Source organism: Kineosporia sp. R_H_3, from assembly GCF_002198675.1.
In the GTDB taxonomy this organism is placed as follows: Bacteria; Actinomycetota; Actinomycetes; order Actinomycetales; family Kineosporiaceae; genus R-H-3.
In genome coordinates, this window is record NZ_MWLL01000186.1 from 1 (window position 1) to 42,521 (window position 42,521).

46 protein-coding genes are annotated in these 42,521 nt (G+C 73.2%); 31 read left to right on the forward strand and 15 right to left on the reverse strand.

Annotated features, from left to right (window positions below; all coding sequences use genetic code 11):
- Positions 1-214 precede the first annotated feature (214 nt).
- The 5 genes from ECOMGDLI_RS20935 to ECOMGDLI_RS20955 are packed head-to-tail and all read left to right on the forward strand — an operon-like array spanning position 215 to position 4,367.
- Positions 215-1,297 carry an IS110 family transposase gene (locus ECOMGDLI_RS20935; RefSeq protein ID WP_198955055.1) on the forward strand — a complete coding sequence of 361 codons (1,083 nt, stop codon included), beginning with the start codon at positions 215-217 and terminating at the stop codon, positions 1,295-1,297.
- 14 nt (positions 1,298-1,311) lie between these two features.
- Entirely contained in the window at positions 1,312-2,007 is a 696-nt protein-coding gene (locus tag ECOMGDLI_RS20940; protein WP_088318804.1) for a hypothetical protein, read from the forward strand.
- Positions 2,008-2,022: 15 nt separating this feature from the next.
- Positions 2,023-2,556 (forward strand): hypothetical protein, encoded by a 534-nt coding sequence (locus tag ECOMGDLI_RS20945; RefSeq protein WP_088318805.1) that lies wholly within the window; start codon positions 2,023-2,025, stop codon positions 2,554-2,556.
- Positions 2,538-3,113, forward strand: a complete 576-nt coding sequence (locus ECOMGDLI_RS20950) for a hypothetical protein (RefSeq protein ID WP_088318806.1) — start codon at positions 2,538-2,540, stop codon at positions 3,111-3,113. The genes ECOMGDLI_RS20945 and ECOMGDLI_RS20950 overlap by 19 nt, the downstream gene beginning before the upstream one ends.
- 18 nt (positions 3,114-3,131) lie before the next feature.
- The gene (locus tag ECOMGDLI_RS20955; RefSeq protein WP_088318807.1) at positions 3,132-4,367 is read left to right on the forward strand and encodes a DUF480 domain-containing protein; all 1,236 of its coding nucleotides are present in this window, start codon (positions 3,132-3,134) and stop codon (positions 4,365-4,367) included.
- On the opposite strand, the gene ECOMGDLI_RS35420 is transcribed toward ECOMGDLI_RS20955, so the two are convergent.
- From ECOMGDLI_RS35420 to ECOMGDLI_RS20970, 3 genes are read right to left on the reverse strand one after another with little or no spacing between them, the layout of a single operon-like run.
- Positions 4,345-4,659 carry a hypothetical protein gene (locus ECOMGDLI_RS35420; protein ID WP_198955056.1) on the reverse strand — a complete coding sequence of 105 codons (315 nt, stop codon included), beginning with the start codon at positions 4,657-4,659 and terminating at the stop codon, positions 4,345-4,347. The two genes, ECOMGDLI_RS20955 and ECOMGDLI_RS35420, sit on opposite strands and share 23 nt — an antisense overlap.
- The gene (locus ECOMGDLI_RS20965; protein ID WP_088318808.1) at positions 4,656-5,264 is read right to left on the reverse strand and encodes an RNA polymerase sigma factor; all 609 of its coding nucleotides are present in this window, start codon (positions 5,262-5,264) and stop codon (positions 4,656-4,658) included. Before ECOMGDLI_RS20965 ends, ECOMGDLI_RS35420 begins: the two co-directional genes overlap by 4 nt.
- On the reverse strand, positions 5,261-6,868 hold the full coding sequence (locus ECOMGDLI_RS20970) for a sodium:solute symporter (protein ID WP_198955057.1): 1,608 nt from the start codon (positions 6,866-6,868) through the stop codon (positions 5,261-5,263). The genes ECOMGDLI_RS20965 and ECOMGDLI_RS20970 overlap by 4 nt, the downstream gene beginning before the upstream one ends.
- A gap of 113 nt (positions 6,869-6,981) precedes the next feature.
- Between ECOMGDLI_RS20970 and ECOMGDLI_RS20975 the strand changes: the two genes are divergently transcribed.
- Both ECOMGDLI_RS20975 and mctP read left to right on the forward strand, forming a co-directional pair.
- A complete protein-coding gene (locus ECOMGDLI_RS20975; RefSeq protein WP_088318809.1) occupies positions 6,982-7,233 on the forward strand; it encodes a DUF3311 domain-containing protein in 252 nt (83 codons plus the stop codon).
- Positions 7,230-8,921, forward strand: a complete 1,692-nt coding sequence (gene mctP / locus ECOMGDLI_RS20980; RefSeq protein ID WP_088318810.1) for a monocarboxylate uptake permease MctP — start codon at positions 7,230-7,232, stop codon at positions 8,919-8,921. The genes ECOMGDLI_RS20975 and mctP overlap by 4 nt, the downstream gene beginning before the upstream one ends.
- A gap of 77 nt (positions 8,922-8,998) precedes the next feature.
- Here mctP and ECOMGDLI_RS20985 read toward each other — a convergent pair whose 3' ends face one another.
- A complete protein-coding gene (locus ECOMGDLI_RS20985; protein ID WP_143447823.1) occupies positions 8,999-9,823 on the reverse strand; it encodes a hypothetical protein in 825 nt (274 codons plus the stop codon).
- An 82-nt stretch (positions 9,824-9,905) separates the two neighbouring features.
- Here ECOMGDLI_RS20985 and ECOMGDLI_RS35425 point away from each other — a divergent pair, with 82 nt between their 5' ends.
- The 4 genes from ECOMGDLI_RS35425 (at position 9,906) to ECOMGDLI_RS21010 (ending at position 14,569) form a co-directional block, all read left to right on the forward strand.
- Positions 9,906-10,760 carry a hypothetical protein gene (locus ECOMGDLI_RS35425; RefSeq protein WP_198955058.1) on the forward strand — a complete coding sequence of 285 codons (855 nt, stop codon included), beginning with the start codon at positions 9,906-9,908 and terminating at the stop codon, positions 10,758-10,760.
- A 108-nt stretch (positions 10,761-10,868) separates the two neighbouring features.
- A complete protein-coding gene (gene hemG, locus ECOMGDLI_RS21000; RefSeq protein ID WP_088318812.1) occupies positions 10,869-12,338 on the forward strand; it encodes a protoporphyrinogen oxidase in 1,470 nt (489 codons plus the stop codon).
- Positions 12,335-13,453: a TIGR04053 family radical SAM/SPASM domain-containing protein gene (locus ECOMGDLI_RS21005; protein ID WP_198955059.1), complete on the forward strand. Its 1,119-nt coding sequence runs from the start codon at positions 12,335-12,337 to the stop codon at positions 13,451-13,453. Before hemG ends, ECOMGDLI_RS21005 begins: the two co-directional genes overlap by 4 nt.
- A gap of 60 nt (positions 13,454-13,513) precedes the next feature.
- Positions 13,514-14,569, forward strand: a complete 1,056-nt coding sequence (locus ECOMGDLI_RS21010; RefSeq protein WP_198955060.1) for a DNA polymerase IV — start codon at positions 13,514-13,516, stop codon at positions 14,567-14,569.
- Here ECOMGDLI_RS21010 and ECOMGDLI_RS21015 read toward each other — a convergent pair.
- Genes ECOMGDLI_RS21015 through ECOMGDLI_RS21025 form a run of 3 tightly spaced genes read right to left on the reverse strand, consistent with a single transcriptional unit; the run spans position 14,566 to position 17,645 of the window.
- Positions 14,566-15,360, reverse strand: a complete 795-nt coding sequence (locus ECOMGDLI_RS21015) for a deoxyribonuclease IV (protein WP_088318813.1) — start codon at positions 15,358-15,360, stop codon at positions 14,566-14,568. The genes ECOMGDLI_RS21010 and ECOMGDLI_RS21015 overlap by 4 nt on opposite strands.
- 9 nt (positions 15,361-15,369) lie before the next feature.
- A complete protein-coding gene (locus ECOMGDLI_RS21020; protein WP_143447824.1) occupies positions 15,370-17,181 on the reverse strand; it encodes a DUF5671 domain-containing protein in 1,812 nt (603 codons plus the stop codon).
- A complete protein-coding gene (locus ECOMGDLI_RS21025) occupies positions 17,178-17,645 on the reverse strand; it encodes a hypothetical protein (RefSeq protein WP_088318815.1) in 468 nt (155 codons plus the stop codon). The genes ECOMGDLI_RS21020 and ECOMGDLI_RS21025 overlap by 4 nt, the downstream gene beginning before the upstream one ends.
- Before the next feature lie 239 nt (positions 17,646-17,884).
- Here ECOMGDLI_RS21025 and ECOMGDLI_RS21030 point away from each other — a divergent pair, with 239 nt between their 5' ends.
- Both ECOMGDLI_RS21030 and ECOMGDLI_RS21035 read left to right on the forward strand, forming a co-directional pair.
- A complete protein-coding gene (locus ECOMGDLI_RS21030; protein ID WP_158221092.1) occupies positions 17,885-18,610 on the forward strand; it encodes a 1-acyl-sn-glycerol-3-phosphate acyltransferase in 726 nt (241 codons plus the stop codon).
- Between the two features lie 103 nt (positions 18,611-18,713).
- On the forward strand, positions 18,714-19,172 hold the full coding sequence (locus tag ECOMGDLI_RS21035; RefSeq protein ID WP_088318817.1) for a hypothetical protein: 459 nt from the start codon (positions 18,714-18,716) through the stop codon (positions 19,170-19,172).
- A gap of 13 nt (positions 19,173-19,185) precedes the next feature.
- On the opposite strand, the gene ECOMGDLI_RS21040 is transcribed toward ECOMGDLI_RS21035, so the two are convergent.
- The 4 genes from ECOMGDLI_RS21040 to ECOMGDLI_RS21055 are packed head-to-tail and all read right to left on the reverse strand — an operon-like array spanning position 19,186 to position 22,643.
- A complete protein-coding gene (locus ECOMGDLI_RS21040; protein WP_088318818.1) occupies positions 19,186-19,914 on the reverse strand; it encodes an ABC transporter permease subunit in 729 nt (242 codons plus the stop codon).
- Complete coding sequence (locus ECOMGDLI_RS21045) at positions 19,911-20,822, reverse strand: ABC transporter ATP-binding protein (protein ID WP_088318819.1); 912 nt, start codon at positions 20,820-20,822, stop codon at positions 19,911-19,913. Before ECOMGDLI_RS21045 ends, ECOMGDLI_RS21040 begins: the two co-directional genes overlap by 4 nt.
- On the reverse strand, positions 20,819-21,733 hold the full coding sequence (locus tag ECOMGDLI_RS21050) for a hypothetical protein (RefSeq protein ID WP_088318820.1): 915 nt from the start codon (positions 21,731-21,733) through the stop codon (positions 20,819-20,821). Before ECOMGDLI_RS21050 ends, ECOMGDLI_RS21045 begins: the two co-directional genes overlap by 4 nt.
- Complete coding sequence (locus ECOMGDLI_RS21055) at positions 21,717-22,643, reverse strand: ABC transporter ATP-binding protein (RefSeq protein WP_088318841.1); 927 nt, start codon at positions 22,641-22,643, stop codon at positions 21,717-21,719. The genes ECOMGDLI_RS21050 and ECOMGDLI_RS21055 overlap by 17 nt, the downstream gene beginning before the upstream one ends.
- Positions 22,644-22,796: 153 nt before the next feature.
- On the opposite strand from ECOMGDLI_RS21055, the gene ECOMGDLI_RS21060 reads away from it, so the two are divergent.
- Positions 22,797-24,737 carry a substrate-binding and VWA domain-containing protein gene (locus ECOMGDLI_RS21060; RefSeq protein WP_088318821.1) on the forward strand — a complete coding sequence of 647 codons (1,941 nt, stop codon included), beginning with the start codon at positions 22,797-22,799 and terminating at the stop codon, positions 24,735-24,737.
- Between the two features lie 92 nt (positions 24,738-24,829).
- Positions 24,830-25,783: a hypothetical protein gene (locus tag ECOMGDLI_RS21065; RefSeq protein WP_088318822.1), complete on the forward strand. Its 954-nt coding sequence runs from the start codon at positions 24,830-24,832 to the stop codon at positions 25,781-25,783.
- A 6-nt stretch (positions 25,784-25,789) separates the two neighbouring features.
- On the opposite strand, the gene ECOMGDLI_RS21070 is transcribed toward ECOMGDLI_RS21065, so the two are convergent.
- Positions 25,790-26,464, reverse strand: coding sequence for a TetR/AcrR family transcriptional regulator (locus ECOMGDLI_RS21070; RefSeq protein WP_088318823.1), 675 nt, complete (start codon positions 26,462-26,464; stop codon positions 25,790-25,792).
- 191 nt (positions 26,465-26,655) lie between these two features.
- Between ECOMGDLI_RS21070 and ECOMGDLI_RS21075 the strand changes: the two genes are divergently transcribed.
- From ECOMGDLI_RS21075 to ECOMGDLI_RS21135, 13 genes are all read left to right on the forward strand, one after another.
- Positions 26,656-27,624: an NAD(P)-dependent alcohol dehydrogenase gene (locus ECOMGDLI_RS21075; RefSeq protein WP_088318842.1), complete on the forward strand. Its 969-nt coding sequence runs from the start codon at positions 26,656-26,658 to the stop codon at positions 27,622-27,624.
- A 72-nt stretch (positions 27,625-27,696) separates the two neighbouring features.
- Positions 27,697-28,404: a hypothetical protein gene (locus tag ECOMGDLI_RS21080; RefSeq protein ID WP_198955062.1), complete on the forward strand. Its 708-nt coding sequence runs from the start codon at positions 27,697-27,699 to the stop codon at positions 28,402-28,404.
- A 209-nt stretch (positions 28,405-28,613) separates the two neighbouring features.
- On the forward strand, positions 28,614-29,810 hold the full coding sequence (locus ECOMGDLI_RS21085) for a DUF2235 domain-containing protein (protein WP_088318824.1): 1,197 nt from the start codon (positions 28,614-28,616) through the stop codon (positions 29,808-29,810).
- Positions 29,811-30,324: 514 nt separating this feature from the next.
- Complete coding sequence (locus ECOMGDLI_RS21090; protein ID WP_198955063.1) at positions 30,325-30,789, forward strand: hypothetical protein; 465 nt, start codon at positions 30,325-30,327, stop codon at positions 30,787-30,789.
- A gap of 32 nt (positions 30,790-30,821) precedes the next feature.
- The gene (locus ECOMGDLI_RS21095; RefSeq protein WP_143447825.1) at positions 30,822-32,687 is read left to right on the forward strand and encodes a hypothetical protein; all 1,866 of its coding nucleotides are present in this window, start codon (positions 30,822-30,824) and stop codon (positions 32,685-32,687) included.
- A 326-nt stretch (positions 32,688-33,013) separates the two neighbouring features.
- Positions 33,014-33,403 (forward strand): VOC family protein, encoded by a 390-nt coding sequence (locus ECOMGDLI_RS21100; RefSeq protein WP_088318826.1) that lies wholly within the window; start codon positions 33,014-33,016, stop codon positions 33,401-33,403.
- A gap of 554 nt (positions 33,404-33,957) precedes the next feature.
- Positions 33,958-34,623: a hypothetical protein gene (locus ECOMGDLI_RS21105; protein WP_143447826.1), complete on the forward strand. Its 666-nt coding sequence runs from the start codon at positions 33,958-33,960 to the stop codon at positions 34,621-34,623.
- 104 nt (positions 34,624-34,727) lie between these two features.
- Entirely contained in the window at positions 34,728-34,949 is a 222-nt protein-coding gene (locus ECOMGDLI_RS21110) for a hypothetical protein (RefSeq protein ID WP_088318828.1), read from the forward strand.
- Positions 34,946-35,503, forward strand: a complete 558-nt coding sequence (locus ECOMGDLI_RS21115; protein WP_088318829.1) for a hypothetical protein — start codon at positions 34,946-34,948, stop codon at positions 35,501-35,503. The genes ECOMGDLI_RS21110 and ECOMGDLI_RS21115 overlap by 4 nt, the downstream gene beginning before the upstream one ends.
- On the forward strand, positions 35,500-35,706 hold the full coding sequence (locus tag ECOMGDLI_RS21120) for a hypothetical protein (RefSeq protein ID WP_088318830.1): 207 nt from the start codon (positions 35,500-35,502) through the stop codon (positions 35,704-35,706). Before ECOMGDLI_RS21115 ends, ECOMGDLI_RS21120 begins: the two co-directional genes overlap by 4 nt.
- 607 nt (positions 35,707-36,313) lie before the next feature.
- Positions 36,314-36,637, forward strand: coding sequence for a DUF3467 domain-containing protein (locus ECOMGDLI_RS21125; RefSeq protein ID WP_088318831.1), 324 nt, complete (start codon positions 36,314-36,316; stop codon positions 36,635-36,637).
- Positions 36,637-37,044, forward strand: coding sequence for a hypothetical protein (locus ECOMGDLI_RS21130; RefSeq protein WP_088318832.1), 408 nt, complete (start codon positions 36,637-36,639; stop codon positions 37,042-37,044). The genes ECOMGDLI_RS21125 and ECOMGDLI_RS21130 overlap by 1 nt, the downstream gene beginning before the upstream one ends.
- Entirely contained in the window at positions 37,041-37,343 is a 303-nt protein-coding gene (locus tag ECOMGDLI_RS21135; protein ID WP_088318833.1) for a hypothetical protein, read from the forward strand. The genes ECOMGDLI_RS21130 and ECOMGDLI_RS21135 overlap by 4 nt, the downstream gene beginning before the upstream one ends.
- 68 nt (positions 37,344-37,411) lie before the next feature.
- Here the strand turns inward: ECOMGDLI_RS21135 and ECOMGDLI_RS21140 are convergent, their stop codons facing one another.
- Positions 37,412-37,945: a hypothetical protein gene (locus tag ECOMGDLI_RS21140; protein WP_088318834.1), complete on the reverse strand. Its 534-nt coding sequence runs from the start codon at positions 37,943-37,945 to the stop codon at positions 37,412-37,414.
- 219 nt (positions 37,946-38,164) lie between these two features.
- Positions 38,165-38,287: a hypothetical protein gene (locus tag ECOMGDLI_RS36320; protein WP_255396014.1), complete on the reverse strand. Its 123-nt coding sequence runs from the start codon at positions 38,285-38,287 to the stop codon at positions 38,165-38,167.
- A gap of 255 nt (positions 38,288-38,542) precedes the next feature.
- Here ECOMGDLI_RS36320 and ECOMGDLI_RS21145 point away from each other — a divergent pair, with 255 nt between their 5' ends.
- Complete coding sequence (locus ECOMGDLI_RS21145; RefSeq protein WP_088318835.1) at positions 38,543-38,722, forward strand: hypothetical protein; 180 nt, start codon at positions 38,543-38,545, stop codon at positions 38,720-38,722.
- Between the two features lie 85 nt (positions 38,723-38,807).
- Positions 38,808-39,044, forward strand: a complete 237-nt coding sequence (locus tag ECOMGDLI_RS21150) for a hypothetical protein (protein WP_088318836.1) — start codon at positions 38,808-38,810, stop codon at positions 39,042-39,044.
- An 803-nt stretch (positions 39,045-39,847) separates the two neighbouring features.
- Here ECOMGDLI_RS21150 and ECOMGDLI_RS21155 read toward each other — a convergent pair.
- Entirely contained in the window at positions 39,848-41,803 is a 1,956-nt protein-coding gene (locus ECOMGDLI_RS21155; RefSeq protein WP_233153568.1) for an ATPase, T2SS/T4P/T4SS family, read from the reverse strand.
- A 501-nt stretch (positions 41,804-42,304) separates the two neighbouring features.
- On the opposite strand from ECOMGDLI_RS21155, the gene ECOMGDLI_RS34790 reads away from it, so the two are divergent.
- Complete coding sequence (locus ECOMGDLI_RS34790; protein WP_158221093.1) at positions 42,305-42,466, forward strand: hypothetical protein; 162 nt, start codon at positions 42,305-42,307, stop codon at positions 42,464-42,466.
- The last annotated feature ends 55 nt before the right edge of the window (positions 42,467-42,521 follow it).

The window sequence follows — 42,521 nt, forward strand, 5'->3', positions numbered from 1 at the left end:
GTCAGTGTCAGGGTGAGTGTCGCCGCGGTTGCGGTGGTTGGATCCCTCGCACCTGATGTCTGGCTCATAGCATCGGTGTCGCTCTTCGGAGCTGACGGTCATGCGTTTTGCCGGCATCGGGTGTGAGGACCGGCCGGCGTGACTTGATAGGAGCGTGGCACCGCCCCGACTGAGATGTGTCCGCCGGCCGGTCCGACCGTCCCGTCACTGACCAGTGAAGGAGGCAGCCACCATGGTTGTCGTCGGTTCGGACGTGCACAAGCGCTCGCACACGTTCGTCGCGGTCGACGAGGCCGGCCGCAAGCTCGCCGAGATCACCGTCAAGGCCGATCACAAGGGCCATGACCGGGCCATGAAGTGGGCTCGGGAGAAGTTCGGGGTCGTGGACCGGTGGGCGGTCGAGGACTGCCGGCACCTGTCGGCTCGGCTTGAGATCGACCTGCTCGAGGCCGGTGAGGCCGTGGTCCGGGTCCCGCCGAAGCTGATGGCCGAGCAGCGCAGGCTGGCCCGCACCCGGGGCAAGTCCGACCCGATCGACGCCCTGGCGGTCGCCCGGGCCGCGCTGCGCGAGCCGGACCTGCCGGTCGCGACCCATGACGAGGTCTCCCGCGAGCTGCGGCTGCTGGTCGACCGCCGCGAGGACCTGGTCTGCGAGCGCACCCGAATGATCAACCGGCTGCGCTGGCACCTGCACCGCCTCGCACCGGGCGAGCCGGCCGCGGATCCTGCCCCGGCGTCGCTGGACGTGGCCAAGACCCGCCGTGCGCTGCACGCCTGGCTGGCTGACAAGGACGGTCTGGACGCCCGGTTCGCCCGTGACGTGCTGGCCGACATCGACCGGGTCTGCGCCCAGGTCAGCGCGCTGGACAAGGAGATCAACGCCGCGGTGAAGGCCCACCGGGCCGCCTCCCGGCTGACACAGCTGTCCGGATGCGCGGCGCTGACCGCGGCGAAGATCGTCGGGGAGACCGCCGGGATCGACCGGTTCGGCGACGAGGCGAAGTATGCGATGCACGCCGGTGTCGCACCGATCCCGGTCTGGTCCGGGCGCACCGCCGGCAGAGTCCGTGTCGCGCGGGTCGGCAACCGGCAGCTGAACGCCGCCCTGCACCGGATCGCGATCACCCAGCTGCGCTGCCACGAGCCGGCCAAGGCGTACTACGCCAAACGCCTCGCCGCCGGTGACACCCGCACCGAAGCCATCCGCCGCCTCAAACGACGCCTTGCCCGCACCATCTTCAACACCCTCAAGAACAACCCGTCGAGCGCTGCCGGCACCCTGCCGGCTGCGGCTTGACATAGGAGAAACGCATGATCTCCACCGGTTCCCGGGCCACCCGGGTGCGCACGGTCTGCGGACTCGGCCTCGCCCTCGCACTCACCGCCTGCTCGGGCGGGTCGACCACCGCCGGCCCCGCGCCCGCGGTCACCGTCACGGTCACCGCGGCCGCCGCGGCGGGCAGCCCGACGACGAACGCGACCGGCAGCGCCTCCGCCGCCCCGTCGTCCGGCGGCGCGGCCCGCCCGGGCGGGTCGACCACGCGGCGCCCCGCGGCCCGGCCGAGCACGTCGAAGCGGCCTGCGTCGTCGACGACGTCGAGCGACCCCGGGCCGGTCCGTGGCCAGGTCCGGATCGACGTCGACGCCCTCGGCTGCGACTACGTGCCCTCGGCCTCGGGCCGCGAGGACGTCGTCGTCGTGAGCAGCCGCGTCATCGGGGACGCGCTGAGCCGGCCGTTCCAGGTCTCCCTGCGCGCCGTCGCGGCGGGCCGGGACGACCAGTCGGCGACCGTCGTCCGGCTCCCCGGGGGCACCTCCGGGGCGTCGGCGTCGGTGCGCGCCGCCGTCTTCGCCCCGACGGCGCCCTACACGGCGAAGCTCACGCTCTCGCTGGCCCCGCAGAACCTCCCCGACGACGCGGACGCCGACAACCGGCTCGGCGTCTCGGTCGACCTGCCGTTCCCCCGGCCCGCCGGTCGCGTGCCGGTCACCTGCTACGTCAACTGATCCGAGGAGTCCGACATGAGCACCCACCCGAGCATCGCCGGTCCGGTCCTGCGCTCCGTCCGGGGCCTTGCGGTCGCGGGCCTGTGCACCCTCGTCCTCACCGCGTGCGGTCCCGGCGGCTCGTCCGGCGCCCCGGCGTCCGGTGCGAGCACGGCGCCCGGTACCGCCGCCGCGCAACCGGCCCCGACGTCGCTCGCCGCCGCCTGCGACGCCGTCGCGAAGGCCGTCGACGAGGCGACCGGGAAGTTCGCCGAGGCCCTGACGTCCAACGCGACCGGGGCGGCCGCGCAGGACGCCGCGGCCCAGCAGCGCAGCGCGGACGCCATCCACGGGATCTTCGTCGCCTGGGCCGGCGCGATGCGGGGCCAGGTCGGGCGCACCGGTGACGCCGGCCTCGACGCGATCCTCACCGACTACGCCGCGGAGATGGACAAGGTCGCCGCGAGCATCACGACCCACGCGGACATCTCCGACGGCGGGCGCTTCGACTCCCCCGAGCTGCAGGCCGTCAACGCCCGCCTGGAGAAGAAGTGCGGGACGACGGGCTGACGGCGGCCACCGGCGACGGGTTCGTCCTCGACGTCGCGGCCCGGCGCGGTGCCGTCCTGCACGCCCGGACCGCACCGCAGGACGACGATGCACCGGGCGGCGTCCGGCACCTGCTCGTCGGCCGGACGGGCGGCGTCCCGTGGTCCGTGGCCCTCGCGCCGGGCTCGCCGGCGACCGCGCTCCGGCACGCTGTCCCGCCCCGGATCGCCTGGTGCTGCACGGATCCCGCCGTCACGGCCGGCGCACCCGACGGCCCCGGCCGCCGGTTCGCCGTCCGACGCGGCGGTCCCGGGCCGGGCGGCTGCCTGGGCCCGGGCTGGACCGTCGACGACCCCCGCGGCGTCCTCGACGACGACCTCGTCCCGCTCGTCCTGCACTGGCCGAGCGCCCGATGGGGGCCGGACGACGAACGCCCGGCCAGGCTGGACGCCGTCCTCCTCGGGCCGCAGGGCCTGGAGGTCACCGCGCACGGCTGGTGGGCCGGCGCCGCGGCGCTCGACCAGCTCGTGACCCTGGGCGTCGAGGTGGCCGACCGGCTCCGGCGCACCGCGCCGTAGCGCCCTACGCTGACGGTCATGACCGACCTCCCCGTTCTGGACGCCGTCGAGCAACGGGTACTGGGCTGCCTCCTCGAGAAGCAGGTGACCGTCCCGGCGACGTACCCGCTGACGCTCAACGCACTGCGCACCGCGTGCAACCAGACCTCGAGCCGTGAGCCGGTCATGGACCTCGACGAGCACACCGTCGAGACGACCGCCCGGGCGCTGCGCGACCGCGGGCTGCTGCGGATCGTCTGGGCCGACACCGGGCGGCGCGTGCTCAAGTACCACCAGACCCTCACCGAGGTGCTGGGCCTGGCGGACGACGAGCGCGCCCTGGTCACCGTGCTGCTGCTGCGCGGCCCGCAGGCGCCGGGCGAGCTCAAGGTGCGCACCGAGCGGCTCCACGGCTTCGGCGACCGAGACGCCGTCGAGGCCTGCCTGCAGCGGCTCGCGGGCCGGGCCGAGCCGCTGGTCCGGCAGCTCGACCGCCGTCCGCGCGAGCAGGACCACCGCTGGGTGCACCTGCTCGGGCCGGTCGCCGACAGCGGCCCCGAGGCGGCGCCCGGCGGCAGCGCGGCGGCGGCCGCCCCCGCCGTGGACCGGGACCGCCCGATCGCCGACGGGCCCGACGCCCGGGACGCCCGGGTGCGCTCCTCCTACGCGGCGGTCGCGGCCACCTACGCCGCCCGGCTGACGACCGAGCTGGACGACCTGCCGTTCGAGCGCTGGCTGCTCGACCGCACCGCCGCCGCGGCGGGCCACCGACCGGTCGTCGACGCCGGCTGCGGGCCGGGGCACGTCACGGCCCACCTCGCCGCGGCGGGTGCCGACGCCCGCGGGCTCGACCTGACCCCGGCCATGGTCGACCAGGCCCGGGAGCGCTTCCCCGGCCTGCGGTTCGACGTCGAGGACCTGACCCGGCTCATCCGCCCCGAGACCGCCGACGGCTGGGGCGCCGTCCTCGGCTGGTACTCGCTCATCCACCTCGCCGGTTCGGAGCTGCCCGGCGCGGTCGGCGCGCTGGCCCGGCCGCTCGCCCCCGGCGGCGTCCTGCTCCTCGGGCTGCACGCCGGCCACGAGGTGCGGCACCTCACGTCGTGGTTCGACGAGGACGTCGAGCTCGACCTCGTGCTCCACGAGCCGGCGGACGTCGTCGCGGCGGTCACGGCGGCGGGGCTCACCGACGTCGAGTGGTACCTGCGCGGCCCGCTCGAGGGTCGCGGCGAGACGACGCAGCGGCTCTACGTCATGGCGCGCCGGGCGGGCTGACCGGGGTCGGCGCGGCACCGGACGGCGCGGCACCGGACGGCGCGACCGCGGGCGCCGGGGCGTCGAAGACGACCGGGGCCGCCGGAGCGCTGCGGTTGAGCGCCCACAGCCCGACGCCGTCCGCGGCAGCGAGCAGCACGGCCGCGACGGCGAGCCCGGTGAGCCGGCGGCGGCGCTCGCGGCGCCGCCAGTCGAGCAGCGCGCGCTCGTAGGCGTCCGGGCTCGTCCGGACGGTGCCCGCCATCGCGCCGAGCGCCTCGCGGAGCCGCTCGACGCTCTCGGTCTCGTTCATCGGCGCTCCTTGAGGGCCTTGGTGAGGGCCGCCATACCGCGGGCGGTGTGCGACTTCACCGCACCGCACGAGATCCCCATCGTCGCCGCGACCTCGGCCTCGCTGAGGTCGAGCCAGTACCGCAGGACGAGCGCCTCCCGCTGCCGGTCCGGCAGGCCGCGCAACGCGTCGACGACCTCGCGGTGGTCCTCGCGGAGCACGACCTCCTGCTCGGCGGACCCGGCGTCGGGCAGGCCCGGTTCCGGGTGCCGCCGCACGACCTGCAGGTGCCGCAACCGCATCCGGACGAGGTTGCACACGACCGAGCGCAGGTACGCGGGCGCCGCGGCCGGGTCGCGCAGCCGGGGCCAGCGCAGGTAGAGCTCGCAGAACGCCTCGGAGGCGATGTCCTCGGCGTCGCCCTGGGCACCGACGAGGACGGCGAGCCGGACGAGCTCGGTGTGGTGCCGGTCGAACAGCGCCGTCACGGCGGCCTCGCGCTCGAGGTCGCGCAGGCCGATCCAGCCGGGCAGACCGGGCCGCCGCGCGGACGGCGTCCCGGCGTCCGGGGCGGGCGTCCCGACGTCCGGCGGTGCCGCCGGCACCGGTGCGGGGTGCTGGGTCATGCGCCGACCTCCCACTCGCTGGGGATCTTCCCATCGATCCCGGTCCCTGTGGAGTCCAGGCCGCGGGCGACCCCGGCCCGGTCGAGCACCGGTGTGAGGACCGCGACGAGCCCGAGGTTCACCGCGAGCGCGACGAGCCCCGCGTAGACGCCGACCGTCGTCCCGCCGACGTCGAACCGGGTCACCGCGACGAAGCCCTGGGCCGCGACGAGCCACGTCCCGGCGGCGACGCCCGCGACGAGCCCCGCGAGCAGCGCGTACCGGTGCGGCCGCCGCAGCAGCAGGCCGAGGACGACGGCCGGCAGCGTCTGCAGGATCCACACCCCGCCGAGGAGCTGGAGGGTGATCGCGTCCTGGGCGCGCAGCCCGACGACGAACGCGAGCGCCCCGACCTTGACGAGCACCGAGACCCAGCGGGCCACCCGGGCGACCTGCTCGGGCAGCGCCGTCGGGTTGAGGTACTCGAGGTAGACGTTGTTCGCGAAGGTCGTCGCGGCGGCCACGGACATCACGGCGGCGGGCACGAGCGCACCGATCCCGAAGGCCCCGAGCACGGCGCCGGCCGCCCCGGAGGGCAGCAGGTCCCGCACGAGCGCCGGGAGCGCCAGTTCGGCGTGCCCGGGCGGCACCCGGATCCCGTCGGCCCGCGCGGCGAGCCCGCCGAGGGCGAGGACGGCGAGCAGCGCCGTCCACCCGAGCAGCCCGATGCTCACCCGCCGCACGACCTCCTCCGAGCGGGCCGCGAAGGTGGGCGTGAGCACGTGCGGGTAGAGCACGAGCGCGAGCGCGGAGCCCACCGCGAGACTCACGTAGGCCGACCCGAGCCCGTCGGGCAGGAGCAGGGAGCCCTGTCCCGACGGTGTGCCCGCGAGCGCGGACCCGCTCTCCCGGAACAGGTCCGCGGCCCCGCCGGTGGCCCGCAGCCCGAGGACGACGAGCAGCGCAGTCGCGGCGAACGCGAGCACGCCCTTGACCGGCGCGACGGCGGCGGGCGCACCGAGCCCGTGCCGGAACGTGCCGACGGCGAGCACCGTGAACGTCGCGGCCATCGCGAGGTCGGCGGCGACGCTGTCCGCCGGGACGCCCATGACGGTGAGCGCGGCCGACAGGCCGAGCAGCTGGAGCGCGACGTACGGCATGGTCGCGAGCAACCCGGTCACGGCGACCGCGAGCGCGAGGGTCGGGCTGTCGAACCGGGAGCGGACGGCGTCCGCCGGCGTGAGCCAGCCGTGCCGGCGGGCGAGCCGCCACAGCCACGGCAGCACGAGGAACGCGAGCTGGAAGACGACGACGACGTACGGCACCGCGAAGAAGCCGAGCCCGCCGACGCCGTAGACGAGGGCCGGGACGGCGACGAAGGTGTACGCCGTGAAGATCGCGCCGCCGAGCAGGAACCAGGTGCGGACGGTGCCGAGGCTGCGGCCGAGCAGCGCCCACTCGACGAGCTCCTGGCCCGGTGCGACGCTGCGCCGCCAGACCGGCCGCCGGTGCGCGACGAGGGTGACGAGGGACGCGGCGCCGAGCACGAGCGCGAACGCGAGCAGCGCGGCGCGGTCGGGCACGGGCGGCACCGCCTCGACGACGCTCCGCGGCACTGCGGTCATGTCCATGCAGTTGCCGGGCGGGGCGCGAAGGTTTACCCGCGGCAGTGGCAACTTCTGCCCGGGACGGGGCAACTCTCTCCACGACCCGTGTCCCCGCCTCCGAGGGAGTTCCGATGACCGACGTCCCCGACGACGTGACCGCCGGTCGGCGCGACCGATCCAGCACCGGTCTGCGGACCGGCTGGCTGCTGCTCCTGCCGCTGCTGCTCGTCGTCTACCCGCCGCTGTACAACCGCACGGACCCGGACCTGTTCGGGATCCCGTTCTTCTACTGGTACCAGCTGGCCGTGATCCCGGTGAGCGTCGTGTGCACGACGGTCGTCTACCTCACCGGCCGCCGCACCCGCCGCGGGAGCACGCGATGAGCGAGCACGGCGTGGAGATCGCCGTCTTCGTCGCCCTGTTCGTGCTCGTGAGCGGGCTCGGCTTCTTCGCGGCGCGGTGGCGCCGACCGAGCACCATGGAGCACCTCGACGAGTGGGGCCTGGGCGGGCGCAGCTTCGGCTCGTGGATCACCTGGTTCCTCATCGGCGGCGACCTCTACACCGCCTACACGTTCGTCGCGGTGCCGGCGCTGCTCTTCGGGGCGGGCGCGGCCGGCTTCTTCGCCGTCCCGTACACGATCGTCGTCTACCCGATCGTCTTCTACGTGCTGCTGCGGCTGTGGTCGGTGAGCCACGTCCACGGCTTCGTCACCCCGGCCGACTTCGTCCGGGCCCGGTTCGGCAGCCCGACCCTCGCCCTCGTCGTCGCGGTCACCGGGATCGTCGCGACGATGCCGTACATCGCGCTCCAGCTCGTCGGGATCGAGGCCGTCCTCAAGACCGTCGGCGTGCGCGGGCACGTCCCGATCGTCGTCGCCTTCGCGATCCTCGCGGCGTACACGTACAACTCGGGGCTGCGGGCGCCGGCGCTCATCGCCTTCGTCAAGGACGCGCTCATCTACGTCGTCATCATCGCCGCGGTCATCTGGATCCCGGCGAAGCTCGGCGGCTGGGGCACGATCTTCGACGCGGCGGACGCGAAGTTCGCGAAGTCCCCGAGCCCCGGGGACGGCACGCTGCTCCCGGGCGCCGGTCAGGTCCAGTACGCGACGCTCGCCTTCGGGTCGGCGCTGGCGCTGTTCCTCTACCCGCACTCGGTGACCGGCGTCCTCGCGTCGAAGGACCGGGGCACGATCAAGCGGAACATGGCGGCGCTGCCCGCGTACTCGCTGCTCCTCGGGCTGCTCGCGCTGCTCGGCTACATGGCGATCGCCGCGGGCACCAAGCCGTTGCCGACGGGCGACACCCTCGTCGCGACCGACGGCACGGTGATCGGCCCGAAGACCGACGGCAACACCGTGATCCCGTTGCTCTTCGACCAGATGTTCCCGCACTGGTTCGCCGGGGTCGCCTTCGCGGCGGTCGCGATCGGCGCCCTCGTGCCGGCCGCGATCATGAGCATCGCGGCCGCGAACCTGTGGACCCGCAACGTGTACCGCGAGTACCTCAACAAGGACGCGACACCGGCGCAGGAGGCGCGCAGCAGCAAGATCGCCTCGCTCGTCGTCAAGCTCGGCGCCCTCGTCGCGATCCTCGCCCTCGACCCGCAGTTCTCCATCGACCTGCAGCTCATCGGCGGCGTGATCATCCTGCAGACCCTGCCCGCCGTGGGCCTGGGCCTGTACACCCGCTGGTTCCACCGCGGCGGGCTCGTCGCCGGCTGGGCGGCCGGGATGGCGGCCGGCTGGTGGCTGCTGTGGAACGTCCCGCAGACGGCCGTCACCGCGGCCGGTCCGAAGATCCTGCGCGAGCACTTCGGCGGCTCGGCGTTCAGGCTCAGCGAGCTGGGGTTCGACACGACCGTCACGGTGTACGCGGGCTTCCTCGCCGTTCTCGTGAACCTCGTCGTAGCCGTCCTCGTGACGCTCGCGCTGCGGGCGGCCGGTGTCGCCGATGGCCGGGACGCGACGTCCGCGCCCGACTACGACGCCGACGCCGGCGACCCGCGGGTGCACGACCTCGACCTGCACGCGCCGAGGACCGTGCGGGAGGAGCCGGTGCAGTACTAGGCACCGGCGACGCACCACCGTCGACGGACGGACGGCCCGGCCCTGCGGCCGGGCCGTCCGTACGTCAGGTCTGCGGGTCAGGCGTCCGGTGCGGCGACCGTCAGCAGGACGCGGTCACCCACCGGCTCGAAGCCGAGACCGCGGTAGCGGACCTCACCGGCCACGTCGTCCGCCCCGCCGAGGACGACGACGTGGTCGGCGACGCTCCTCGACGTCCCGCACAGCGCAGCGAACGCGGCCCGGCCGAACGCCTCGTCGCGCGGCGCGTACGCCGCACCGACACGGACCATGCCCGCGACGCAGCGGCTCCGCGTCGCGACGCCCTCGGGAACCCCGTCGACCTCCCACAGGACCGCGCCGCCGTACGAGAGCGGCTCGTCGACGAGGTACTCGAGGTCCGTCGGGTCGTCCGGGATCCCCGCGAGGAGGTCGGAGTACCAGGAGACGAGCAGGTCACGGTCGGCGCGGGTCGCCGTCCGTTCCCGGCCCGGGGTGACGACGAGCCCCGGGCGGCCGGGGCCGAGCCGGTGCACCCGGGTGCGGCCCGCGACGACGAGCCCGCTCCCGTGCCGCGCCTCCCACACCTGCGCCGCGGTCCGCTCGTCGCGTCCGTCGACCGTGAACGGCGCGAGGTCGGGCACCAGCTCGACGAGCTGCTCCAGCGCGGGCCGCGGCATCGGCGACAGCGCCGGGCGGTGCCCGGGGGCCACGACGAACGCTCCCGCGACCTCGCCCTCGTCGTCCCGCCACCAGCCGAGCAGCAGGTCAGGGGCCTGCGAGGGTCGGGCCTCGAGGTAGGCGGCCTCGGTGAGGAGCACGGTGCAGCGCACGGGATCATGGGCCAGGAAGGGCTCCGCGGCCGCCCGGAAGGCACCGGCGTCCCGGCTCGTGGACCAGACCATGCCCCAGTGTGGCCCGCCGCCTGCCCGCCCCGGCCCCCTCCGGCGCACCGAGGGGCTCCGAAGCGGCGCTAGGGTCACAGGTATGGCTGACTGGAAGAGAGTGACGCGCGACGCCGTCGTCGCCGCGGTGCACGAGTACGACCAGGTCGGCCAGGCGGAGTTCCTCGCCCGGCACGGCTTCGGGCCGGCGACCGGATACCTGCTCGAGCACGAGGGGAACCTCTACGACTCCAAGGCGATCGCCGGGGCGGCGTACGAGCTGTCGACGGGCGAGAGCCTGTCCTCCGACGACTTCCGCGGCGGCAAGGCGGGCGCCGCCGCCGTGCTGCGTCGCCTGGAGTTCGTCGTCCAGGGCCCGGAGCCGACCGGCCCCGCCGCCGCACGCCGCCCGGGCACGCACTGGGCGGGCGACGAGAGCCCCGTGGCCTTCGCCGACGCCCAGGCGCTGTGGGCGGACGCCGCCCGCGACCGGCTCATCGCCGTCGCCGGCGTCTACCACGCGATCACGACGTACAAGGAGCTGTCGAAGCAGGTCCAGGACGACTCCGGGGTCCGGACGACGCAGCTCATGCACTACTGGATCGGCGACGTCCTCGGGCTCGTCGCGCTCGACTGCGCCCGCCGCGAGGAGCCCCTGCTCTCGTCGCTGTGCGTGAACGCCGAGGGCTCGGTCGGCCCCGGGTACGCGCCGTCCGTCGCGTCGCTGCGCGGTGCGGAGCCCAAGGACGCCGAGGACCACGCGGCCCTCGAGCGCCTCGCCTGCTACAAGCACTTCGGCGCGACGATCCCGGCCGGCGGCGGGCGCCCGGCACTGACCCCCGCCGTGCAGCGCCGCAAGGACCGGGCGGCCGCCCAGCGCCCCGAGCGCCGCGGCGCGGTCTGCCCGACGTGCTTCGTGGAGCTCCCCGTCACCGGGCGCTGCATGCTCTGCGGCTGACCGCCGACCGCCTCCGCGTCGGCGTCCGCAGGGACGTTCGACCCGGAGGCACCCCCTGGACGTCGACCACGGTGGAGACACCCGACATCCACCTCCAGGGGGTCCGCCGTGCCACTGCCGCTCCGTGTCGTCGTCGTGGGCGGTGGGGTCAGCGGGCTCACCGTCGCCTACCACCTCGCGCGCCGGCTCCCGGCCGAGACCGGCGTCGCACCGTCGATCACGCTGCTCGAGGCGGGTGAGCGGCTCGGCGGCAAGGTGACGACACGGCAGCTCGGCGGCATCGCCGTCGACACCGGCCCGGACGCGCTCCTCGTCCGTGACGCCTGCGTCCGGGACCTGCTCGTCGACCTCGGGCTCGCCGAGCCCCTGAGCCGGCCCGCGTCGAGACGGGCCTACGTGTGGGCCCGGGGCGCCCTGCGCCCGCTGCCCGCGATGTCGCTCTTCGGCGTTCCGGACAACCCGTTCGCGCTCGTCCGCACCGGGATCCTCACCGTGCGCGGCGCGGTCCGCGCCGCGGCCGACCTGGTGCTCCCGCGGCGCCGGCTGCCCGCGGACCCGAGCATCGCCGAGCTGCTGCGCCCCCGCCTCGGCGCGGAGGTCTTCGACCTGCTCGTCGAGCCGATGCTCGGCGGGGTGCATGCCGGCCGGGCCGCGGAGCTCAGCGCGCGCAGCGCCGTCCCCGACGTGCACCGGGCCGTCACCGCCGGCCGCAGCGCGTACCTGTCGCTGCGCGAGCGGCGGCGGGCGTCGGTCCCCGCGGACCCGGCCCGGACGCCGCCCGACGGCCCGCCCCGGATCGCCCCGGGGATGGTCACCCTGCGCGGCGGGCTCCAGGGCCTCACCGACGCGATCGCCGCGGCCACCCCCGGCGCCGACCTGCGCACCGGGGCTCTCGTCGCGGCCCTGGACCGGGTCGACGACGGCACCTGGACGGTCCGGCTCGCGGACGGCGAGGAGCTGACCGCCGACGTCGTCGTCCTCGCCGCCCCGGCGCACGCGACCGCACGGCTCCTCCTGCCGCACTCGGCGGCCGCCGCCGACGCCCTGGACGCCATCCCGTACGCGGGCGTCGCGACCGTCTACCTCGCCTACCGCACGCAGGACGTGGGCCGCCCGCTCGACGGCACGGGATTCCTCGTCCCGCCGAGCGAGGACCGCTTCCTCGTCGGCTGCACCTGGACCACCGCCAAGTGGGAGCACCACGCCGGCGCCGCCGCGCGCGGCCTCACCGTCGTCCGCTGCGCCGTCGGCCGGCACGGCGACCGGCGGTGGCAGGGCATGGACGACGACGCGGTCGTCGACGCCGTCCACCTCGAGCTGGCCGAGGCGCTGGACGTCCGCGCCCGCCCCGTCGAGACCTCCGTGCAGCGCTGGCCCGGTGCGATGCCGCAGTACACGGTCGGGCACGAGGCGCGCCTCGCCGTCCTCGACACCGAGCTCGCCGCCCTGCCCGGGGTCCACCTCACGGGCGCCGGCTACCGCGGCGTGGGCCTGTCGGGCTGCATCGCGCAGGCCGACGCACTCGCCACCCGGATCGCGCTCGCCGCGGCCCGCACGGCCGAGCCGGTGCGGTCGTGAGCCGGCTCAACTACGACGAGCGTCCGATGCTCGTCTTCTGGGAGACCACCCGGGCCTGCGCACTCGCCTGCCGGCACTGCCGCGCGGACGCGACGACGAGCGCACTGCCCGGGGAGCTGACGACCGCCGAGGGGCTGCGGCTCGTCGAGGACGTCGCCGCGTTCGGCCGGCCGCACCCGATCCTCGTCCTCACCGGCGGCGACTGCCTCGCCCGCGAGGACCTCTTCGAGATCGTCGGGCACGCGCACCGGCTCGGTGTCCCGACCGCGCTCTCGCCGTCCGTGACCCCGATGCTCACCCCGGCGATGATCGAGCGGATCGCGACGAGCGGCGTCAAGGCGGTGTCGATCAGCCTGGACGGCGCGACCGCGGCGACGCACGACGGCGTCCGCGGGATCCCGGGCCACTTCGACCGGACCCTGGAGGCGATGTCCGCGCTCGTCGCCGCGGGGCTCACCGTGCAGGTCAACACGACGGTCATGCGGACCAACGTCGACGAGATGCCGGACGTCGCCGCGATCCTCGCCGATCGCGGGGCGCACATCTGGGAGGTGTTCTTCCTCGTCCACGTCGGGCGCGGCACGGACACGGCGTCCCTGACCCCCGAGCAGCACGAGGACGTCTGCCACTTCCTCTGGGACGCCTCGCACCACGGGTTCACCGTCCGCACCGTCGAGGCGCCGTTCTTCCGCCGGGTCGCGGCGTCCCGGCGGGCCGGCGGCCCGGTGCCCGGGACCACGCTCTACGCGGGGCTGGCCCGGCGTCTGGCCGAGCGGCTCGGGGCGCCGACCGGGACGCCCCGCGCCCACACGGTCTCCACGCGCGACGGCAAGGGCATCGTCTTCGTCGCCTACGACGGCACCGTGCACCCGGCGGGGTTCCTGCCGCTGACGCTCGGGGACGTGCGGACGGAGAGCCTCGCGACCGTGTACCGCGACCACCCGGTGCTCCGGGCGATCCGGTCGGCGGGGTTCTCCGGCCGCTGCGGCCGGTGCGAGTTCGCCGATCTGTGCGGCGGGTCGCGGGCCCGGGCGTTCGCCACGACCGGCGACCCGCTCGGCGAGGACCCGGCGTGCGCCTACCGACCCGTCGGGGAGGAACCGGCCCTCGTGTGAGGCGGCCGCGGTCCGGCCCGGGACCACCCCGACGCCACCCGCGTCGGGTTCACTGGTCCGATGGACGGCGCGACCCGCCCCTGGGTGCTGCACGTGGACCTCGACCAGTTCATCGCGGCGGTCGAGGTGCTGCGGCGCCCGGAGCTCGCCGGTCTGCCGGTCATCGTCGGCGGCCGCGGCGACCCGACGGAGCGGGCCGTCGTCTCGACCGCCTCGTACGAGGCGCGCGCCTTCGGCGTCGGCTCCGGCATGCCGCTGCGGGTCGCGGCGCGCAAGGTGCCGGACGCCGTCCTGCTCCCCGTCGACGCGCCCGCCTACACCGCGGCGTCCGAGCAGGTCATGGCGGTGCTGCGCGCCCACGAGGGCGCCGTCGTCGAGGTGCTCGGCTGGGACGAGGCGTTCGTCGGCGTGACCACCGACGACCCGGAGGGCGTCGCCCGCGCCCTGCAGGCCGCGGTCCTCGTGGCGACCCGGCTGCACTGCTCGGTCGGCATCGGCGACACCAAGGTGCGGGCGAAGATCGCGACCGAGTTCGGCAAGCCGCGCGGCGTCTTCCGGCTGACGGCCGGGAACTGGTTCGAGGTCATGGCGGAGCGGCCGACCCGCGCCCTGTGGGGCGTCGGCGCGAAGGTCTCCTCGCGTCTGGCGAAGCACGGGATCACGACGGTCCGCGAGCTCGCGGACGCGGACGTCGACCTCCTCGTCGCCGAGTTCGGCCCGCGGATCGGCACCTGGTACGCCGATCTCGGCCACGGGCGGGGTTCGGCGACGGTCGACCCCACCCCCTGGGTCCCGCGCGGGCACAGCCGCGAGCACACCTACCAGCAGGACCTCACGGCACCCGAGGAGATCGAGGCCGCACTGCGCACCCTCGTCACCGAGGTGCTGGCGGACGTCGTCGCCGAGGGCCGCCCCGTCGTCCGCCTGACGCTCAAGGTGCGCTACAAACCCTTCTTCACCAAGACGTTCAGCCGCACGCTGAAGGCGCCGACCACCGACGCGGACCTCCTGGAGCGCGAGTCGCTGGCGCTCGTGGTCCGACGCGAGGAGGGCCGCGCGGTCCGTCTGCTGGGGCTGCGGTTCGAGATGACGATGCCCGGGCCCGACGGGACCTAGACCCGCGCCCTGAGCCACTCGATGTCGGCGCTCTGCCCCTCGACCCCGCCCGGGGTCTCGCAGACGACCGGTGCGCCGGCCTCCCGGACGACGGCCACGAGCGCCTCGCCGTCGACGAACCCGGACCCGAAGTTCGTGTGCCGGTCGGCCCCGGAGTCGAACTCGTCGCGCGAGTCGTTCGCATGGACGAGGTCGATCCGGCCGGTGATGGCCTTGATCTTCGCCGCTGCGTCGACGAGGTCGATGCCCCCGGCGTGCGCGTGACACGTGTCGAGGCAGAACCCGACGTTCTCGGCGCCGGACGCCCGGCCGACCGCCTCCCAGAGCCGGTCGATCGCCTCGAGCCGGCGGGCCATCGCGTTGTCGCCGCCCGCCGTGTTCTCGATGAGCAGCGGGACCGGCAGGTCCAGCCCGTCGACGCACTTGCGCCAGTTGTCGAAGCCGACGCCCGCGTCCTCGTCCGTGCCGAGGTGGCCGCCGTGCACGACCACCCCCTTGGCGCCGATCTCCGCGGCCGCGAGCACGTGCTGCTGGAGCAGCTTGCGGCCCGGGATCCGGATCCGGTTGTTCGTCGCGGCCACGTTGATCGGGTACGGCGAGTGCACGTAGAGGGACACCCCCGCGGCCTCGGCGGCCGCCCGGAGCGCGGCCGCGCCGCCGGGGTACCGGACGACGGGCCCCTTGTAGCTCTGGGGGTCGCCGAGGAACATCTGCACGACGTCCGTGCCGCGGGCCAGGGCCTCTGCGACGGGGTCTTCCTGGTCGACGTGTGCACCGATGGAGAGCGCCATGCACCAACCCTAGGAGGTCGTCACCGTCCCGCCGTCCGGGGACGTCGCCGGCGCGCCCGGCGGCACCAGCGGCACCGTCACCGCCGCGACGTCTCCGCGTTGCCGGTCGACGGGGACCGCGAGCGGCCCGTCCGGGGTCTGGACGACGACGACGTCGGGGCCCGGGGACGCCGCGACGAGCCGCGCGACGTCGGCCGCGGACCAGACGAGCGCGGCGCCGTCCGTGCGCGGCCAGGAGAGCACCCGCGCCCCGGTGATGGCTGCCACCTCGTGCGCCAGCGCGGGGTCGCCCGCGCCCACGAGGACGACGTACCGCACCCGCTGCACCGCGTGCGGGCGCATCGCCCGCTCGGCGCGGAACAGCGCGGCGTGCGCGCCGGCCACCGCGGCCGCCACGACGAGGATGCCGAGGGCGAACCGCAGCGAACGCAGCGTCCCGAGGGTGACGGCCCCGGCGAAGAGGTCCTCGAGGAGGACGTAGACGACGCCGATGAGGGCACCGACCGCCACGAGCACACCGACCCCGGTGACCGCGACGAGGTACGTGCGCCGGGTCACCGACGCCCGCTCCGGTCCGGGGGTGGTCCGGCAGGCGGCCTGTGCCGTCCGCCAGGCGAGCCACCAGACGGGCACGCCGACGAGGAGCGCGGCCACCGCGACGAGCGCGGTGTTCGCCGCCGGGGTGCCGGCGACCGCCACCGAGCGGGTGAGCGCGTCGACGAGCGCGACGACGAGCATCACCCCGCCGACGCAGGTCGCGAGCAGCCCGAGGACGGCGGACGCGTAGTCGCGCAGCCGGTGCGCCTCGTCCCGCCCGGGCCGTGCCGTTGCGGCCGGCCGGGCGAGCAGACCCGTGTGGTACCACCAGAGCAGGGCACCGGCCGCGGCGGTCGCGAGCAGGTGCGGGGTGTTCCGGAAGTGCTCGGCGGCACCGGCCGCGGAGGGCGACCCGAGCGCCCAGACGAGGACGTCGCTCACCGCCCACACCGTGCCGACGACGCCGGTCACGATGCCGACGACGGTACCGGCGGCCAGGGCGTAGGCGTCCGTGAGCACCGCCCGGGGCCGGGACGCGGCGTGCCGCCACCAGTAGAGCGTCCAGACGGTGGCACCGATGAGCAGGGTCGCCGCCGCCCGGCGGAGCTGGTCCTGCGGGTCGACGAACGTGTCCCGCTGCAGCCCGAACGCGAGGTCGAGGGTGTTGCCGACGGTGCCCACGGCACCGACGACCGTCGTCCCGAGCCCGAGCGCGGACCCGAGCAGCAGGTGCGGTGTCGCGTGGTCGGCAGGGGTGAGGGCGCGGTCCAGCCGCCAGTGCACGAGCCAGACGGCCGACCAGACGACCGCCCGGGCCACCGCGCGCGGGTTCTCCGGGTCGACGCCGAGGGCCCAGCCGAGGCTGTCGTGGACGGCGACCATGGCGACGACGAGCGGGACGACGGTGCCGGCGGTCACGTAGGCCGCCCAGCCGAACGAGGTCCGCTCGGCCGGGTCGTCCCGCAGGGCCCGCCGGATCACGAGGCCGACGAGCAGGCCCAGCGGGAGCCCGACGACGACGAACGCGCCGTTCCGGGCCGCCTCGACCGAGCCGGCGACGAGCGGGCCGTCCGTGGCGTAGCGGTCGAGCAGCTGGCCGAGCAGCCCCGCGGCGCCGGTCGACGTCACGAGGACGGCGACGAGCAGGAGCACGTACGTGAACAGCTCGCGCAGCGAGGAGGTCCGGGCCGCGGGGGCGCCGGACCGGTGGGACACCGCCCGGACGACGACCACGACGCCGCCGACGACGGCGAGCAGGACGAGAAGAAGGACCGAGGCGATCATGTCAGCCTCCCGGTGCACTCGTAGAGCGGCCACGGGATGCCGTCGATGCGCCACCCCGCGGTGGTGCGGGTCAGTCGGAACGTGCGCTCCTCGCCGTTGCCGCCCAACGGGTCCGGCCCGGGGTCGACGGCGACGAGCACGCGCACCTGTGCCTGGGTGCCCTGCACGGTCGAGCCGACGAGGTCGACCCGGGTGTCCCGGCTGAGGTAGGCCCGGTCGAGATCGGTTGCAGCACAAGGGCTGCCGGGTGCCAGCAGGTCTGCCGCCGTCACGGTGTCACCGGCGAGGACGGCGGTCACGTACGTCTGGACCACACCCTCGGGCGTCGCCGGGTCCCAGACCTTCGCCGGTCGCGTCACCGCGTACAGGACGAGCGCGAGCACCGCGACCAGCCCCAGGACGACGGCGACGGGGATCAGGGCACGCCGGCGCTCGCCGGTCCGGTCCGGTCCGATGGTCGTCATGGACATCACCGCCCGGCGCGGTCACCGGCCTGGCGGCGCGGGGGCCGCGCCACCCGCGGGCCGGAGTCGCGTCACCTTCAGCGTCGTCGCCCGCAGGACCATCGACCTGGGCCGTTGGTCGCTCGGACCGGCTGCGGGCCGCTCCGGACGCCGATCTGGACCACGATCCGGACGCCGACCCGGCCCGCGGCCACGGGCCGACGGTGTCACGGCGCCGCCGAGCGACGATGATGGTCGGCATGGGACCGAGCGCCGCACCCGCCGCAGGCTACGAGGCGCACCTCGCGGCCGGCCGGCAGCTCTACGCCGGCACCCGCATCGGGCGGCCGGGCCGGGCACGCAGCTACTGGCTGGTCATCGCCGTGATGCGTGCGCTGCGCCTGCGCTGGCGGGTCGACGTCGAGGGCGCGGAGAACGTCGCGCCGGGTGCCGCGGTCCTCGTCGGCAACCACGTGTCCGCGCTCGACCCCGTCGTCCTGGTCATCGGCACCTGGTGGCGGGTCACCGCGTTCACCAAGCTCGAGGTCTTCCAAGGCCGAGGGGCCGCGTTCTTCCGCCTCATGGGCCAGATCCCGCTGCGCCGCGGCGACGCCACGGCCACCGACTGGGCGATCGGCATGGCCGGGCTCGCCCTCGCGGACGGCGGCATGGTCGGGCTCTACCCGGAGGGCACCCGCTCCCCCGACCCGACGAAGCTGCACCGGCTGCACGGCCGGGTGCTCCTGCCGGTGCTGCAGGGCAGCCCCGACGTCCCGGTGCACGCGGTCACGACGCGGTACACGCGCCGCCCCCGCCGCCGCACGCTCGTGCAGGTGCGCGTCTCGCCACCGCTGCCGGTCGACCCACGGACCATGTCCGGCGACGAGATCGTCGCCGTCCTCCGCGACACCCTGCTCGCCCTGGGCGGCCAGACGTACGTCGACCGGTCGGCCCGGGACGCGAAGGCGGACCCCGGCGCGGCGTAAGGCCGCACCGGGGGGTGCGGATCACCGCTAGCATCCAGCGATCTCGTCCTCATCCTCCGGGCGCGGACCTCGGTCCTGACGGGCTGCCCCACGAGAGGACGTCATGACCCGCCGCACCCGCCGCTCCGCCCTGTCCGCCGCCGGTTCACCGGTCGCGGTCCTCGCCCTCGCCGCGCTGTGCGCCGGCTGCGGAGCGTCGTCGGGAGGTGGGTCCACCGCGGCCGGGGCGACGACCTCGGCCGCCGCGCCGTCGTCGTCGGCCTCGCCGCCCGCGACCTCCACCGCGGCGCCGGAGCCCGCCGCGGGCGGTAACCCCCTCGACGCCGCCGACTTCTGCGCCTTCCTCAGCGAGGACGCACCGAAGATCTCCGCGGCCGGCTCACCCGAGGGCGCACTGGCCCAGCTCTCCGGCGACCTCGCCTTCTGGATCGAGGCGCACCCCGAGCAGAAGCCGCGCACCGCCGCGGACCTCGACGAGGCGGCCGCGGCAGCCTGCCCGGACGTCGCGAAGACCGTGCTGACGGCGCTCGGGGCGGAGTCCTTCATGGACGCCTTCAACTGACCGGCGCGACGCCTCACTCGGCCGAGGTGAGCGGCAGGGTCTGCAGGCGCCTGGCACCGTGGTACGTCGCGGCGACCGTCAGGGCGACGAGCAGCGCCCCGCCGGTCGACGCCGCGACGGCCGCGGTGACACCGAACCGGTCGGCGTCCGCACCGAGCAACGCCTCGGTGAGGCCGAGCGACCACTGCCGCACCGACAGGTTCTGGGCGCCGGGCACGAAGCCGGCGACGGTCGTCTCCCACACGATGGCGTAGAGCAGGCCGACGATGACCGCGTTGCGGGTCACGACGGCCAGGCAGAGGAACAGCGCCGCGTAGGCGGTGCACGCCGCGGCGGCCCCGAGGAGGTACGGCACGACGAGCGCACCGGGCGAGTCGGCCAGGACGAGCATGGCGGCAGCCAGCGGCAGGGCACCGAGCGCCAGCGCGACGACCACGGCCGTGGCCAGCTTGCTCACCAGGATCGTGAACCGGCTGATCGGCTTGGAGAGCAGGTAGACGATGGAGCCGTCGTCGATCTCGGGGCCGATCGACCCCGTCCCCGCCAGGAGGGCGACGAGGGGGACGATCGTGCCGAGGCCGAACCCGCCCACCAGGCCGACCGCCGTCCCGTCGTCCGCCCCGGCGACGACGCGGACGACCGCGGCCATCCCGACGAGGACGAGCGGGAGCACGAGCAGCAGCAGGGCACGGCGGCGGCCGAGGAGCCCACGGACCGTCAGCCGGGCGACAGTGGCGTTCATCGCTCCACCAGGTAGGAGAAGACGCTCTCGAGCGACTCGTCGGCCGGTGCCACCTCGTACAGGCGCACGTCGTGGTTCCGGGCGAGCAGGGGCAGCACGTGCACGAAGGCGGCGCGGTCGGCGGCCCGGACGTGCAGCGCAGCCTCGCGCAGCTCGACCCCGGACGTCGACCCGTGCGCCATCAGCGCGGCGGCGAGCGCCCGGTCGTCGCTGGACCTGATCGTGTACTGGTGCGGCCGTTCGGTCATGAGACGGCGGATCTCGCGGAAGTCGCCGGACGCCGCGTGCCGTCCCGCGACCATCACCTCGATGCTGCCGGCGAGCTGCTCGACCTCCTCGAGGATGTGCGAGGAGAACAGGACCGTGCGTCCGTCGTCCGCCATCCGGTGCAGCAGCTCCATGAGGTGCAGCCGCTGGCGCGGGTCCATGCCGTTGAACGGCTCGTCGAGCAGCAGGACGGACGGGTCGTGCACGAGCGCGGTCGCCATCTTGATGCGCTGCTTCATGCCCTTGGAGTACGTCGAGATCTCGCGGTCCTGCGCCGCCTCCATGTCGACCGTCGCCACGGCCCGGGCCGCCGCCGCCTCGGGGTCGGGCAGCAGGTGCAGCCGCGCGTTGGCGAGCACGAGCTCGCGGCCCGTGACGACGTCGTACATGCCCTCGCGCTCGGGCACCAGGCCCAGACGGCGGTAGATCTGCTCGTTGCGCCAGGTCGGCTCGCCGTCGATCGTCACGCTGCCGGCCGAGGGCGCGAGGAAGCCCGCCATCATCGCGATGAGCGTCGACTTGCCCGCGCCGTTGGGGCCCAGCAGCCCGGTGACGCCCGGGCCGATCGTCATGCTGACGTCGTTGACGGCGACCACGTTGCCGAACCAGCGCGAGACCTGGTCGATGACGACGGTGCTCATGAGACGGACACCGTGCGGTAGCGGACCAGCAGGAGCAGGTACGGGACGACGACGAGCGCCGCGGCCGCGGCGACCCAGGCCAGCCCCTGCGCGCCGTCCGGCAGCACCACGCTGGCCGTCGGCTCGGTACCGAAGAGCCACGCGATCATCGTGTCCACCGTCGAGATCGGTGCGGCGAGGGTCGTCCACGTCGCCAGGTCGTCGCGGCCCTGCGTGACCGCAAGGCCCTGGAGCGCGTTCTGGACGCCGGTGACGACGACGAAGAACGCGATGACCGCCGCGACCCCGAGCCCGCGGCGCGGGGTGACGGACGCCAGCAGCAGGCCGGTGCCGGCCATCACCGGCGCCGTGACCGCCGCGCCGACCAGCCCCTGGCCGAGCTGTGCGAGCGTGTCGGACGCCGGGAAGCCGGCGAGCAGGCCGCCGGCGCCGAGCAGCACCAACGGCAGCGCGAGGAGGCCGAGGACCGCGGTGGACAGGGCCGCGTACTTCGCGGCGACGTAGTCCTGCCGGAGCAGCGGCCGTGAGAAGTACAGCGACACCACCCGGAACCGCAGGTCCCTGCTGACGCTCGCGGGCGCCTGCCCGGCGACGTAGAGCGAGAGCGGGATGTAGAGCAGGAACGCGTACGACGTGAGCTCGAACGGGAACTCGCTCTGGCCGGTCACGTTGACGACGATGGCCACGACGAGGGCCGGGAAAGCGATCGCCGCGAGCAGCAGGAACGGCATCACCTTGCTCTTCGCCGACCGCCCCAGCCCGAAGGCACCGCGCAGGCTGTCGACGTACAGCGCCCGGACGATCGCGGCGCGCCCCAGGCGGGCACCCTCGTAGTGCCGGTAGCCGATGTCGTGGATGACACCGCCGCCGGGCGGCGCGGACGCCGTCCGGCCGTCAGGGGACGTCGACATGGTGCGCCTCCTCGCGCGGTGCCTCGAAGAGCTCGGCCATGCGGTGCCGACGGCGCTCCATGCGCACGAGGCCGAGCCCGAGCCCGGCGACGGCGTCCCGGACGGCGTCGAAGGTGCCCTCGCCGTCCAGCACCACCTCGAGCAGGCGCCCGGCCGGGCGGACGTCGAGGCCGCCCTCGCGCAGCAGCCGGGCGACGTCCCCGGCCCGGTCGTCCACCTCGACGACGAGCACCCCGCTCACCGCGGTGACGTCGGCCGTCGACGACGAGCGCAGGAGGCGGCCCCCGTCGACGACGACGACGTGGTCGCAGATCCGCTCGAGCTCGCCGAGCAGGTGCGAGGTCACGAGCACGGAGATGCCGAAGTCGCTGCCCACCCTGCGGATCAGCCCGAGCATCTCGTCGCGGCCGGCGGGGTCGAGGCCGTTCGTCGGCTCGTCGAGGAGCACGAGCTGCGGGTCGTGCACGAGCGCCTGCGCGAGCTTGACCCGTTGCCGCATCCCGGTGGAGTAGCCGCCGATCGAGCGGTAGCGCTCCTCGTAGAGGCCGACGTGACGCAGGACGTCGGCGGTGCGCTCGCGGGCGGCGGTCGCCGGGAGGCCGGACATCCGTGCCATGTGGACGACGAACTCGGTCGCCGTGGTGTCGGCGGGCAGGCAGTCGTGCTCCGGCATGTACCCGACCCGCTCCCGGATGGCCTCACCGGCGTCGCGGACGTCGAGCCCGAGCACCTCGGCGCGCCCCTCGGTCGCGGGGAGCAGGCCGAGCAGGATCTTGATGAGCGTGGACTTGCCCGCGCCGTTGGCGCCCACGAGCCCGACGACGCCCGGCTCGACGTCCAGGGTGAGGGTGTCGACCGCGGTGATGGAGCCGAAACGCATCGTGAGCGCGTCGGTGGCGATCAGAGGCACGACGAACACCCTAGGCGCGCCGACGGAGGCAGACCCTGCAGCCAGCCCCCCTCCTGCACTGCGGCCGGCCCCCGTGGAGCCGCGGTCGGGACCTGATCGTGATGGCCCGGACACGGTACGAATCCGGCCTTTCGTCGGCGCCATGATCCGGGCATGCTTCGTGCCGCACGGTCCTCACGGATCGCGCTCATCGGGGAGTGGGGCATGCCGCAGTTCGTCGCGCCGCCGGAGTTCCTGGCGGCCGTAGCCGAGCGCCGTCGCCGCCGGCGTCGTCGTACCAGGGTCCTGACCGCGGCCGTTCTCGTCGCCGCGCTCGGCGCCGCCGGGGCCGTGGTCGTGACGCGGGACGGAGGCGACGACGCCACCGCCGTCCCGGCCGCCCTGACGGCCGCCCGGTGCAGCACACCGGCGACGCCGCTCGTCGTCGCCGCGTCGGCGGACAAGTCCGCCCTCATGAAGCGCTTCGGCGAGGAGTTCTCCCGGTCGGGCCAGGACGCGGCCGGTCGCTGCGTGCAGGTCACCGTGGTCCCCAAGTCGTCCGGTGCCGCCGCCACCGCGCTCGCCGCGGGCTGGCCCGAGCGGGACGGCGAGCGTCCGGACGTCTGGTCGCCGACGGGCTCGATCTGGTTGCCGCTCCTGGAGGACCGGCTCGTCAAGGCGCAGCGCTCGAGCCTGATCCCGACACCGGACGACGTACCGCACCTGGCGTCGTCCCCCATGGTCGTCGCCATGCCCCGCCCGATGGCGACGGCGCTCGGCTGGCCGGACAAGCCCATCGGCTGGGCGGACCTGCTCACGCTCGCGTCGTCGCGGAAGGGCTGGGGCGCCTACGGGCACCCGGAGTGGGGCCGGTTCAGCCTGGGCAAGACCAACCCGAACTTCTCGCACGCCGGCCTCGAGGGCACCGTCGCCACGTACTACGCAGCCGTCGGCCGGATGTCGGGGCTGCGCTCAAAGGACATCTCCGCCGCCACCACCCGCCGGTTCGTCGCCGGGGTCGAGCAATCCGTCGTCCGGTACGGCGACACGACGGCGTCGTTCCAGTCGGACTGGCTGCGCGCCGACGACAAGGGCAAGGCGCTGCAGTACATCTCCGCTCTGGTCACCGAGGAGAACCTCGTCCCGTCCTACAACGAGGGCAACCCGACGGGGGACCCCGCCCTGGCGGGCGAGCACCGGGCACCGCAGGTGCCGCTGGTCGCGGTGTACCCGAAGGAGGGCACCTTCGTCGCGGACCACCCGTACGCGCTCCTCAGCGCTCCCTGGGTGACCCCGGCGAAGCGGGAGGCCGCCGACGCGTTCCTGGCGTACCTGCTCAGCCCCACCGTCCAGAAGCAGTGGCAGGACAACCACTTCCGCGACGCCGCCGGCCGGCCCGGCGACGACGGCCTAGCGCAGGGCGTCATCCCCGACCAGCCCCGGCGCGTCCTCACGCCGCCGTCCCCGCGGATCACCGGCGAGATCCTCGACAGCTGGGCGGAGCTGCGCAAGACCGCCAACGTGATCAGCCTCGTCGACGTGTCCGGGTCGATGGCGGAGCCGGTCCCGGGGTCGTCGAAGACCCGGCTGGACGCCGCCGTGGACGCGTCCGAGGCCTCGCTCGAGCTGTTCACCGACCACGACGAGGTCGGCCTGTGGGCGTTCTCCGGCGGCGTCCGCGGCGTGCAGGACTGGGAGGAGCTCGTCCCGGTCGGCCCGATGGACGGCGCGGTGGGCGACCAGGTCCGCCGGAAGGCGATCGCCGCTGCCCTGCGCGACCTGCGGCCGAGCGGCGACACCGGTCTGTACAACAGCGTCGCGGCGGCGTACCGGAGCGTCCTCGACCGCTACCGCGACGACCGCATCAACGCCGTCGTCGTCCTCACCGACGGCAGGAACGACGCCGACGGCGGGCTCCAGCTGCAGGGCCTGCTGAAGCTCATCAAGAGCATCTCGGGCGGCCGGGAGATCCGCGTCATCACGATCGCGTACGGCCCCGATGCCGACGCCGAGAGCCTCGCCGAGATCGCGCGTGCGACCAAGGGGGCCAGCTACGTCGCGGCCACGCCCGCCGACATCCCGAAGATCTACTCCGCCGCGCTGTCGAACCTCTGACCGGGGGCGTCTCGAACCAGGAAGGCTTCCGTCCGGAATCCTGGCTAGCGTCCTGCGCCGAGGTCCCGACGTGAGGCTGGAGGAGACGACCGATGAGCGATGTCGTGACGTGGCTGCTGGACGCCGACCCGGCCGTCCGGTGGCAGGTGCTCCGAGACCTCACGGACGCACCGACCGCCGAGGTGGCCGCGGAGCGGGCACGGGTGGCCGAGACCGGTTGGGGCAAGCGGCTTCTCGACCTGCAGGACGGCGGGCAGTGGGCCGGCGGGGCATGCTTCCCCGGCAAGGACTGGCGACCGTCGCAGCCGGTCGTGGGCGACCCCGAGGGCCAGCCGTGGACCTCGACGCTGCCGACCCTGCGGCTGCTGCGCGAGCTCGGCGTCGAGCCGGGCCACCCCGCGGTGCGCGCGGCCGTGGCCGGCGTCCGAGAGCACTGCCGGTGGGAGTACGCCGGTGAGCCGTTCTTCGCCGGCGAGGTCGAGCCGTGCATCAACGGCGGCACCGTGACGATCGGCGCCTACTTCGGCGAGGACGTCGACGGCATCGTCGCCCGTCTGCTCGGTGAGCAGCTCGAGGACGGCGGCTGGAACTGCGAGGCGGAGAACGGCTCCGTCAGGTCGTCCTTCCACTCGACGATCTGCGTGCTCGAGGGCCTGCTCGAGTACGAGCGCGCGGGCGGCCCCCGTCCGGTCGCGCAGGCACGCCGGCGCGGCGAGGAGTACCTGCTCACGCGCAGGCTCTTCCGCCGCGCGAGCACTGGGGAGACCGTCGACCCTGACTGGCTGTTGTTCTCGTTCCCCCCGCAGTGGTACTACGACGTCCTGCGAGGCCTCGAGTACTTCCGGGCCGTCGGAGGCACCCCGGACCCGCGGCTCGCCGACGCGGTGCAGCACGTCCGCGACACGCAGCAGCCCGACGGCACCTGGCTCCTGGAGAACACCCACCCCGGGCTCGTGCACTTCGAGCTCGAGGAGGGCGACGGGAAGCCCAGCCGCTGGAACACGTTGCGCGCGTTGCGGGTGCTGCGGTGGTACGACGGCCCGTGAGCGCCGCTAGTCGGAAGCCCTCAGGGGCTCGAGGGCGGCCAGGACGAGATCGAGGCCGAAGACGAACTCCTCCGCCGGGTCGTAGTCGGCAGCGAGAAGCGCCGCGGCGGACTCGTTGAGGTAGGGGAACTCCTCGGGAGGAAGCTGCGGCAGGTAGACACCCTCGGCCATGTCGGCGAACTCGTCGGCGGTGTCGAAAGGGAGGCTGGCCTCCTGCAGGGCGAACCCGTAGACGTAGCTGTCGAGCAACCAGTTGGCGTGCGTCGCCATGAGGACCGGGAAGCCGGCCTTCCGCAGGCAGGCGGTGACCGCTTCGCGGTGGCGGAGGTTGGCGGGCCCCGGTGAGGTCCGCGACTCCATGAGGCCGATCGCCCACGGGTGGCGCGCGAGAACCTGCCGGGCCGACAGCGACCGCCGTCGCATCGCCGACTGCCAGTCGGTCTCCTCGGGCGGGAGCTCGATCTCCTCGAACACGAGGTCGATCATGGCGTCGAGCAGCTCGTCCTTGCTCGCCACGTAGTGGTACAGCGACATCGCACCTGCGCCGAGCGCGTCGGCCAGCCGGCGCATGCTCAGCCCGTCGACCCCTTCTCGGTCGGCGATCCGGACCGCCTCGACCACCACCCGCTGCTTGCTCAGACCCGCGTCCGACGCGACCTGGCGGCGTCCCTTCACAGGCACGGGTGGTCTCCTCTCGCTCCCTCCGACGGCTTGACAATCGTACGGCGTACGTCGATAGTACAGCGTACGTCGTACAGCGTACGAACGAGCGTGGATCCACCTGGACATGAGGAGCTCCTGTGGGAACCGAACAGCGATCCGGCGTCGGAGCACGCCCGGTGCCGGGCGCGGGCCCGGCCGGTGCGGCGACGATGCGGGCCGCCGTCCAGCACCGCTACGGCCCGCCCTCGGTGCTCTCGTCGTCCGAGGTCGGGGTACCGGCGCCCGGTCGGCGCGACGTGCTCGTCCGGGTGGTCGCGGCCTCGGTGCATCCCGGCGACTACTTCGTGATGACCGGTGAGCCGTACGTGCTGCGGCTGGCGTTCGGGCTGCGCCGGCCGCGCCACGGCATCCCGGGCAGGGACCTCGCCGGCGTGGTGGCAGCGGTCGGGAGAGCCGTCACGACTCTGCGCCCCGGCGACGAGGTGTTCGGCTGGAGCACCGCGGGAACGCTCGCGGAGTACGCCTGCGTCCCGGCGGACAACCTGGTGCCCGTGCCTGCCGACGTGTCGATCGTCGACGCGGCGGCGGTGCCCACGTCAGCCATGACGGCGTTGCAGGCACTGCGTGACGTCGCGGGCCTCCGCCCGGGCCAGAGGGTGCTCGTCACGGGCGCATCGGGCGGCGTGGGCTCCTTCGCCGTGCAGATCGCCAAGGCGTTCGGCGCCGAGGTGACGGGGGTGTGCAGCACCCGCAACGTCGACCTGGTCCGGTCGCTCGGCGCCGACCACGTCGTCGACTACACCAAGACCGACTTCACCCGCACCGAGAACCGCTACGACGTCGTCCTCGACAACGTGGAGGCCCAGCCCCTCGCGGCTGTCCGCCGGGTGCTGACCCCCACCGGCACCCTCGTCCCCAACAGCGGACGCGGCGGCCGCTGGCTCGGCCCCCTCGGTCGGATCGTCAGGGCCCGTGCGCTGTCCGGGTTCACCCGTCAGCGGCTGAAGCCCTTCCTGTCGGTCGAGAAGCGCCAGGACCTGCTCGCCCTGGCCGACCTGCTCGCGACCGGGCAGGTCAGACCGGTCATCGACCGCACCTACCCCCTCGCCGAGGCAGCCGAGGCCCTCCGCCGCGTCGGGGCCGGCCACACCCGGGGGAAGGTCGTCGTCACCGTCTGACGACGCCGATCCGCGCGAACACCCAGTACCTGCTCGACACCTGCCATCCGCCCGAGACGAAGGAGTGACGACGTGAGCACCCAGAGGACAGAACCCACCGCGCCGGAGGACCGACAGGTCCAGGACCGGGGGTTCACCCCGCGGGTCGTCGGCGGCGCCGCGGTCGCCTACGCCGCGTCGGTGATGGTGCAGATCGCGATGTTCACCGGTGCACCCGACTACGGTGCCTCTCCCGCTGAGGTCCTCGCGTACCACGCCGCGAACCGGGGCGCCGTGTCCGTCGCCGTGGGCCAGGAGGCCCTGAACCTGTTCCTGCTCCTGCTGTTCGTCACGGGACTGCACGGGCTCGTGCAGCGCCGTGGCGGCGCAGGGGCGGACTGGTCGCGGCTCGCGGTGGCAGCCGGGGCGACGCTCTCGGCGGTGTACGTCCTCGTCATGAGCACGCACGTCGCGGTCGTGCTCGCCGCGGACGGCCTGGCCGCACCGACCCCCGCCCTCGAGGTGCTCTGGCAGCTCCACGCCGCGGCCTACGGGCTCTCGCTGCCCGCCCTCGGGGCGACCTTCGTCGGCGCGGCGCTGGCCACCCACGTGAGCGGGTTGACGCGGCCGTGGCAGCGGCTGCTCGCCGTCGCGGGCGGCGGCGTCCTCATCGTGGCCGGCACCGGAAGCCTCGCCATCGCGGACGGCTCGCCCCTGCTGTTCGTCGGGCTCCCGGGGCTGGCGGCGTGGCTCGTCTGGCTCGTGGTCACCGGTGTTCGCCTCATGCGTGGACGCGGCTGACGTCGCTCTCGGAAGGTAGGCGCCGGTCGACGCCGTCCAACTGGTCCTGAAGCCACCCTCGACGTCCGTGATCTTCTGCGGCATCGTGGTTCCGGCCCTGAGATGCGGCCGGTCGCTCACTGCCGACCTCGAACCCGGCGGGGCGGGCGTCCAGCTCTCGGAGCAGCGCTTCGAGCCGAGCCGGCAGGACGACGACCGGAGAGGACGCCATGGCCCGCACCCTTGTGGTCTGCTCGGACGGGACGGGCAACTCCCTGCACCGCAGGGCCAGCAACGTCAGCGCCCTCATCGGCCTGCTGGCCCTGGACCGCGAACGCCAGATCGTCATCTACGACCAGGGCATCGGGACGGGGGCGGACCCGGCCGGTGCCGTCGACCGGCTGCAGACCGCCGCCGCCCGGGACGCGCTGCTCGTCCAGGGCGCCGCGCCCGGCACGGGGTTCCGCGCCGGCTGGGACCGGCTGCGCGGGCAGGCGACCGGCCACGGTCTGAAGGAGAACGTCGGCCAGCTGTACCTGGCGCTCGCCGAGCAGTACGCCCCGGGCGACCGGGTGTTCCTGTTCGGCTTCAGCCGCGGCGCGTTCACCGTAAGGGCACTCGCCGGGCTGCTGCACCGGTGCGGCCTGCCCCGGCCCGGGGACGACGGCGGTGTGCGGTTCGAGCAGGCCTGGACGGTGTTCCAGCAGATGCGTCCTGTCGGCGAGGTCGCTGCCCGGATCGAGGCCCTCAAAGGTCTGAACCAGGACTGCCCGGTGCACTTCCTCGGTGTGTGGGACACCGTCAAGTCGCACGGCGGCCTGCTGCCGGTGAGGCTGCCGCACCTGCGGCACAACCCGGACGTCCGCCACGTCCGGCACGCACTGGCCCTGGACGAGCGCCGGGCCTGGTTCACCCCCACCACCTGGGGCGGTCTCGACCTCGACCAGGAGCCGGCCCGGGCGATGTCCCGGCTGGATCCCGCGGTCCGGCAGCGGATCCTCGACCAGGACGTGCTGGAGGTCTGGTTCCGGGGTGCGCACAGCGACATCGGTGGCGGCGGGGAGCAGCACGCCACCACCGCCCGGATCGCCCTGCGCTGGATGACGAGCGAGGCCGCAGCGGTCGACGGCGGGCTGGCCCTCAGCCCGTCCGGCGTCGCCCTGCTGGAGGAGGCCGATCCGCCGGGCCCACCCGTCATCCATCCCTCCTGGACACCGGCCTGGCGAGCGGTCGAGCAGGTGCCCCGCTTGGAGATCGACAACGCCCGGCTGTGGCCGGTCAGGGTTCCCGGATGGGGCAGCACGGGCGTGCGCAAGCCCGCTCTGTCCCGCCGCGAAGGCGTGGTCCACGTGCACACCACGGCCGCCGACCACCACGCCATCCCCGGCCCGGTGCACCTCTGCGAGACCGGGGTTCCGCACCTCTGAGCCGTCGTCGACCTGGTCTGCACCGGCCACGGAGTCGTAGCGCTCACCTCGGCCACGGGGCGGCGATCGGTCCCGTAGGTGCAGGTCAACGGCATGATTGCCGCGCGGAGGCATCTGCGGAGGGCAAGGGATTCGAACCCCTGAGGACGGGTTGGGTACCGCCCTAACGGTTTTCAAGATCGAGCCAGACGTGCCGATTGACCTGCACAGATGGGCGGGCGAGGAACCTGTCAGCCATGCCGCAGCCAGAAGCCGCGAGGCTCGCCATCGCGACAGGAGATGACGAGGTCGTCGATCATCGCGACCACCGCCTACAACGCACACACCTGTGAGCGGGACTGCCTGGTGATCCATGGCGGCTGCGTGCGCCTCCAGTCGACGGCTGGGGACCCGTCTGACTGCTGAGGAGGTCGCAGTCCGCCCCTGGTCCCGCTGCCCGTCACGATGTGATGCGTGAAGTCACGCCTTCGTCGTGAGAGCTGTCCGCGGGGACGGTCCCGACAGAGGAGGAACCGTGACCACCACATCCACGACGACCACCACGCCGACATCTGCTACCGCGGCGACCACTGCGCAGGGGTCTGACGCTGCTCGGCTCCTCGCCCAGCAGTTCATCGACTTCCTCGAGACCGGGGTCGTCGCCGACGGGCTGTTCGCGCCGGACATGTTCACGGACTTCACCCTGCCGTTGTGGCGGCTCCAGGCAGACACCGCCGATAGCGGGGTCGCGTTGCGGGCGGCAGGCCACCCAATGGTCGGACGCGTACCGCGGCACCGCCTGGACTTCATGGACGGCGGGTTCGTCCTTGAGGTCGAGGAGCAGTGGGAGACGGGCGACGACGAGTGGTACTGCCGCGAACTGTTCCGCGCAGACGTCGTGGACGGGTCGATCCGCGAGCTGGCGGTCTACTGCACCGGGGACTGGCCCTCCGCCCGAGTCGCGGAGCACCGCGCCGCCGTCCGACTCCTGCGTCCCTGACGAACCCGGAGCCCGCTCCTACGATGGTCGCCATGGCGGACCCCGCCGACCCCGTTCACTCCGACAGCGCCGAAGCCGGCAGCCCGGGGCACGGCCCACGTCGCGTGCTTGTCCGCGGCTTCGAGGCCGCCCGTGCGGACGGCGATGTGGTGGCGATGGCGGAGGCCGCCCGCCGGCTGGCCGGTGACCGCCGGTTCGGGGCGCCAGCCGTGTCGGCGGGCTACCTCCACGAGACCTATGAGCGGACAGTGGCGTCCGGGCCGCTGCGGCTGCGGGCATTGCTCGCCGTCGAGCTGGCGCGGGTCTGGGGGTACGCCAACGAGTTCGAGCGCGCGGCGCCGTTCGCCGCGGACGCACTGGAGGTGGCCGAGCGCCTGGGCGACCCGGCCATCCTGGCCGCAGCGTTGGACGCCGACCTGCTCGGCCGCTGGGGACCGGATGACCTGCCCGACAGGGTCGCCGTGGCGGCCCGGCTCGACGGGCTGGCCGGGCGGCTGACAGACGTCGAGGGTCGATTGTCGGCCGCCCTGTGGCGACTGACCACCGGACTGGAGATGCTCGACGTGGTTGCCGTCCACCGCCAGCTCCGGGTCCTCGACGATCTCGAACGCGAGAGCGGCTCGGCCCGGGTGCAGATGTTCTCGGCCTCCCGGCACGGCATGCAAGCGCTGCTCGTCGGGGACGTCGCGGCAGCACACTCTTGCCTGGACACGGTCCGTACAGCTGCCCGGGCCAGCGGCGAGCCGGACGGCGAGGCACTCGTCCATGTCCTCGCGTCCGGGATCGCGCGGCAGGAGGCCGACCGTGAGGCCCTTCGCCGGGAGGCCATCGACTACGAGACGTTCGGGACCACGCAGGGGATCCGCTCGGTGACTGCCGAGGCATGCGTGCTCTGGCTGGAGGCCGGCGAGCCCGACCGCGCGGCGGAACTCCTCGAGCAGGTGGCGCCCGGTGGTCTGGCACAGGTGCCCCGGGACGTGGACTGGCTGCTCGTCGTCACGTCCGTTGCCGAGGTCGCTGCCGGCGTCGGCCTGCCGGGCCTGCTGCGCGAGGCCGTGGAGGAGTTGACGCCGTACACCGGCCGGGGCGTCGTCAACGCCGGGGGTGTCGCGTTCGTCGGCGTCGTGGACCACATCCTCGCGATTGCCTGCGCCGCGCTCGGCCTTGAGAGGGAGGCGGCGCGGCACACCGCCGCGGCGGCCACCGGCTACCGGCGGCTCGGGGCCACGTGGTGGTCGCAACGGCTGCAGAAGCGGGACCTGACGACCCACGGGACGTCCAACTCTCCTCCGCCGACGGCCTCCGCGGCCTCGCCCGACACGATCATGCTGGTCCCCGAGGGGGACGACGTCTGGCTCGTCGGTCCGGCTGACCGAGCCTCGATCGTCAAAGGTGTCAAGGGTTTCCGGTACCTAAGGCTGCTCCTGGCCCGCCCCGCGGTCCCACTGACGGCGCCCGCCCTCGTCGCCGCCGTCAACGGGACCAGCGGCAAGGCGATCCTGCAGGACGCGATGGGCGAACTGCTCGACCGGCGCGCCCTGACCGAGTACCGACGACGGCTCGGCCAGCTCGACGAGATGCTCGACGACGCACAGCACGCCGGCGACCACCACCGCCTGGAACAAATCGCCACCGAACGGGAGTTCCTGCTCGACGAGCTTGCCTCCGCGACAGGCATGGGCGGTCGCGTCCGGCGCTCCGGAGGCGACAACGAGCGGGCAAGAGTCGCCGTCCGCAAGGCGATCGCAACAGCCATCGCTCGCATCGCCGACGCCGACGCCGCAACCGGCCGCCTGCTCACCGACACGGTGCGGACCGGCGCGACCTGCGTCTACAACCCGGATCCGGCGCGCCCGGTGGAATGGATCCTGGACAGCACCTCTGGCACCGCGGGTTGAGGGGGATCTACGGGACACGGCCTCGTGGGCCAGTGGGGATTCAGTGGGTGGTGCCGCTCGCCCCTTTCGTCGCGATGACTTGTTGATCCATCCCGCTCGAGCGGTCGCGGTGGATGCCGGGACCAGGGACGACGTAGACATCGGGGCAGATCCCGGTACGGCACCACGACCGGTAGCACGCATACAAGGAGGCGAGGCGCTCTGGTGTGCGGAACAGCCTTGCCCGCGGCTTCTCAGACATGCCGGAGCTGTACGCCGCTGTGGCCTTGGCTGCCAGGGGGACGCGTGGCACGATCGCTTGAACTGCTTGACCGGAGGGATCAGTCATGGGTCTTCACGCCGCTGTAGCTACGACCATCCTGCCGACATCCATGCCGGACATGGCGCGGACCTTCTATGGCGAAGTCCTTGGGTTGACGTTCCGCGGTCTGGACGCCGACGGGAAGCTCCTGTTCGCGTTGGCCGGTGGCTCGACGTTGGCGTTGATCGAGAAACCGGCCGGCTCGCAAGCGGACCACACCGCCATTAGCTTCGAGGTCGGTGACATCGGTGAGACCATCCACGAGCTGCAGGCGCGCGGCGTGGTGTTCGACGACTACGATCTTCCCGGCCTGAAGATGGTTGATCACGTCTGCGTCCTCGGCGCCGAGAAGGCCGCCTGGTTCAAGGATCCCGACGGCAACATCCTGTGCCTCCACGAGCCTCTCAACCGCTGACTCCACAGGCAAGACACCACCCGGATCCTCGAACCGAGACCCCCGGTTCGGGACCGACACTCCACCGACGGGCGCGAACTGAACCCGCCGACTTGCATGGGCGGTGCCAAGCGCACGAGGAACCGATCAGCGCCCAACCGCCGCCGTCTCTTGGCAGGCACTGCGCCCAGGCCCGGCCACACAATGCGGGAGCCGGGAACGGCGCCCGGTCTGACGTGTGACCGGCGCACCGGGCGCCGCCACTCCCCGCAGGTTCCCCTGCCTGGCCGCGGGTAGCGGAGACGGGATACCCAGAACCGGGCACCGCCAACCATGACGTTCGCGAGATCGCCAGTTCGGCCGGTATGTCACGCATCCATGATCGGCCCTACAGTGAGCCTGCTCGAGTGTCCGCTCGGCCTTCCCCTACCCCCGTTCGGGAGCCGCAACGGCCTCGGGTCATCGCCCTGGCGGGTCACCCACCGACCCGCGGCGGGCCGACGCCGGGCCTCGACCGCCTTGCTGCCGGGCACCGAGGACCTCAGGTACCCGCCGGTCGAGCGGCTCGTCGGCCAGTGCTTCGCGCGAGCGACGGGCACGCACAAGGTCCTCCTGCCGCCGCCCGGGTCCGCACCAACCTCACCGGCTTGTGCCGGATCCTCGCCGAGGACTTCGGGTCGTCCCTCGACGACGCCGTCGACACCGTCCCCTGGATGTGCCAGAAGATCGCCTTCAACGCCGACCGGCTGCTCGCCCACCCCGAGCACGCCGACCAGCTCGCCGCCGACCTGCTCGGCTGGACCGACGACGACGTCCCCGACGGCCGCCCCCCGGTCCGGCACGAGGGCCTCGCCGTCGAAGGCCGCCGGCTCGCGTTCCGGTCCCGCGGCGCCACCCTGACGATCGCCTGCTCGTGCGGCGGCCGTGTCCCCATCGACCACGAACCCGACGCCATCCTGCGCTGCCGGGACTGCGGCGAGTGGGGCGTCCTCGCGCACTGGAAGGCCCGGCTCGCCCCGAACCTCGACAAGCCCATGACGGCCCCCGACCTCGTCGCGTGGCTCGCCCTTGAGCACCGGCTCGCCGTCAGCGAGCAGACGCTGCGGCAGTGGGCGTCCCGCGGGAAGGTCGCCCGGCACCCGAAGGACGACGCCGGCCGGACGACGTACGACCCCGTCGAGGTTGCCGGGTTCGCCCTCGAGCAGCGCTCCAAGCGGACACGCCGGACGCGGCCGGCGTGACGACGTTGGGGCGCCGAGTGGTACCAGACGACACGCCGTCCGGCAGTCTCGAATCCGACGAACACGCCTGAACGGTGTCGGATGCCCCGCTACCGTCGATGGCCATGACTACCGTGCTCGACCTGAACGGCGGCGTCGTCGGGTCCGACGTCTCGCTGCGTTCCCCTCACGCGAGCCGCGAGACGATCCGGGGCACCCTGCGAGCTCTGTCGTTTCGAACCGTCGAGGGCCAGGACCAGCCCGTCGTTCACCTGCAGATCGAGACGATGGGTGGCATCGCCCGGATCACCGTGCCCGCCGACACGCTCGTGGACGTGCCCTGGTGAGCGGCCTCGAGTTCATCGCCGACATCGTCCACTCCATCGCGTGGCCGGCAGTCGTCGCGCTACTGGTGTGGACGCAGCGCAAGGCGATCGCCGTGTTCGTCAAGAAGGTCAAGTCGGTGTCTGCTGGCAAGGACGGCGTCACCGCGCTCACCGAGCTTCCGGCGCCACCCGAACTCACGAAGGCCGCCGCGGACGCAGACGCTCCGCCCACCGATCGCGAACTCGCCGCCGCGGCACGGCGAGTGACCTTCAACGGCGACAGGACGCGGCCGCCGGAGACGCGTGCCGGCGGCGACTACGTCACGCGCAATCAAGGATTCCCCGACGACGGTCCCCCGGCAGCGCTCGTCGGCGCCGCGACCATCAGGCGCGAGGCGGCAACCGAGCTCATGCGGCAGGCATTCGCCTTCGGGTACGGGGCGCGTGACATCTGGCCCTCAGCCTCCACCCCTGAGCTCGTCGTGAAGTGGCGCGACGGGCAAGAGCCGCTCATCCTGATCCAGGGCAAGCACGCGGCGACCGAGGTCGCCCCGACCGACGAGGGCGGGCTGTGACGGACGACGAGCCGGACAACATCCGACGACTGGACGACGCGCGCGCCCGTCGCGCAGAAGGCACGGACGGCGTTGACCTCGCCACCATCGGCGCCGACGTCGCCGACCTCCTCGCAGGCAGGGGGCGGCACGCCACCCACATCCGCGAGCAGGTCGGCAGGCTGGTCACATGCTCCTGCGGCCTCGTGGTCGCGCTGCGGTAGCTACTCGGCCCCTGACTTTCGTGGGGCTCGCGACACGAGTTGACGGCGGCGGGCCGTGGAGACCAGCGCGGCCCCCGCCCTCCGGCAGGGAGGCGGGGGCCGGCAGACGACGAGGTCTCAGCCGCCTGGAAGGAGAGCAGCCTGCACGCTGACAGGCCTGTCGGATGCTCACCAACGATTCAGGTATCGGCCGCCGCACCTACTGTCTTGACTAGGGGCTCGGTGCGGGAACGGGAGCGGATGTGACGGATCCGTCACGTGATCGACGTCCCGCTCCGGCAGCCCTACAGTGGCTGTTGCCCGAGTCGCCGAGCACTCTCTCCGTACCCCCTGTTCGGGAGCACGCTCATCTCGGGTGATCGCCCGGGTGCATCCCCCCGAGACGCCCGGGCGGGCGGCCGGGCCCCGGTGGTCCTTCAGACCCAGCACGCCGCCGGGGCCCGGCTCGCCAGGCATCCGTCGGCGCCCCTCCGATGACCTCGTCGCGCGAGTGCCGCGCTGACGAAGTGACCTCGGTGAGGCATACGGATGAATCGCACCGATGTAGTTCGTCAACTCTGAGCGAAACACTCAACCAGACCCTACTGTCACCCGTTGTGACGTAGGTATGGTCAGGGAACAGTGCCAGACGATCGAGAGGTCCGTTGTGTCTCAGGGGTCGACGTTCTTGCTTCCGGGATCGCCGCCGGAGTTCTACACCGACGCGGTGCGCATCAACGTGTCCCCCTACGGACTGAGGCTCGACTTCGGGCTGCAGGCAGATTCGCCGAATGACTCGCGTGCCCAGGCAGTCGTACGGATGAGTCCTCAACACGCTGTCATCCTCTACCAGATGCTGAAGAAGACCCTGAGGGCCTACGAGGATCAGGTCGGAAAGATCAACATGCCGGACCGGCTGTACACCGAGCTGGAGATCGAGAAGGAGATCTGATGTCCGCGCTCGCGCAGGTCACCACTGAGGTCCCCGTCGGCTTCCAGACCCATGTCACGACTCGTCAGCCGTCAACCTTCGTTCAGCTCACCAGCGTGCAGGACGAGGTCTCCTCGTTGGGCACCACGAAGAACATCGAGTGGCGCCGCCAGGTGGACTTGGGTCCGGATGGCCTCGGTGGACTCGTTTCGCTCGAGGTGGACGTCCGCAAGACAGAGTCCTACGTCTCGGTGGTTGATCCCACCACCGGCATCTTTGGCGTCGGCGGCAGCCTTGCTGAGGCGGTGGCCGACTTCCGGGAGGCCCTAACCGACTTCCGCGAGGTGCTTCGCCACCAGGACGACCTGGCTCCGGCGATGGCCCGTCTCCTTGCAGAGCTGCTGCGCCTGGCGCCCACCAAAGCGTGACCGTCAAGAAGGTCGCGGACGTCCAAGCCGCCCTCACCAGCAAGGGAATGACTGCGGACGAGTCGTCTCACCACAAGATGCTTCGGCTCGAGGTCGCCGGCACCACCAAGGTGGTGACACGGATCTCTCATGGCATGAAAGAGATCGACGAGCATCTTGGCGCCCTGATGGCCAAGCAGTGCTTCCTGCACCTCAAGGAGTTCTGGGACCTGGTTGACTGCCCGCTGTCTGCGGAGCAATGGACCGCGAAGATCCAGGAGAGGTCAGTGGGCGGCCGCAATCCGTTCCTCGGGTACTAGCGGGGGCCTGGCGACGCCCCCCGCGGTGCCATCTCAGCCGTGAGTCAGCGCAACGGGGCCGGGCAAGGTCAACCCGGGTCACCCGGGTGTCTTCCTTCGACCGCAGCCTTCCGCGGCCGTCCTGCGCGCCGCGGGGTCGCTGCGTACGACTCGAGATCCCGGGCCAGGCAGACCGGCCCGGCCGCGAGGTCGACGACCTTGCGGATCCGGCCGTCGCGGACGAGCTCGCGTGCCCGTGCCTTCGAGACCCCCAGCTGGGCGGCGATCTCGGAGATCCCGACGAGTGCCGGCACGAGGGGCTCGGCAAGGCGCCGGTCGAACTCGGGCTCGTCGAGGACCTCGAGGAACCGGGTGCGGACCTTCACCCCGGGCAGCCCCTCGTGGATCGAGCGGGCGAACTCGGCCGTTGCGCGGGTCGTGGCGGCCTTGAGGGTGTCGGCCTCGACGCAGAACCGGACCGTCCACATGCCGGCGTCGTCCGGGCCGGACATCGACGGCAGAACGTCGTCCGCGGTCGGCAGCGCGTCCATGAGGGAGTCGGCGACGTCCTCGACGTCGACGGGCTTGGCCGGCTCGTAGCCGACCTGGGCGAACCACAACACGGTGTCTCCTTCTGGTGCGGGTCGCCCGGCCGGCCCCGTGGGTGGGCCGGCCGGGTCGACCGCGGGCTGGTGGTCGTGCGAACCTGCTGAGTGGTGCCCCTCCCCGTCTGCTTCGGGGAGGGGCACCGCCGCGTCAGCGGCCGCGCCAGGTGAAGCCGTCGCGCCGGAGCTTGGACAGGGCGTTGGACAACGCCCGCCAGTCCTTGGCGGTCGGGCTGATCACCGTGACGACTCGCCCTTGCTGTTGCGCACCATGTACCGGTGGGACGCCGTCACGGTGACGGTGTACCCCTGGTCGATGAATGCGGTCAGAATGGGCCGCAGGTTCAGCATCAGTATCACCTCCTTTCCTTCTCGCTGACAAGGAAAAGACTATCAAGAATCCTACTCATCGGGAAGGATTTTCGGTAGACTTGTCCCATCAGGTCGAGCAGGGGAGAGGGGCACTGTGGAGGGCATCTTCTACATCCGGGCCAACGCCGCCACGCAGATCCTCGTCGCCATCGTCCGGACGTTCGTCCTCCCCGAGGTCATCGTCACCGAGATCGACGAAACCATCCCGACCGGGGCCATCCTCATCGACACCTACGAGGGGAAGTGTGGAACGGCCGCGTCGTCGTCGCCCGCGACGAGAAGGCCTTCAACCGCCGGATCTGCACCTGGGTCGTCGCCACCACCCCCGAGCAGATGGCGTTCTTCCCCCGCCACGAGGCCTCCCTCGCGTTCATCCTCGGCGACGACGCCGACTTCACCCCCGACCCCGACATGGCCCGCTGAACCCGCAGGGCCCCCTGACCCCACAGGGCCCCGGCCCTGTGGACAACCACGCCGGCCCCGCTGCTGGCCCCGGTACCGTCGCCCCATGCCCGCTGAGATCCCACCCCAGTACGACCCCTCGGCCCGGCCAGACACCCCGCTCCTGGACCGCGCCACCGAGCTGCACCTCACGCTCGCCGCCATCGGCGCCTACTTCGACGCCACCCCCCAGCTCGTCGCCGCCTGGCTCACCTGCAGCGCACCCATCCCGCCAGGACACCGTCACGACCTCGCGCAGCTCCTCAAGGTCGACCGCCTCGAGGACCTCGACCCCCGCGCCTGACCCCACTACGAGGTCTGGCTGTGCGCCGAACGACGTGACGCGCCGCTGACCAGCGAGAACTTGCACCGCCACGGCACCCGGCTCGATGCTGTGACACGGCGGAGCACCACCGTGCCCCCGTCACCACGAGCCCCGGCCACCCCGACGGACCGGGGCTCGCGCACGCCCAGGGCGGAGAGCGTCGCCCGAGTCATGCGTGCGGGGTGAACGCGCTGACCAGGGCATGGTCCTCGAAGCGAGCAGCACCCGACCCCCTGCTCCAGACCCACGACCACCCTGTCCAACACGCAGCCCGAGTGCGTCGACTGCTCCAACCGCTCGGGAGCCGCTGAGAGCAACGCAGCGCGCTCGCGGCGGCCCGTCGTGCCCTCGTGTCCAAGCCGGTCACGTCACGCGACTGGTGAGCCCCCTGGGGCCGGGGGAGGGGGGCACCCAGGCGACGGGCCGGGCCCGCCGCCCGACCCCGCGCCTTTGCCGCCAGGCCCGGCTCGTTCCAGCGGGCTGTTGGCCTGCCCGCGACGGCTGATCGGACGCCGGTGTGGAAGGCTGGGACCGGGCCTTCAGAAGTCCGCGACCGGCGACACGAATCCGAATGCCCGCCGCCATGACTGGCCCCTCCGCGGGTCACGGACCATCCGGGTACCGCCGGTGCACCCGCTCGGTCGGCGACTTAGATGGCTCCCGGAGGGCAGGCTCAGCAAGGGACGACGACGGCGCGTCTCGTATGGCAGCGCTTGCAACACTCGGATGCCGATGGTCCGATCGGCACGCCCCGGCAACATGCCGCGACCGGGGAACGCGCCCTAGGGTGGGTTGCCCGGCGTATGGCGCGCCAGCGCTGCGGTAACCAGTCTCACGGACTCCGGCCGGGTGCGGCACCAGGGGCAGATCTTCCAGTCGGGGTCGAGCTGGCGGGCGCAGTTCTGGCAGTGTCCGCGGTCGAGGGTGACGGCGCACCAGGGGCAGACGACCATGTCGGACTCGACGCGTCGTTCGCAGGCGGGGCAGGCATGGGTGCCGCCGGCGTCGGAGTGGGTGACGCGGGCGGCTTCCTCGAAGGTGGTCTCGCCGCGGCGGGCCTTCTCGATGGCGGAGGCGCGCAGGGTGGCCATCCCCACGGCGCGGGCCTGGGCGCCGACGGCGCCTTCGGAGGGGTCCTTGATGAGGACCTGGCGCATGGCGGAGTCGACGCTGAGCACCTCGTAGACGGCGGTGCGGCCCTTGTAGCCGGTGCCGCCGCACTCGGGGCAGCCGGCGCCGCGGCGCGGCAGGGTGCGGCCGAACATGCCGGTGACGTCGGCGGGGGTCATCCCGAGCATGGCGAGGGTGACGTCGTCGGGCCGGTAGGTCTCCAGGCACGACCCGCAGGGGCGGCGGACCAGGCGCTGGGCGACCGCGGCGGTCAGCGAGGACGCGACGAGGAACGGTTCGGCGCCCATGTCGACGAGCCGGGTCAGGGCCGCGACGGCGCTGTTCGTGTGCAGGGTGGTGAGCACGAGGTGGCCGGTGAGGGCGGCCTTGAGGGCGAGCTCGGCGGTCTCGGCGTCGCGGACCTCGCCGACCAGGATGATGTCGGGGTCCTGGCGCAGGATCGAGCGCAGGCCGCGGCTGAAGGTCATGCCCTGCTTGTCGTTGACCCCGACCTGGGTGATGCCGGGGAGCTGGACCTCGACCGGGTCCTCGAGGGTGACGATGTTCTTGTCCGGGGTGCGGATCTCGGCGATCGCGGAGTAGAGGGTGTTCGTCTTCCCGGAGCCGGTCGGGCCGGTGATGAGGACCAGGCCCTGCGGCACGTTGAGCGCGGCCCGGAACGCCGCGAGCTGGTCGGGTTCGAAGCCGAGGCTGTCCAGGCCGGGGACGGCGTCGCCGCGGGTGAGCAGCCGGATGACGACCTTCTCCCCGTGCAGCGAGGGCAGGGTGCTGACCCGGGCGTCGACGGCCATCCCCTCGACGGAGAACCGGGTCCGGCCGTCCTGCGGGACCCGCCGCTCGGCGATGTCCAACCCGGACATGATCTTGATCCGGCTGATCGCCGACCCGGCGATCCGGCGCGGTGCGTTCATCACGTCCCGCAGCAGCCCGTCGACGCGGTAGCGCACCCGCATCACGTCGCGCTGCACCTCGACGTGGATGTCCGAGGCCCGCAGCCGGACCGCGTCCGCGAGGATCTGGTTGACCAGCTTGACGATCGGCGCGTCATCGACCGAGACACCGCCGCTCGGCGCCGCCGCCGCACCGTCCTCGTCGTCCTCGACGTCATCGACGATCGCCTCCACCGACGCACTGTCCTGACCCAGCGACCACGCCCTGCCCAGCTGCTCACGCACCTGCGAGTCGGTCGCCACCGCAACGGTCAGGTCCCGAGTGCGGGTGTAGAGCCGGACGTCGTCCAACGCGAGAACGTTCGTCGGATCCGAGGCGGCAACGAGCAGGCCACCGCTCGCAGTCCGGTCGACCGGAACGACCCCGGTGCGTTCGGCGATCTGCCGTGGCAGCAACCGGACCACGTCCGGCGCGGGGATGATCTTCGACAGGTCGATCAGGTCCAGGCCGAGCAGACTCGCAAGACACTCGGCGACATCCCGTTCCGACGCCAGACCCAGATCCGCGACCACCTGACCCAGCCGCCGCCGCGGGCCCTGCGACGAGCGCTGGACCTCCAGCGCGAGATCCAGCTGCTCGGGCGATAACAGTCCGTGCTGAACCAAGACGTCGCCGAGCCGCTTCCTGCCACGCTGGACCGGCACCGGCACCGCCACGCCGCCGCCGATCGGCGCCTGGCGCGCGTTGGAGGGAGCGTCGAGCGGACCGTCGCCGCTATGCCGGCCTACCACTGGCCATCACTCCATCGGCCGCCGTGGCGCACACCATCTGGGGTGCCGCAGAAGACCGAAGATCCATGACCTCATGCTGGCCGAGTTCTTGGCCGGCATGCCGGATGCGCGGGACGACACGCCCGCGGTCGCCGATGGGCGGCGCGTCCCCAGCTCGTTCACATCGGCACAGGTGTATGACCGTGTGAGCCTTTGCAGGTTGCCACTCGGACACCCGCTTCAACACCAGGACGACATCGCGGGAGGCGTTGCCGGCCCGGGGTCCGGCACATGTTGGGCTATGCGCGGCCGGCGGGGCGAAGGAGCCGAGGGGAGTTCCATTTGGCATCGCTGAGAACCAGGTGGCGCACGCAGCCGGGTCCATCGTGGGGCTTGCGCGCGGCCGTTAAGATCGCAGGTCGTTGCCGATGCTGAAGGTGGGCCGTCATGACCGAGGTGCTGAGGGTGCGTCCACTGCTGCCGGCGGACGCGTTGGCGGACAGGATTGCGGGATCCTGGGTCCGCGACGCAGCGCTTGTCGCTGGCGGTGTCGGTCTGTTGGCGTTGTCGGCGCAGGTAGCGATCCCTGAACCGTCCCCGGTCTGGTGACTGGTCTGAAGCCACGAGAAGGTGGTCTTTGTGCCGGCACCGAGGAAGTATCCGA

Bases quoted from the DNA above. Each gene is read 5' to 3' on its own strand.
- ECOMGDLI_RS21010 (WP_198955060.1), top strand. From the start codon at position 13,514: ATGGACGGCGCGACCCGCCCCTGGGTGCTGCACGTGGACCTCGACCAG.
- ECOMGDLI_RS21125 (WP_088318831.1), top strand. From the start codon at position 36,314: ATGGTCAGGGAACAGTGCCAGACGATCGAGAGGTCCGTTGTGTCTCAG.
- ECOMGDLI_RS35425 (WP_198955058.1), top strand. From the start codon at position 9,906: ATGGCTGACTGGAAGAGAGTGACGCGCGACGCCGTCGTCGCCGCGGTG.
- ECOMGDLI_RS20965 (WP_088318808.1), bottom strand. From the start codon at position 5,264: ATGACCCAGCACCCCGCACCGGTGCCGGCGGCACCGCCGGACGTCGGG.
- ECOMGDLI_RS21150 (WP_088318836.1), top strand. From the start codon at position 38,808: ATGCCCGCTGAGATCCCACCCCAGTACGACCCCTCGGCCCGGCCAGAC.
- ECOMGDLI_RS21100 (WP_088318826.1), top strand. From the start codon at position 33,014: ATGGGTCTTCACGCCGCTGTAGCTACGACCATCCTGCCGACATCCATG.
- ECOMGDLI_RS21020 (WP_143447824.1), bottom strand. From the start codon at position 17,181: ATGATCGCCTCGGTCCTTCTTCTCGTCCTGCTCGCCGTCGTCGGCGGC.
- ECOMGDLI_RS21110 (WP_088318828.1), top strand. From the start codon at position 34,728: ATGACTACCGTGCTCGACCTGAACGGCGGCGTCGTCGGGTCCGACGTC.
- ECOMGDLI_RS21050 (WP_088318820.1), bottom strand. From the start codon at position 21,733: ATGTCGACGTCCCCTGACGGCCGGACGGCGTCCGCGCCGCCCGGCGGC.
- ECOMGDLI_RS21065 (WP_088318822.1), top strand. From the start codon at position 24,830: ATGAGCGATGTCGTGACGTGGCTGCTGGACGCCGACCCGGCCGTCCGG.
- ECOMGDLI_RS20955 (WP_088318807.1), top strand. From the start codon at position 3,132: ATGACCGACCTCCCCGTTCTGGACGCCGTCGAGCAACGGGTACTGGGC.
- ECOMGDLI_RS20940 (WP_088318804.1), top strand. From the start codon at position 1,312: ATGATCTCCACCGGTTCCCGGGCCACCCGGGTGCGCACGGTCTGCGGA.
- ECOMGDLI_RS21030 (WP_158221092.1), top strand. From the start codon at position 17,885: ATGGGACCGAGCGCCGCACCCGCCGCAGGCTACGAGGCGCACCTCGCG.
- ECOMGDLI_RS21095 (WP_143447825.1), top strand. From the start codon at position 30,822: ATGGCGGACCCCGCCGACCCCGTTCACTCCGACAGCGCCGAAGCCGGC.
- ECOMGDLI_RS21075 (WP_088318842.1), top strand. From the start codon at position 26,656: ATGCGGGCCGCCGTCCAGCACCGCTACGGCCCGCCCTCGGTGCTCTCG.
- ECOMGDLI_RS21040 (WP_088318818.1), bottom strand. From the start codon at position 19,914: ATGAACGCCACTGTCGCCCGGCTGACGGTCCGTGGGCTCCTCGGCCGC.
- ECOMGDLI_RS34790 (WP_158221093.1), top strand. From the start codon at position 42,305: ATGACCGAGGTGCTGAGGGTGCGTCCACTGCTGCCGGCGGACGCGTTG.
- ECOMGDLI_RS21045 (WP_088318819.1), bottom strand. From the start codon at position 20,822: ATGAGCACCGTCGTCATCGACCAGGTCTCGCGCTGGTTCGGCAACGTG.
- ECOMGDLI_RS21015 (WP_088318813.1), bottom strand. From the start codon at position 15,360: ATGGCGCTCTCCATCGGTGCACACGTCGACCAGGAAGACCCCGTCGCA.
- ECOMGDLI_RS21035 (WP_088318817.1), top strand. From the start codon at position 18,714: ATGACCCGCCGCACCCGCCGCTCCGCCCTGTCCGCCGCCGGTTCACCG.
- ECOMGDLI_RS21060 (WP_088318821.1), top strand. From the start codon at position 22,797: ATGCTTCGTGCCGCACGGTCCTCACGGATCGCGCTCATCGGGGAGTGG.
- mctP (WP_088318810.1), top strand. From the start codon at position 7,230: ATGAGCGAGCACGGCGTGGAGATCGCCGTCTTCGTCGCCCTGTTCGTG.
- ECOMGDLI_RS20985 (WP_143447823.1), bottom strand. From the start codon at position 9,823: ATGGTCTGGTCCACGAGCCGGGACGCCGGTGCCTTCCGGGCGGCCGCG.
- ECOMGDLI_RS21025 (WP_088318815.1), bottom strand. From the start codon at position 17,645: ATGACGACCATCGGACCGGACCGGACCGGCGAGCGCCGGCGTGCCCTG.
- ECOMGDLI_RS20970 (WP_198955057.1), bottom strand. From the start codon at position 6,868: ATGACCGCAGTGCCGCGGAGCGTCGTCGAGGCGGTGCCGCCCGTGCCC.
- ECOMGDLI_RS20975 (WP_088318809.1), top strand. From the start codon at position 6,982: ATGACCGACGTCCCCGACGACGTGACCGCCGGTCGGCGCGACCGATCC.
- ECOMGDLI_RS21085 (WP_088318824.1), top strand. From the start codon at position 28,614: ATGGCCCGCACCCTTGTGGTCTGCTCGGACGGGACGGGCAACTCCCTG.
- ECOMGDLI_RS21130 (WP_088318832.1), top strand. From the start codon at position 36,637: ATGTCCGCGCTCGCGCAGGTCACCACTGAGGTCCCCGTCGGCTTCCAG.
- ECOMGDLI_RS35420 (WP_198955056.1), bottom strand. From the start codon at position 4,659: ATGAACGAGACCGAGAGCGTCGAGCGGCTCCGCGAGGCGCTCGGCGCG.
- ECOMGDLI_RS20945 (WP_088318805.1), top strand. From the start codon at position 2,023: ATGAGCACCCACCCGAGCATCGCCGGTCCGGTCCTGCGCTCCGTCCGG.